This window comes from Nitrospirota bacterium (assembly GCA_037386965.1).
Lineage (GTDB): Bacteria > Nitrospirota > Thermodesulfovibrionia > Thermodesulfovibrionales > JdFR-86 > JARRLN01.
Genome location: JARRLN010000029.1, coordinates 1 through 53,078, shown reverse-complemented (window position 1 = coordinate 53,078; position 53,078 = coordinate 1). Strand labels below are relative to the sequence as shown.

Sequence of the window (53,078 nt, the reverse complement as noted above, 5' to 3'; positions counted from 1 at the left end):
CTGGCCGGGGAACGTCCGGGAGCTGGAGCACGCCCTGGAGCACGCCGTCATCCTCGCCCGGAGCGAGGTCCTCACCCTGGAGGACCTCCCCCAGGACCTCGGCCCGGCCACGGGCCCCGGGAGGAAGGACTGCTCCGATGCCATCGCCCGCGCACTGAAGGAAACCGGGGGCAACAAGGCCAAGGCGGCCCGCACCCTGGGCATCAGCAGGCGCACCCTGTACCGGAAGCTCCAGAGCCTCGCCCTTCAGGGCGTCGTTCTCTGAGGGGGACGGCCGCGCACCGCTTTTCTGCTAAAAAATCGTTTCTCTACGCTTGATTAATCGTATTTTGCCGTGATAAACTTTACACTTGTTAATTCACACGCTTCCCGCCTGAGCCCTTCTGGTCCCTCCGTTTGGAGGGTGTGGGGGAAAGGGGAGCGGAGGAAAAAAACCAGAGGAGGCACGTACCCAATGAGCGTTGTAACCATGAAGGAGCTGCTGGAGGCCGGCGTGCATTTCGGCCACCAGGTCAAGCGCTGGAACCCCAAGATGAAGCGCTATATCTTCGGGGCCCGTAACGACATCTATATCATCGACCTTCAGAAGACCATGAAGGGCCTCGACGTGGCCTACGACTTCGTGAAGGAGGCCGGCAGGACCCAGGCCCGCATACTCTTCGTGGGGACGAAGAAGCAGGCCCAGGACTCCCTGGAGGAGCAGGCGCAGAGGGCCGGGGTCTTCTACGTCAACCAGCGGTGGCTCGGTGGCATGCTGACCAACTACGAGACCATCAAGAAGAGCATCGCCAAGCTCAAGGACATCGAGAGGATGAAAGAGGAAGGCACCTATCAGGTGCTGACGAAAAAGGAGGCTTCGAGCCTGGAGAAAAAGAGGACGAAGCTCGAGAAGGTGTTGAGCGGCATCAAGGACATGGACGGCCTGCCCGACGTGGTCTTCGTCATCGACCCGAAGAAGGAGCGCATCGCGGTGAGCGAGGCGCGCAAGCTGTCCATTCCCATTGTGGCCCTGGTGGACACCAACTGCGACCCCGACGAGATCGACTACGTCATCCCCGGAAACGACGACGCCATCCGGGCCATCAGGCTCATGTCCACCAAGATGGCCGACGCCATCCTGGAGGGGAAGGCTGAGATGGAGAAACTGAAGGCCGAGGAAGCGGCCGAGGCCGCCGCGGCCGAAGAAGGAGCCGAGAAACCGGAGGAAGCGGCCGAAGCGCCGGCGGAGGCCGAGGCGGAGCAGGCCGGGACGGCTGAAAAGGAGCGGGAGGAGGCAACACAGTAATGGCGCACGTCACGGCAGAGAGCGTAAGAGAACTCCGGCAGAAGTCCGGATGCGGCATGATGGACTGCAAGAGGGCCCTGACCGAGGCAGGCGGGGACGTGGGGCGGGCCATGGACCTTCTCAGGCAGAAGGGCCTGGCCACGGCGGCCAAGAAGGCCACCCGGTCCGCCTCCCAGGGCATCGTGACGTCATACATTCACATGGACAAGCTGGGCGTGCTCGTGGAGGTCAACTGCGAGACCGACTTCGTCGCCCGCACCGAGGCTTTCCGCACCATGGCCAAGGACATGGCCATGCACATCGCCGCCGCCAACCCCACCTACCTGGGGCCCGAGGACGTCCCGGCGGAGGTCCTGGAGAAGGAGAAGGAGATCATGCGGGCCCAGGTCAGCGGCAAGCCGGCCAATATCGTGGAGAAAATAGTCGAGGGCAAGCTCGGAAAGTTCTACGAGGAGAACTGCCTTCTGGAGCAGGTCTTCGTCAAGGACCCCGAGGGGAAGATGAAGATAAAGGACGTCATCACCAACACCATCGCCCAGGTGGGCGAGAACGTGGTGGTGCGGCGGTTCGCCCGGTTCGCCCTTGGAGAAGAGCAGAAGTAAATACAAACGCATCCTGCTGAAACTCAGCGGCGAGGCCCTCATGGGGGACAGGGGCTTCGGCATCGACCCCGCCACGGTGGACTACATCGCCCGGGAAATCATGCGCACCCGGGACTCCGGCGCCGAGGTGGCCGTGGTCGTCGGCGGGGGGAACATCTTCCGGGGCGTGGAGGCGACGACCAAGGGCATGGAGCGGGTCTCCGCCGACAACATGGGCATGCTCGCCACGGTGATAAACTCCCTGGCGCTTCAAAACGCCCTGGAGCAGCGCGGCGTACCCACCCGGGTGCAGTCGGCCATCGAGATGCGGGAGCTCTGCGAGCCGTACATCCGGAGGCGGGCGGTCCGCCACCTGGAGAAGGGACGCGTGGTCATCTTCGCCGCGGGCACCGGCAACCCCTATTTCACCACCGACACCGCCGCGGCCCTCCGGGCCGTGGAGATAAACGCCGAAATCATCATGAAGGCAACCAAGGTGGACGGCGTCTACTCCGCGGACCCCGTGAAGGACCCCACGGCGCAGAAGTATGAAAGCATCGGCTATCTGGACGTGCTCCGCAAGGGGCTCCACGTCATGGACTCCACGGCCATCTCGCTCTGCATGGACAACGGGCTCCCCATTCTGGTATTTAATCTCAGGACGGAAGGCAATGTCAGGAGGGCCGCGGAGGGGGAAAACGTCGGCACCATCATCGGAGAAAGACATGCAGAAAGAACTGAGAAAGCAGGCGGAAGATAGGATGCAGGGGGCGGTGGACGCCCTGAAGCGGGAGATGGGCTCGGTCAGGACGGGGCGGGCCTCGCTGGCTCTCCTGGAGGGCATCACCGTGGATTACTACGGCAGCCCCGCCCCGCTCAGCCAGGTAGCCGCGCTGCACATCCCCGAGAGCCGTCAGATCCTCATCACTCCCTGGGACCCCAAGCTCATCCCCGACATCGAGCGGGCCATCATGAAGTCCGACCTGGGGCTCACCCCCCAGAGCGACGGCAAGAACGTCCGCATCAACATTCCCCAGCTCACCGAGGAGCGGAGAAAGGAACTGGTAAAGGTCGTCCGGAAGAAGTCCGAGGAGGCAAAGGTGGCCGTCCGCAACATCAGGAGGGACGTCAACGAGCAGCTCAAGAAACTTCAGAAGGAAAAGGCCCTGAGCGAGGACGACCTCAAGAAATCCCTTGACGAAGTCCAGAAAATCACCGATTCTTACATAGAGAAGGTCGACAGCGTCCTGGAGCACAAGGAAAAGGAAATCATGGAGGTGTGAGATGAACATAAATTACATTCTCAAGGTGGAAGACGCCAGGCCCGCGGACATCCAGAAGGCCCTCAAGGAGGCGGGTATCACGGTGAGGAGCATCCAGGAGGTCCACAAGGAAGGGCAGAAGAAAGAGCAAGAGAAGGAAACCACGAAGACCGATGCCTAAGAAGAAGACGAAAGGCGGAGCAAAGACGTCAAAAACAACCACCCGGAAGGCCCCGGCTAAGAAAACAGCCAAAAAAGCCGCACCGAAGAAGGCCGCCGCACCGAAGAAGGCCGCCGCACCGAAGAAAGCCGCCGCCCGGAAGAAGGCCGCCGCCCGGAAGAAGGCCGTCCGACCTGCCAGAACGCGCGAGAAGGAGCTCAGGGACCTGCTGCTCAAGCGCAGGGAGGAGATTATCCGGGAGACCCGCGAGGAAATCCAGAAATACCTCAAAGGGGAGAACAGGCAGCTCGTGGAGACCGCCCTTGACGACGGCGACTGGTCCGTCGTGGACCTGGCCGAGGACGTCAACTTCCGGAAACTGCACGCCCATCACGAGACCCTGCGGAAGATAGACGAGTCCTTGCGGAAGCTCGATGAAGGCACCTACGGCATCTGCGAGGACTGCGAGGAGGAGATAAGCCCCGAGCGCTTGAAGGTGATGCCCTTTGCCATACGCTGCCGGGACTGCCAGGAGCTCAAGGAGGAGCTGGAGGCGGCCGAGCGGGGCGAAGAGACAGGCTACCGGCTGTAGAAGACCCTTTCGAGAAAAAGCGCCCGCGCCGGCGCCGTAGGGCCCGCCAGGGCGCGCTCCCCCGAGGCCAGGACCTCACGAACTCCCGAGGGCGGCATCTTCCCCCTGCCCACCTCGATGAGGGTTCCGGCCATGGTGCGCACCATGTGGCGGAGGAACCCCGCGCCCTGCACCCGAAAGGTGATGAACCTTCCCGCGAGGGTGGTCCCCAGAAACGGAATCGATTGGGAGACCCCGACCTCCGCCGACCCGACGGACCGCACCGCATTGCCCCCGGCCCCCGAACCCGCGGCCATGAAGGCCCTGAAGTCGTGCGCCCCCACGAATTCCCCGGCGGCCCGGGCCATGGCCTCCACATCGAGCGTGCCGGGCACGCCGGCGGCGTAGCGGCGGAGGAAGGGAGAGAGGGCGTCGGTGTTGGCCATGAGGTAGAAGTAGCGCTTCCCCAGGGCGTCGTACCGGGGATGAAAGGACGGCGCCGCTTCCACGGCTCTCAGGACGCGCACGTCCGGCGGGAGCTTGGCGTTCAGGGCCCGCCGGATGACGGCCGGCGAGTGGCCCGTGTCCGTCCCGAAGGCCGCCACCTGGCACAGGGCATGCACGCCCGCATCGGTGCGGCCCGCGCCGATGACTGAAGCGCGAGAGCCGGTCAGCTCCGCGACGGCAGTCTCCAGCACGCCCTGCACCGTCCGCTCGCCCTGCTTCTGGGTCTGCCAGCCGGAAAAATCCGTGCCGTCGTACTCGAGGTCCAGCCTGATGGTGCGCATAGGTTTGATTGTAACGCAGAAGGGGCTGCTGCGTCCCCGGGAGGAATTCGCTTGATATTACGCCTTCCAAGGATTTAGGCTTTAACCATGGGCGCCGGCCTCCTCGATAGGCTTCTCCCGCAGGTCAGAAGGAACTGTCTCATCTCCGACGCCCGCCACTGGGGCAACTACAGCATCTGCGGCCTCCTCATGCGGATGCGGGAACTGTATCTTTTCGAACACGGCATCAGGGACGGGCACGCGCCCCTGGCGGACGTCACCGAATGGATAGGCCGGAGGGAGAAGGAATGGGAAGCCCTCCGGAGCGAGGAGCTCTCTCCCCTGGCCGTGGGCACGGAGCGCTTCGGGCCCTTCGAGGTGGAGAAGATAAACGGCATGCTCAAGACGGAAGGGCTTCTCTACGGAGCGGGATACGGCGTGGCCATGAAGCCCGTTTTTTTCCTCGCCGAGAGGGAGAGCGAAGAGCAGGTGGAGGACCTGACCATCTATGTGGCCGGGAGGGAGTTCGCCCGCGACCTCGCCACCCACCCCGCCATGCTCCTTCAGAGGACCATCACGGCCCGCAAGGAAATGGCGGCGGTCCTCCTGCGGGAGAAGTTTGACGAGTTCCGCGGGATGAAGGGACAAGGTCCCCTCGGTACGGCTTTCTCGGCATACGGGGTGCACCCGGAGGACGACTACGCCGCCCTGGCCCCGGTGGTGGACGGCGAGATAAGGACCTTCATCGCCCATGAGATGGGCGAGGCAAAAGAGGCACAAGTGTCCGGCCCCCGGTGGCTGGAGCTCATGGCCACGCTGGGATACTCGCGGGCCTCGGTCCTCGCCCGGGCGCTTCAGGACGTGCTGGCCGACGCCTCCGAAAGCGGGACATTACGCTACATCATCGGGGAGAGGCGCGCGGGCTCCCTGGCCTTTCACTTGGCCCTGCTCAGCGGCTTGAGGCGCACCATGGCCAGGCCCCTTGTCGAGGCCTACGAGAGGTTTTCGCGGTCCCAGGGGTGGAGCGAGGTGGAGGAGGCCCGTGCCGCCCTGCACACCAAGGGCAGGGAGACCGTGCGAAGCGTTCTGGAAACATTCGTCCCGGAAGACGACGGGAAGCGGCTCGCCCGCCGGGTCGAAGAGCGGATCAGTCGAGCTTTTCCCGGACTGAGTTGACGAAGATGTCCACCAGTGCCGGGTCCAGCGCGGCTCCTGCCAGCTCCCCGAGCTCCGTCACGGCGGCCTCGAAGGCCTGCCCGCTGGCCAGTCCCCGTTGCGACGCGCCTATCATGGCCGCGTCGAAGGCCTCCGCCAGGGCCAGGATGCGCCCCTCCAGCGGGATGTCGGCCCCCTCAATGCCGTCGGAGTTGCCCTCGCCGTCATAACGGTCGTGGTGGTGCAGGACCAGGGGGGCCACCTCGCGATAGATGTTGATGTTGGAGAGCATCTCGTGGCCGGCGCGTGCGTGCGTGGCCTCGGCCCACTGTCTGAAGGTGGCCTCCCCGAGCGCCTTCAGGTACCCCACGTCGTGAAGAAGTCCGGCGAAGTGAAGCCTCCGCTGCTCCTCCTCGGTCATGTCCACGGCCTTGGCCAGCACGCCGGCGTAACTGGCCACCCGCCGGGAATGGCCCGCCTGTTCGGGGACCATGTGGTCTATCACCTCGATGAGCATGTCGGTGAGGTGGATGCGGTAGTTCTTATGGTTCTCGTAGAACTGGGCCCGCTCGACGGAAATGGCCGCCTGCTCGGCCAGGTAGCTGCCCAGCTCCACGTCCCTCTCGTCGTAGTGCCCGCCGTGATTGTTCAGAAGCTCGATGACGCCGAGGACGCCGCTTCTGGTCCTGAGGGGCACGCAGAGGGAGGTGCGCACCTCGTAGGATGTCAGCCCTTGCAGGCTCGGGCCGAAGCCCGGGCTCTTCGGGACGTCGGCCATGTGGAGGGGCTCTCCCTGGGCCGCCACCCAGCCCGGAAGCCCCGTGTCCACGGGCACCTTCTTGCCCACAAGGCTCTCAAGCCCCGCGCCCCTGGCCGCCCTGACCTCAAGCGCACCGTCCTCCCTCTGGTGCACCAGGCAGGCCTCCGAGTCGGTGAGGACCTTCGCGCTCTCGGCTATGGTCTCGTAGAGGATGTCGCCGTGGACCTCCTCCCGGATCTCGTGGGTGAAGCGGAGGATGCGGTCCAGCCTGCCGCTGTGCTCCTCCATGATGCCCCTGACCTGCCGCGTCAGCAGGAAGGAGAGATAAAACCCCGCCATCACCAGTATGCCCACCAGGGCGATGATGACCGCCACCGAGGCCCGGGGAAGGTCCCCCAGGACGCTCCCCAGGGGCGCATAGAGGGAGGCGGTCAGGATGGCGGCCAGAAGGACCACCACGAAGCCGTTCAGGGCGTTGAGCAGCCGGAGCCTGGAGCGGACCGCCTCCAGGGCCGAAACGTTGCGCGAGGAGAGATTCTCCGGCATGAAGAAATATATACCACCGGGGCCAATATGTCAATGTTTTCCCGATGTTTCAATGCACGCGAGAAGTCCTGCGCCTCCCTCTCAAGAAGCCGTCTCGGAACCATTCGGACGGATGCCGTGGGCGCTTTGGTTCCGCCATTTCTCGAATATGACGGACGCCGCGGCCGCCCGTGGTCCCGCGCACATGGGGCTGGTTGTGGCTCTTACCCCATCATTTGACACCCTCCCGAGGGGGCGGATAAACTTAGGCCTATGAAGAAAACCGTCATGGAAGCGGTCTCGCGCGCCCTAGGGCAGATGGGCCTCCGCCCGGCTCCCCGGGTGGAGGTGGAAGTGCCCCGGGAGGAGGCCCACGGGGACCTCTCCACGCCGGTGGCCATGGGCCTGGCAAAGGAGCTCCGGAAGCCCCCCCGGGAGATAGCCCGGGACATCGCCCGTGCCCTGCCCGGGGAAGAGGCCTTCGAGAAGGTGGAGGTGGCCGGCCCGGGGTTTCTGAATTTCACCTTCAGGGCCGATTTACTCCGGGAGAGGCTGAGGGAGCTTCTCCGCGAGGGCCCCGCCCTGCTCCGGGAGGACCTGGGACGCGGACGAAGGGTGCAGGTGGAGTTCGTAAGCGCCAACCCCACGGGCCCTCTACACCTGGGCCACGGCCGGGGGGCGGCGGTGGGCGCGGCACTGAGCAATCTCCTCCGGGAGGCGGGTTTCGCCGTCGAGCGGGAGTACTACATAAACGACGCGGGCCGCCAGGTGGAGCTTCTGGGGCGGAGCGTCCTGGCCCGGTACAGGGAAGCCCTGGGCGTGGAGGCCCCCTTCCCCGAGGACGGCTACAAAGGGGCCTATGTCGAAGACCTTGCCCGGGCCCTCCAGGAGGAGGTGGGCGAGGTCTACCGGGACAGCACCTTCCAGGAGTGCCGCGAGAAGGTCGTGGACTTCGCCCTGGCTCACATGCTCACGCGCATCAGGGAAGACCTCCAGGCCTTCGGCGTCCAGTTCGACACGTGGCAGAGCGAGCGGGAGCTTTACGACGAGGGAGCCGTGGAGCACGCCCTCACGGTCATGAGGGAGCGGGGCATCCTTTACGAGGCCGAGGGGGCCCTCTGGTTCAGGGCCACCCGGTACGGGGACGAGAAGGACCGCGTGGTGGTGAAAAGCGATGGGCAGCATACGTACTTCGCCTCGGACATCGCCTATCACCTGCGGAAGCTCGAACGCGGGTTCGACGAGCTCATAAACGTCTGGGGGGCGGACCACCACGGCTACGTGCCCCGGCTGGAGGCGGTGATGGAAGCACTGGCCGGCGAGCGGAAAAAGCTCCGGGTGCTCCTTGTGCAGATGGTGGCCTTGGAGCGCGGAGGGAAACCCGTCCAGATGTCCAAGCGGGCGGGGGAGTTCGTCACCCTGAGGGAGGTCATCGACGAGATAGGTGCGGACACGGCCAAGTTCATCTTCCTCACCAGAAGGCACGACAGCCACCTTACCCTGGACCTGGAGGCCGCCGTGGCCCAGTCGGCGGAGAACCCCGTCTACTACATCCAGTACGCCACCGCCCGCATCCACAGCATCTTCGCCCACGCCGGAGAGCAGGGGGTGGAGACGGAGTCCCTTGAGAGTGCCGACCTCGCCCCCCTCGCGGAGGCCGAGGAGCTGCGGCTTATAAAGAAGCTCCTGACCTACCCCATCGTCTTTGAGCAGGCGGTGCGAAACCGCGAGCCCCACCGGATGACGTTCTATCTCCAGGAGCTGGCGGGGATGTTCCATCCCTACTACAACCGCCACCGCGTTGTAACCGAAGATGTCGCGCTGACCCGGGCCCGCCTTGCCCTGATGAAGGCCATTGTTCTCTCGTTTTCGGAAGGGCTTCGTATCCTGGGGGTCTCGGCGCCGAAGAAGATGTAGCCGGGGGACGGCGCGGCTATTGCTTCTTCGATGGGGGGGCGGTGGGCGGCCGCCTGAGGCCGTCCAGCAGGTGCATGAAAGCGAAGTACGGGTGGCGGCTGCTCATGCGGGGACCGGAGAAGCGCATCACCTCGACGGCCCGCCGGCGCATGGAGGGCATGTAGCAGTGCACGGGGCATTTCCCGCAGGCGGGCTTGCTCCCCCCGTAGCGGCAGTGCTCGAGCCGCCGGTACGCATAGGCCAGAAATTCCTCGCACTCCCCGCACAGGGCGCTTCCCTCGCCCCCGCCGGCGTCTTCCGGCTGCCAGGGCTCGCAGGCCTCCGGGGAAAAGGCGGGCTCCACACACCTCGCGCCCGCCCTGTGATGGGCGCGGCAATACATCCGCACCATGGCCGCCATGGTCTTCTTCTCCCTGCGGATGCGGCGTCCCTCGGCGGGACGGGTCTCGACATCCATACTCTATGGTACACCGTATCGCCCGGGGCCTGTGTATGAGATGGGTCATACCATGCCGGAACGCTCCGAATCCCTTCTTCGGCTACAATAGGGGAGCAATGTCCGCCTTCGGAGGAAAACCAAAGGACCGTCTCCGGGTCCTCGTCCTCGAGCCCTATTACGGCGGCTCCCACAGGGCCTTCCTCGAGGGGCTTGCGGCCCACCTGCCCTTTGCGTTCGAGCTCCTCGCTCTTCCGGCACGGAAATGGAAGTGGAGGATGCGCCTGGCCGCGCCCCACTTCGCCCGGCTCCTCAGGGAGAGGAAAGAGCGCTTCGACCGCATCCTCTGCTCCCCGTATCTGGACGCGGCCGCATTCAAGGGCCTGGCCCCCGCCCGCCTCCAGGGGGTGCCCCTTCTTACCTACTTCCACGAGAACCAGTTCGCCTATCCCGTCCAGGTCCGGGACGAGAGGGACATGCACTTCGCCCTGACCAACGTGACCACGGCGCTGGCTTCCGACGGCATAGCCTTCAACTCCCGACACAACAAGGAGAGCTTCCTCCGGGGGGCCCGAGGCCTCCTGCGCCGGGCCGGTGACATGCGCCTGGAGGACCCGCTGGGCGAGATACGGGCAAAGGCCGGGGTTCTCCCGCCGGGCGTGGATTATACGGACATCGACCGGGAGAAACCCCCGGACGCCCCGAAAGCGCCCGCGACGGTGCTCTGGAACCACCGCTGGGAGCACGACAAGGACCCGGAGCTTTTCTTCCGGACGCTCCTTGAGCTCGCTCAAGAGGGGGTGGACTTCGGGGTGGTCGTGGTCGGGGAGAGCTTCCAGCGGAGGCCGGAGATATTCCGCGAGGCCCGGGAGAGGCTGGGCCGCCGCATCCTTCGGATGGGCCATGTGAAAAGCACAAGGCAGTACGCCAGGTGGCTCCGGCGGGGGCAGGTGGCCGTCTCCACGGCCCGGCACGAGTTTTTCGGCATGGCGGTGCTCGAAGCGGTCCGCGCGGGATGCCGTCCCCTTCTGCCCCGGAGGCTCTCCTATCCGGAGATTTTTCCAGGGAAGTACCTTTACGGGGAGGGGGAGTTCAAGGACAGGCTCAAAGAGGCCCTCGCAGGAGCAGAGAGGCTCGACCCCGCCGAGGCGGCGCGCCTTACCGAGCCCTATCGGTGGGAGACCCTGGTGCCTCTTTATGAGGAATGGCTCCGGAGCGGCAAACTTCCCTGATTCGCTCCCTGCGGTGCTGCTCCCGGAAGATGGTCAGTTGTCGGTTCGAAAGGCGAACCCGGCGCGATACAGGCCCTCGCCCACCCGCAGGCACCAGACGGCCCGCGCCTCCCGGGGCGGCACCAGAGAGGGAGCGGAGCGGCGAAGCTCGTAGGAGGCGCCCGGGAGCACCCACTGATTGGTAAAAAGGCTTATCCCTCCGGGGGAGATGTCCAGGGCGGCGGCCCAGGGCTTTCGGCCGCCGTTGGGCCGGGAGGATGCACGGGCTAGGACGATTGCGGAGGACCACGGCTGGCGCAGTTCCCGGCGCTTCTCGGCTCCTTCGGGGCTCCTCGGTCTCTGCACGTGCAATTCTCCTCCTTTGCTCAGGCGGGACACGCCACTGTGTTCTGCTACAGGATACCGCAGAAGAGGATTTTTTGCACGGGGAGCGCTCTCCCATGGCACGTCGATGCTCCCTGGGAGGAGGCGGCCTCAGTCCCCGCTCAGGTAGTCCCCGAGGAGGCCCCGGCTGTGCTCCTCCTGGTGGCAGTAGACGCAGAGGTTCTCCCAGTTAGAGCCGTCAGGCGGGTTGTTCCGGGGGTTTCCGTCCTTGTGGTGGACGGTGAGGAGATGGCGGTCCTTCTCGTCGAACTGCCTCCCGCACTTTGCGCAGACCAAGCCGTGGATGCGAAGGGACTGCTCCCGGTACTCCGGCGAGGACTTCCCGGCCTCCCTGAGCTGCCGGACGATGTCCTCCACGGACCTGCCCTCGGCCCTTCGGGGCGTCCTTCTCCTATGCCGATCCCGAGCCATGGCCTGTCCTTATTATTTTACCCCAGAGGCGGATTCCGGTCCCGCAGGGCTCTGGATGACTTCGCAGTTTCCGTATGACTGAATATTTACTTATTTAACGGAGTCAAATCTCCTGCTTATCTCCCCCCAGTCAATCGCCTTAAAATAGGCATCTATGTATCCCGCCTTCTTGGTGCCGTAGTCAAGCATGAAAGCGTGCTCAAACACATCCATAATCATAATCAGCGCTTGCCCGCCGGGGTGGCCTTTGTCGTGCTCGTCAATCCAGAAATTTATAAGCCTGTCTCCCTGCTTGTCGTAATACAAGGCCGCCCAGCCAATGCCGCGCATGCCGCCCACCCCGCGGAAATCCTTCTCCCAGTTTTCAAACCCGCCGAAGTCTTGTTCCATCTTTTTATAAAGCGCGGAACCTTTATCCGGCTGGGAACCGCCTTTTTTCAGGCCACCGAAATAATATTCGTGCAAGCGCATGCCGTTGAACTCCCAACCCAGGCGGCGCTTGACTTCCGCATAGTCCGGCTGGCCGGTCTTTCCCTCCCCAAGCTGCTCCCGCAACTTCTCCAATGCCTTGTTGACATTGTTTACATACCCCTGGTAAAGGGTGAAATGGTTCTTGAGCAACGCGTCACTGAGGCCTTCGGTGCCCAGCAGATGGTCGAAATTTCTTGCCTCGTATGCCATGTTCATCACCTCGTCTCTCTTTGTTTTTGTTTGCTCGTTTTTAGAGAATAGCACGCCTTCCCCGGAAGTCAATGAACCGGCGTGGAGTCCCTTGCAAAGAGTGCAGGAACCGGAAAGCGTTGATTGACTTTGTTTCGGCGCGGCTGGTATAAATAGTGGTCATGGTTGAGAAGACCCGCAAGATATGGATGGACGGCACCCTGGTGGACTGGGACCAGGCCCAGGTGCATGTGCTCACCCACACGCTGCACTACGGGCTGGGGGTCTTCGAGGGCATCCGCTGCTACAAGACAGCCAAAGGGCCGGCCATCTTCAGGCTGCAGGAGCACATAGAAAGGCTGCTCGGCTCCGCCCACATCTTCATGATGCAATGCCCGTACGGGGAGAAAGAGGTGCGCGAGGCTATCCTCGCCACGGTGCGGGAAAACGGCCTCGAGGAGTGCTACGTGCGTCCTCTGCTTTTCATCGGCGACGGGGGGATGGGCCTCTACGTCTCGGACAACCCCGTGCGGCTGGCCGTGGCCGCCTGGCCCTGGGGGGCCTACCTCGGAGAGGAGGGCCTGAAGAAGGGCATCCGCGTGAAGGTGTCCAGCTTTATCCGCGGCCACGTCAACAGCAACATGACCATGGCCAAGGTCTGCGGCTACTACGTCAACAGCCAGCTCGCCAAGAAGGAGGCCAAAAGCTGCGGCTATGACGAGGCCCTGCTCCTGGACACCGAGGGGTACGTCTCTGAGGGCAGCGGCGAGAACATCTTTATCGTCAGAAACGGGGTGCTCAAGACCACGCCTCTGACGAGCATCCTGGAGGGCATCACCCGCGACAGCGTGATGCGCATAGCCCGGGACGAGGGCATCCCCGTGGTGGAGGAGCGCTTTACGCGCGATGAAGTCTACATCGCCGAGGAGGCGTTTCTCACGGGCACGGCAGCGGAGATAACCCCTATCCGGGAGCTTGACGGCCGCCGGATAGGCCCGGGCAGGCCCGGCCCGGTGACGGGGAAACTGCAGCAGATCTTCTTCGATGCCGTCCTGGGCAGAAGCGACCGCTATCGGAAGTGGCTCACCTTCCTTTAAGGGCCCTTTTCCCCGCCGCTGAAAATCGCCTCATTCGCCGGTGCCATGACGCCCGGCGGCTTGCGCCGCGGGAAGCGCTATGTCGAAGGTCATGCCGGCCGGGGTGAGGCGTGCGGAGAGCCGCCCCCGGCTCTTCCGGACGGCAAGCATGGCGATGGCCAGGCCGAAACCCGTGGCCCCGGGCTTTGTGCTGTAGAAGGGAAAGAACATCTTCTCAACCTCCTCCTCCCGGGGGCGGAAGCCCACGTTCGTTATCTCGATGTGCACGTCGCCGGGCAGGCCGGGGGGCACGGAGGCGGTGATGTCCAGGGAGGGGGTCTCCTTGCCAGCGGCCTCTACGCCGTTCATGAGGATGTTGTAGAACATGTCGGCGACGAGAGACCCGTCACCCAGGACATGGTCCGCCTCGGGCCGGATGTCCACGCGGACGTCCGCGGTCGAGACGGCCCCGAGCCGCCGGACGACGTCATCGAGGATGCGGCCGAGGGAGAGCCGCCGTGTCTCCGCCGTCTTGTGGAACATCTCCACGTAGGACCTGATGTCCGCAATCAGGCCTTCGAGGCGGGCGTTCTCATCCAGGATGGTGCGGTAGGACTCGTAGGCCGGGGAATCCTTGGAAGTCCTCCTCAGCAGCCTGTTGACGTTGCCCCCGATGACGGTGACCGGGTTTCTGACCCTGTCTGCTATGCCCTTCATGATCTCCAGGTCGCAGCGCGAGTGGGTCTCGACGTAAGCGGTGGTTTCGATAAGGAGGTAGAAGTCCAGGAGCTTGTCCACCGTCCTGAAAAGCGCAGCGGCCTCCCCGGCCTCCAGTTCGGCCTCCAGGAGGTCCTGGCAGAACTGGCGGATCTTGGTGAACCCGAGGTTGGTGTAGCGCTGGTCGAGGTTGACCTCCACGTGGCGGACGCCCACGTGCCAGAGGTACCGGAGGAAATCGTCGTCCACGCGCCCCCGGAAAGCCAGGTCGAACCACGTGGCCCAGACGCCCTTCATAGTCTCCGGGGTGCTCTCATGGTCGATGACCATCCGGGTCTCGGGCATGGCGGAGAAGAAGCCATAGAAGAACTCGGCGAACTCCCTGCCGCGTCCCTTGAAAAGGTCGGCTCGGGCGGCAAGCGCTTGAAGCTCCTCATCGGCAAGGCCGAGAGAGTCGCGCAGGCTGTAAAGGGTCTCGTAGGGAACGATGACGTTGATGAACCGGCCGGTCTCTTTCATCGATAATTTAGACTAACAGAGGGCCCTCGGGCAGTCAACCAAAGCCTTGGTTCCCCTCAAGCGAAGAGAAGGGCGCTTCCCGGCTGTCGGTTTACACGGCAAGGCCGTATGTGCCGGATAGGGGCCGTGCCCCCACTACCTATGGAACATCAAGCCTTTATGTTCCAACAGCCTGTCCAGGCGAACTTTCACAAAGTCCGTAATCACGAAAGCCACCAGCGCATATACCCAGACAAATAAAGCAAGCTTCCACCCGATAGGAGAAACGTACCAGCCGTAGACGGCAACCAGGGTTGCCAGCGCCTTGGTTGTCACCGCGGACCAGAAAAGGGCGGCGCCGGGCCTGATCGACCAGAAGGGACCCTGGGTACGCGTCAAAAAGATGGTCAGGTGTCCCGCCACCGCCAGTTTCAGGAATATGAACGATTGAATTACGTCCCTATCGAGGCGCAGGACGTGCTCGCCGATATAAAATATCATGAACGAAAAGAACACGCCGATGAGGCCCAATAAGGTCGCCTTGCCCAGGACCACCCCCATATGCCACTTTTCCGGTTCGTTCCGGTACCTGACTTCATCGTAAGCGATGGCCATGATGGGGGCGTCGTTCAGCAGCGCGAGCAGCACAATCATGACCGCAGTGACGGGATAGAAATTGAAAATCAAGATGGAAGCCGTGATGAAAAACAACAGGCGGATGGATCCCCGCATCGGCCTTCTTCAGGGCGGGCGCGTCGTTGACCCCGTCGCCGGTCATGCCCACTATGTGTCCCCCGGACTGCAGCAGCTCGACGATGTGGTACTTGTGCTCAGGAAATACCTCGGCAAAGCCGTCGGCGTCCTCGACCGTGCGCCGGGCTTGCCGGTCGGGTCTATCCAAAAAGGAAGAAGCCGGCATGATATTGCCGCCCAGATGCACCTGATGTGCGATCTCCCTGGCAATGGCAACATGGTCGCCGGTGACCATCTTCACCCGGACGTTCATCGCCTGGGCGGTCTCGATTGTTTGCGCCGAATCCTCCCGCGGCGGGTCCGTCAGGCCGATCAGGCCCAGGTACCGCCAGTTCCCATCCTTATCCGTCCTGGCCACGCCCAGGGGGCGATACCCCTGGGCGGCTAGAGCATCGACACGCTTGTCGACGTCCGCACCCACGGCCTTCGTATCGGCAACGAGCGATACAATGGCCTGCGGCGCTCCCTTGGCCGCTTTGAAGCGCCCTCTGCCGCTGTCCTCCAGAGTGGCCGTTGACCGTTTGGAAACGGGGTCAAAGGGCGTGAACGCCAGGGTCCTGTAGCCGCCGGCCGCGCCGGCCTCTTTCGCCTTGGCGAGAATTGCATCGTCGATGGGGTCCTGGTCCTCTTCCCTGGACGCCAGGGCGGCAACAAGCAGAACGTCATCTTCGCCGACGCCCCCGAAAGACTCCACGTCGCCAACCGAAATTTTGTTTTGGGTGATGGTGCCGGTCTTGTCCGAGCACAGGACGTCCATGCCCGCCATCTCCTCGATGGCGGTCAATTTGCTGACGATGGCTTCTTTTTTAGAGAGCGCCACCGCCCCCACCGCCATGGTCACGGAAAGGACCGCCGGAAGGGCCGCCGGTATCGCCGCCACGGTAAGAATCAATGCGAACTGAAGCGTTTGCAGGATGCTCTCATGGCGGAAAAGCGCGACGAGAAATATGACCGCCACCAGCGCAAGGGCGAGGACGATCAGGTAATCGCCGATTTTCATGACGGCCTTCTGGAAGTGGCTCCGCTTTCGAGCTTCCTCGACGAGCTTCGCGGTCCTGCCGAAAAAGGTGTTCATGCCCGTGGCGGTCACCAGCCCGTTCATTTCCCCCTGCCGCGCGATGGAACCGGAGTACGCAACGTCGGAGATATGCTTTTCGACGGGCATGGCCTCCCCGGTTAACGCCGATTCGTCAGCCAGCAGGTAATCCCCTTCCATGAGTTTGAGGTCGGCGGGAATGATTACCCCCATGCGCACACGGACCACGTCCCCCGGCACGAGCTCGCGGGCGTCCATGTCGGTCCACGTGCCATCGCGCAGAACCCGTGCCCTCGGTGCCAGCTTCTTTTTTAACAACTCGATGGCGTTGTCCGCCTTGTGTTCCTGCCAGAACCCTACCGCGGCGTTTAAAAGCAGCAGTATGAAGATAATCCAGAAGTCCTCCCAGTGATGGACGACCGCCGACAGTATGGCCGCGACCTCTATCATCCACGGTATCGGTCCCCAGAAATAGCTCAACAACTTCAGAAACGCGCTCTTCTTCTTTTCGGATATCTCGTTATGGCCGTACTGTTGAAGCCGCTTTTGTGCCTCTGCCGTAGAGAGGCCTTTTTCGCTCGAGGAAAGTTTTTTCAGCAGTTCGGCAAGAGGGGTCTGTTTTATCTCTTCTTTACCCATATAGTCCACCCATGGGACGCCGTCTATTGATTGCGCACGGGCCGTCCTAAAGGGATTCTATCACTTCCGGCCCGCTATTCAAGAGCTTTCCGGTGCAGAGTCCAGGAAATCTTTCGGACGGGTGCAAGCTCGCCTTTTTTAGCCGAAACTCCTATACGCGCCATTTTCTCTGTTCGGCGTACCGCGAGTGCATCCTGAATTGCCTGCAATACCGTTCAACGTTCTCGCCGACCAGCCCTTCAAGCGAATAATCCCCATAGCCGTCACGCTCCAGGTAAAACAGATATCCAATGTCCGCGGGGTCGAGGCCCATCAGCCTAACCCCGAGCCCATCCGCCTTCAAGGGGTCCACCGATGCCACGGCAACGCCCAGTCTAACGGGTTCGCCCAGTAAGGGGCCCTCTCCTTCCATTGCGTACATCGCATCCAGCACGACCAGGTCCAGCTTTGTGGCCTTCGCCAATTCAGCGAGGTTTATGTTGGTCAATTTCACGGACTCGACGTACCCTCCGAGATTCACAGAATATCCTGTCATGCCTGTGGACCATACCCATGATGTTCTTGATTCCCAGGGTAGCGATAACGAAATCGTGCGTTTTTGGGAGCGAGACGGAAACGACATAGTCAAAATCGTGCTTCATCACCCTGACCTCTTCGTGGCCGCGTACCATCCTGACCCGAAGCACGTTGAAATCCTTCCAGTCATCGAGGTCCAGCACCCGGACATTGCCGAACCTCTTTTCCAGGTCGTCATAACCGAAATATTCAAGGACGCGTCTTGTGCGCATGCCGGCCAGGTAAGCGCTGCCGCTGCTCTCCCCGATGGCTATCTCCAGGCCCTTGAAGTGGTCATGGAGGAACTCAATAATTCCTTCAACGGCTTCCACGGACGTATTGGCGTACGCATTTTTGAGCGCGCTCAGGTTCGGCTTTATCAGGACTTTCTGCCGGGGCTCGATTTCTTCCCTTATCAGCTCCAATGCCTTTTTAACGTTTTCTTTTCTTGACCCCCCGGCCGTCAGTGCAACTTTAGCCATCGTACTTTAAGCTCCCCAAACAAAATAAGGTGTCCAACCACTCAACATTCATCGAATAAAACATGGGAGTGCCCTCTAAAAAAGAAAGCCAATGCACTTCCCACATTTCTAGGCGGCTCACGGCGCAGGCACGGCCCAGAGGCCTCCGGGACGGAGGCCGCCATGCCCCCTTCACGCCCTGCGTATGCCCGAAGGTGCGGCTGCCCTGGTCATGGACGTCCATGAAAATGATGCTATCACAGAATAGGGGCACTTTAAATACAACTTTGGATACAAAGGGAAGAACTCCACGGAAAATAATGACAAAGATAAGTGTTTATAAAATTAAGGGGTTTCCTTGACAAACGGCAAGCGAATGTGTTTAGGTGCGGGCATCGCAAAAGGGAGAAGAAAAGCTTTCCTCCATGGTGACGACCGATGCGGCTTCGCGGCAGGTCTGCTGGTTCATTGAGGAAAAATTCCTGGAAACGGCGAAAAGCGGAGAGACGTTCTTCTGGAAGCCAAAGCCCGGTACGTTCGTCGTCCGCGTGGTTGACGACCACGGCAGGGCAGACGCAAGGGACATCGCCGTGGACGTCATCGAATAGGAGGGAACAGCCTCACCCGGTGATTCAGACTCTCGGGTTTCATCTTCCGCCGCCGGCCCGGGCCGAAGATAGACGAATAGTAATTGTCCAATGGTCACGTGGAGGGTATTTATGGTAACGCTTTTCGATACGGCAGGACGAGGCAGCGTGCGGTACGCAGGGCTATGCCGGAGGCTCACCGCATGGACACTCGACGTTCTTCTCTTCTTCGGCTTATTCGGCCTCGTCTCCGGCACGGCCGGATGGAAGATTTTCGTTGAAACGGACTACCCCGATGAACTGGTGCTGCCTCTTCTCGTGGTGTGCCTTCTCTATTTTTTCGTGGACCAGCTCTATCTGCCCGTGAGGTTCGGCACAACGACCACACGTTGGATGACGGGGTACCGGGTTCAAAAGACAGAAGGCGGCAATCCCGGCTGGCTCCGGGCGTTGGCCCGGGTCGGCGGCATCTATGTGCTGGAGAGCCTGACCCTGGGAATCGTCACGTTCGTCACCAGCCTGTTCAGGAAAGACAGGGCCGCCCTGCACGACCTGGCATCGCGAACCCGCGCCGTATTACCCGAGCATAGCTGGCGGAGGGGACCGCGGTTGGCGGCCATAGTGGCAACGTTCGTCCTGTCCACTCTCGTGATGGCCAACTTTATTACCTATGGACTCTACAATGTTTTCGTCTCGCCGACCAAGAAAGCATTGGTTTCACGCGGTATTGCATCCCGCCCGGCCGTGACCCCCAATCCCGCACCACCAGCCGGCAGTTTCGGTTATCATGGCATTGAGTTTCTCCTTCCCGGGGAAATAACCACACACGTCTGCGAGGGAGAGTTTGATACGTACAACAAACCGCGCAGAGGACTGATAGAAGTAGCGCTTTTTCGAAAGTCATATAAATACTTCCTGCCGATCCACGCCAGCGATAAAGAAGACCGATGGCTCGCGACTGCTGCGGCGGTCCTGCGGGCTTATCCCCTGAAGCGTCCCGCGCATGAAATAGCGGCAGGCGTAGCCCATAATGAACAGATCGACTTTCCCCTCCTCTCGCCGGTGGACAATGCCCTTCGGCTCTATGGCAGCCTCATATACGCGGTCATTGCCCCTTTGTCCATTAATAAAGGTGTGTACACATCCATCCAGGGGGAGGAGACGTTTGGCCTGTATTTTGTGGGAATGCGTGGAAGGGCAGCGGCTATTTGGTTCTATGTGGTGCGGGAAGGTCACCTGGAGGACTATTCAATTGTCATGCGGGGAACTCCGGAAGATGTTAAACCTGCTTTCGAGACAGTCCTTGGTAGTATTCGTATTATCGAAGAAGGCCGGGACCGGACACCGCTGTTGCCGCCCTGCTCGGGCATTTCTTCAACCGGACCAAGACGGGAAACAGACTCTTAAGGACTTTCCCCAATGCGGTCTGGGATAATTCGAGAACTGTTTCTTCACAATGAAAGGGAGAGGATGTGAGCGTAGCGGCCCTGTTAACCTTGCTTTCGACCGTTTGTGCACCAGGGGCTCTGGCAGGAAGGCAGGCGGGTCAATCACAAACGGATTGAAAGGATACGGCGCAAGGGGGAGTCGAAAGTGTCCCTCAGCGAATCGGCCGGGGCCCGCTCGCCGGACCGTCTTGTTCGCCTTGGCTCTTCCCTTCGATCTTCCGGAAATTCCTGCTCGGGTCAACCGCGTAGTACGCGAGAGGCGCATTCGACGTCCTCAAAGCCGGACGCTCGTCCTCAAGCCTCACCTCTTCCTTCTTCATCCGGATGAAAACCCACTCGTCAAATACCCGGGCGATAAAATAATGCCACTGCCGGTCGGACCCTTGGTAACCGAGTCCGCCGCGTATTGCAGAGTGGTACTTCGCATACCACTGGGTCACTTCCTGTTTCGTCCACTCGGTTTTGCGACAGGACGTCAGGCTCCCGACGAGCGCCACGAGACCAATAATGAGTATGAGCTGCAGTGAGCGCATGGCTTTATGGCGAACGCTGCGGGTCACCGGGAGCCAGATTTATTGGACATCCGGTGGAGCCGGTTGTTCGGTGATGAGTTCCCTTGCCCTCTTAAGGAGTTGTTCGGACGTAGAGTCGAATCTCTCTGCAACTTCCGGCGCTGAGACCGTGTCGCGGAGAGCACCCGCCGTATCGGCAAATATATCATGAAATGCGTCTGGAAGATTCCGTTCCACCCATAGGCCGTCGAACATAAAGAACGAGTCGACTGCACGACAATTTGCATCCGTGCGACCATCCTCGGATGATAAGTACTCAAACAAAGCCACCAAGGACTGTTTCAAGCCCCCTACGTCAACGGCGCCTTCAGCAAGAATGGACTGGACCGCCTTGACCAGTTCTTGTGCATGCGGGTCGGCCCCGGCAAGCTTAACAGCAGCAATTTCTTTGTCATTCATTTCTTATTTGTTCCGAACATTCATCGCATGCGTGTTTGTGACGTATTATATCGATTTCATGCTACTCCATTTCCACTCTAGGGTCGGGAATGTCACCGGACAAAAAAGGATAATGCTTCTTCAGTATGTCTTTTTTTGGTGTCGAGAAATCACAAAAATACCAGACCTCGCCGTCAAAGTAACGTGTGGCCAAAAGATGGCTGTAAATAATGCCAGCTTTTCCGTTGTACTTAAAATGCGCCTTATAAGGAATTATTACATGCTCGGCCTTATCGCTTCGAATATATTTCAGCGGCTTGCCAACAGAGACCGAAATAAAATTCATTTCTCTGGATGCTTCCTTGACCCTGGACAATACGAGCGCTTTAACTTGACTCCGTTCGTCCTCGGTAAAACCTTCCCGCTCAGATAATCGAGGGTCCATCAAATCAACGGTCTTCTCATAATTTCCGTCAACGAAATACTCTAGATATGTTTTAGCTTCAATTGAAACGCTCTTTTCAACCGCGGGCGGCACGCCTTGTGAACAGCCAAGAAACAACAGAATGGAGGCCAGGATGGTGATAAGAGGTTTCATTGCGCCTTCATTTTAGCATAATGCCCGATTCCGGTAGACAGGGATTGATCACATCGGCGCGGGGCGCACGGTCCGGCGCACAAGCCTACTGGTTTGCGGGCCTCCCACGATTAACCGTGCATTCCTGATTTTAAGGCGCACTGCATCACGTACGGCTTCGGAGGCGACTTCCCATCAGAACTCAAGGCGCAGTCGTGTACGAACGCGTCACAGACGTTGGTGAAAGCTTGGCATGCTGTCCGGTCATGAGTCCGCTTTACCTCTTCCCTTTTCCCTGTGCGGTTAGAGTCAGATGGTTCCGGAAGAAGGGGCACTGACTGCGGCAGTAAAGTATCTTTTCGGCATAGCTCTTCTGTACCATCCTGCCAAAATCGCATTTTGTGCCCGTTACTTTCCAGCACTCCCGGCCCATATGTGGATAGGCGGGACAGCCGAGCCGCGAGGACTCCGGGCAATCCAGATAATCCCAGCAGTCCGGTGCGTTCTGTAAGAGTTTCCTCTGCTTTCTTCCGGGCATGCGCACTCCCTCTGTAAATTATTGTGGTTGTAATATAGCGCTTCATATCTCATAAGAGTCAATATACGCTTACCTGGTAATTCCACTTAACAAGCCCACATCTTCCTGCCGTTCTCATCGATGATTCTGCATACGAGCCGCTTGAATGAAGCTCAATAAGCTTGTCTATCTTCGTCGAGGTTTCAGGAGGCCAAGTCCAAAAGACACAGAGCCATCTCAAGGGCCGCGAGGGTTGCCTTTGCCATCACCCTGCATCGTCTGCAACAGAGCCTTACGAGGCTCCTCGCGTTTGCTCCGTCCTTAATGGCGTTGTCGAGCTTGTTCCCGTTCATGTTCCTTCTCTTTTCCATTTTCATTTCGTTATGAATCTGCGAACGGTTATGAAGGAAAGGAATTGAGTGACCTAGCGGGCGGGATGAAGAAAAAGAAAGGGCTCCGGGGACAATCTGGGGACAACCCAGACGCCGATGAAGCCCGGAACCCCTTGATTTCCATGGTAGGCGCGGGCGGTCTCGAACCGCCGACCTCTACCGTGTCAAGGTAGCGCTCTCCCCCTGAGCTACGCGCCTGCAACACAGGATTTTAACCTTCTGAAAAGGGTTTTTGCAAGAAAGGGCGCCTGACCCTCCTCCGGCCCGTGTGTTATAATGTGTATTCATTTTGGAGGTATTCATTGAGCGCGGCGGCAAGAACGGCTCTCATATTTTTTCTGCTTTTTCCCCTTCTTGCGACCCCATCCCCTGGAGCCAAAGAAGGGGCCGAAGGCCTCGAGAAGCTGAGGGACGAGGCCCTTTCCTACTTCACCCCTCTGGAGGGACAGGTTACGGGCGTGGTCGAAGGGGCGGTCTATGTCGACCAGGGCTCGAAGGCCGGCCTCAAGGAGGGGATGCGCCTGGACGTCTTCCGAAAAGGCGAGGTCTTCCATCATCCCATCACCAGAGAGCCCATCGGCACCGCCGAGACGCGGGTGGCCATGGCCGAGGTCAAAGAGACGGGCCCCGGGTATTCGGAACTTGTCCTGCTGGAGGGCGAGGCGCGGCCGGGGGACGTGGTTCGCCTTTCCTCGGCGAAGGTGCGGGCCCTTTTCTACCAGAAGCTCAGCGTCGACTGGAACGTGGCCGAAGAGTACTACCTGAAGCTCAAGGAATCCGGCAGGTTCGAGCTTCTGGACACGGCGCCGGGACGGGACGGGACGGGGGAAATAGCGGCCCGGGCCAGGAAATCGGGCGCTCGGGTGGCCATCGTCCTTTCGGCCGAGAATAAGGGGAAAGGGAGCCTGTTCCTCAAACAACAGGTCCTCTGGGCGTCCGACGGCTCCGTGCTGAGCGAGGATGCCGTGAGCCTGGGGGCCGGGGAGGTCCGGGACCTCAGCCTGGGCGAGGAGTTCTTCGAGCCGGAGAAGGGCGTACCCTCCGTGGCCTTCACCATCCCCTTCAACGCCCGTTTCCTGAGGACCGCGGACCTGGACGGCGACGGGCAGTACGAGGTCCTGCTCGCCTCAAGCGACATGGTTGCGGCTTACTCCTTCAAGGGCTCCCTGGTGCCCGCCCTGGGCGGCACGGAGATAAAAGGGGATGCGGACGAGGAGTTCATCTGGCTTGACACCCTGGATTTCGACGGGGACGGGCGCGACGAGGTTCTGATCACATCAAAGGACGACCGGGGGGTAAAGACCACCGTGTATAAATACGAGGGCCGGGAATTCTCGGTCCTCAGACGGGACAGGAACGTCTACGGGCGCGTCCTCGGAGGCAGACTCTACGCCCAGGAACGCTCCCCCGTGGGCGGCTACAAGGGGAAGGTCTTCGCCTTCGACGACAGAAGCGAGACCATCGAGCTTCCCCACGGCGTGAACATCTATGACTTCGGCATCCTGAGGTCTCCCGCGGGCACGCGGTACATAGCGGCCTATGACTGGACGGGCCATCTCACCGTCTCCACACCGGACGGCACCCCCATCTGGCGGAGCCGGGAGAGCTACGGCCCTCCGGTGATGGAGTTCGACAAGAAAAAGGTCTCCGCCTCCGACAGCACGGAGACGTGGCGGGTCAACGGCCGCCTCGTGACACGGGGGAGAGCCGTCCTGGGCCTGAAGCGGGTGCCCCTGGCAAGCCTGGTCCGCAAACTGGACTACTTCAAGCACTCCGAGGTCATCGCCCTGTCCACGGCAACCGGGGCCGAGGTGGACGAATCGGTCCTGATAAACGGCGTCTCGGGCGGGGCCCGGGACTTCGACGTGACCGACAAGGACCTCTTCATCCTCACCGACTCCCTGAGCCTCAGTGCGGGCAATATCCTCAAGGGCAAGGGCCTTTTCAACACCAAGGTGTTCGTGTACACTCTTGTGGGCGACTGACCGATGAAAGACCGGCTTCCAGCTCATGTGGCCGTCATCATGGACGGCAACGGCCGATGGGCCGCCATGCGGGGACTTCCCCGGGTGGAAGGACACCGCCGCGGGGCGGAGCGGGCCAAGGAGGTCATCACCGCATCCGTCGAGATGGGGCTGGGCACCCTGACCCTCTACACCTTCTCGGTGGAGAACTGGCAGAGGCCCGAAGACGAGGTGTCGCTTCTCATGAAGCTCCTGGAGGCCTACCTCAGGCGGGAGGCCTCCGGGCTGGTGCGAAACGGCGTGCGCTTCAGGGCCATCGGGCAGACCTGGAAGCTCCCCGGGGGGGTCCGGGCCCTCATCCGGGACCTGGAGGAGAAGACCGCGCAGAACACGGGGCTCACCCTTGTGGCTGCGCTCAGCTACGGCGGCAGGGACGAGATCGTCCGGGCCGTGCGGAAGGCCCTGGCCGCTGGCGTGGAGCCCGGGGGCTTTACCGAGGAGGCCCTGGAAGGGCACCTGGACACGGCCGGTCTTCCGGAGCCCGACCTCATCATCAGGACCTCCGGAGAGATGCGCCTGAGTAATTTCCTCCTCTGGCAGTCGGCGTATTCGGAGCTGTACTTTACGAGCACCCTGTGGCCGGATTTTTCCAAGGACGAGTTCCTTCGTGCCCTGCACGACTACCGGATGAGAGAGCGGCGCTTCGGCGCCGTGCACGCCAAGGAAACCGGATGAAGCGAATCCTCTCGGCCGCGGTCCTTCTGCCCCTTCTGGTGCTGTACGTGATGAAGCTGCCCCCGGGGTACTTCGCCCTCCTGGTGGCGGTGATGTCTTCGCTGGCCCTCTTCGAGTTCTTCGGCATGTACAAGGTGCCGAGGCCCCTGAAGTATACCGGGGCGGCCCTGGGGTTGCTCGTGATTGCGGCGGGATACTGGGGCGAGGCGGCCGTGGCCCTTCTGGCCTCCTTCGTCATCGCGGCCGCCGTCAGGCTCTTTGCCGTTCGCGGGCCCGACGGAGCGCTCTCGGACATCGGGATTGTCGTGGCGGGGCTCCTGTACATCCCGGGTCTCCTGGGTTACCACATGGCCCTCCGCAGCGGGGGCGCGGCCCTGGTGCTTTACCTCTATGCCAGCGTATGGCTCTCGGACGCCTTCGCGCTTTACGCAGGCAAAGCCCTGGGGAAGAGAAAGCTCTATCCCTCCATAAGCCCGAACAAGACCGTGGCCGGAGCGGTGGGCTCGGTGCTCGGCGGAACGGCTGGCGCCCTTGCCGTAAAGCTCCTGCTTCTGCCGGAGATGGCCTTTCCCACGGCCCTCGTGACCGGCGCGGCGCTCGGCGTGGTGAGCATCGTGGGAGACCTGATAGAGTCCATGTTCAAGAGGGACGCCGGGGTGAAGGACTCCGCCGGCTACATCCCGGGGCACGGCGGCATGCTGGACAAGCTCGACGGCCCCCTGGTCTCGGGGATGGTGCTGTACTGGATGTTCCGGGCCCTGAAAGTCGTCGCCTGAAAATGAACACTTGAGAAATCCATTGCCTCCGCCGTGGAGGGAGACAGGCCGGTAAGGCCGGGAGGAAGAAGATGCACAAAGTGGCAGCGGTCGTCTTGGTGCTGGCCGTCATGTTTCTGGCCGGGTGCGAAAAGGGAAACAACGAGTCTCAGCCCATCGGAGGAGGCCCGCCCGCACCCGCGTCCCTCGATGCCCAGAAGGAGATAGACACCCTCAAGGGCGTTCTCAAGGAAGACCCCCAGAACCTGCGGACCCTCATCCGCCTGGGCAACATCTCCATGGATTCGGGCCAATTTCAGCAGGCCGTGGACGCCTACGGCCGGGCGCTCCAGGTAGACCCCGCCAACATCGACGTCCGCGTGGACATGGGGACCTGTTACAGGCGCATGGGAATGCCGGAGAAGGCCGCCGAGACGTACAGGAAGGCCATCGAGATGAAGCCCTCCCACGCCGTCGCCCATCTGAACCTGGGCATCGTCCTGGCCTACGACCTCAACAAGCCCGGAGAAGCCGTCACGGAGTTCGAGACCTATCTGAAGCTGGCCCCTTCGGCCCCCAACGCCGACGCCGTGAAACAGGAAATCGCCAAGTGGAAGGCCGTAGCGGGGTAGGAGGAAACGGCGGAGGTAGAAAAAGGCCTGCTTTCGAGGCAGGCCTTTTTATTTATGCGGCCCGGAGGCGCTGCCCCGGAGCGCCCGGGTGATGCGTTCGTACTTTTCGATGCCCACGCATTCCTTGGCGGAGGGGCACCACAGGATACAGATCTCCCTCATCTTCCGGTCTATCGTCCTTCCGCAGGACCTGCATCGGGTCTCGGGCTCGTCGCTCCATATCTCGTTTTCCGCTTCGCAGTATGCGCACCTGAGGGGCTCGGGGTAAGGGCTGCGTATCTCTCTGCTTCCCGGACAACCTTCCTTGAGCATGGCCGAAGCACCTCCTTCGCACCTTCTTATCCCTACTTTATCAGATGCAAGGAGGCGAAAACATGATATGGGTCATAGGGAAGGGGGCTTCTGGGGCTCCCGGGCCCCCCACCGCCTGAAGGCGTTGTGCGGCACGCCCAGGGAGTCCAGGATCTTCCCCGCCCAGAAGTCCACCATGTCCTCGATACTCTGCGGGGCGCTGTAAAAGGCGGCCACGGGGGGGCATATGCGAACGCCCAGGCGGGCCAGCTTGAGCATGTTCTCCAGGTGGATGGCGCTCAGAGGCGTCTCCCGGGGGCTCAACACCAGGCGGCGCCCCTCCTTCAGGGTGACGTCGGCTGCCCGCGTTATCAGGGTGTCGGCGAAGCCGGAGGCGACGGCCGCCAGGGTCTTCATGGAGCAGGGGACCACCAGCATGGCATCCACGGGGTAGGAGCCGCTGGCCGCGGGGGCATCCATGTCGTGCTCGTCCCAGAGGTGGACGCTCCGGGAGCCGACATGCGTCCGGACCTTCTCCTGGCTCTCCGATATGTGTTCCCCGGAGAAGTCGATGCCCGTCTCCTCCCTCAGGATGAAGAAAGCATGGGAGGAGACCACCAGGTGGACCTCGGCCTCCCGTGCGAGCTCTTGAAGGACCCGGAGACCGATGGTCTGCCCGCTGGCCCCCGTCATGCCCAGGACATAGCGCTTCACGGGGTATTCTACCACAGGGAGACCGCGGCTTCCGCTGTCACGCGGCGGCCGGGGCCCTGCGGGGCTTCGGGGCTCGCCTTGACTTTGAAACCGGAGAGTTTTATATTAATTGGCTATGGGAACGTACACGACGTACCGCCCGCATAACAGGAGAAGGAAGAGAAAGCACGGCTTCCGCAACAGGATGAGCTCGCCGGGTGGGCGCCGCATCCTGAAGAGAAGAAGGTCGAAGGGCCGCAAAGTCCTTTCCGTCTAAGGCCCTTTACTCCCATGGTCTCAACACCTGGAAGACTCCTTGTCCTGGCTATTGACGCCTACAGGAACAGCCTGTCGTTTCTCTGGCCCGGCACCTGCAGGTTCGCCCCGTCGTGCTCGGAGTACGCACGGGAGGCCGTGCTCAAGTACGGCGCCCTGAAGGGTTCGGCCCTGGCCGTACGAAGGCTTCTCAAATGCCACCCCTTTCATCCGGGGGGGTACGACCCGCTCGTCTAAATGGAAAGACGCGTCATCATCGCCATCGTTCTGTCCGTCCTGATACTGATGCTGTTTCAGTATCTTATCCCCAAGCCCGTGCCCAAGCAGGAGGCCGTGGGGCCCGCCTCCGTCCAGGAGAAAGGCAAGGAGGCCACCGTAGCGCCCCCCAAGGGGGAGGAGCGCGCAGCGCCTCCCGAGGAGATGGTGCCGCTGCCGCCGCCCTCCGAGGTGAAGACCATCCACGTCGAGAACAACCTCTTCTCGGCGGACCTGAGCTCCCTGGGCGGCACGATGGTGAGCTGGCACCTGAAGAAATACCACGACCAGGAGGGGCATGCGGTGAGCCTCCTTCAGGAGAAGCCGCCCACCTATGCCCTGGCCCTGGGGGTCAAGGACGATTTCTCCATCTCCCGCAAGAACTTCACCGTCCGGGGCTCGGACCTGCTGCTGGATAAACCCGGGGAGAGCGGGACCCTGGTCTTCGAGTACGTCTCTCCGAAGTACACCATCAAGAGAACCTATACCTTCAGTTACGACTCCTACGCCTTCACCCTTGTGGACGAGGTCCGGGGGCTCCCCGAATATGAAATCACCCTGGGCGGCCATTTCGGAATCTTCAACCCCGAGCCCTCCCGTTACGGACACGTGGGGCCGGTTGTCCTGGAAGGGACCGACCGGATAGAGATAAAGACGAAAAAGGTCGAAGAGACCCGTCTTTTCACCGGCAATATCAAGTGGGTGGCCATGGAGGACAAGTACTTCTTCTCCGCCATCGTCCCGGAGGGGCTGCCCCTGGAGGCCAAGGTCTGGCGCTTGGGGACGAACGTCGCCGTCGCGGTGGAGGGCGAGCCCGGGGAGCCCGGCGTCTACCCCCTTACCATCTACGCCGGGCCCAAGGAGATAAGCAAGCTCAAGGCCCTGGGGAAGGGCCTTGAGAGCGTCGTGGATTTCGGGTTCTTCTCCATCATCGCCCGCCCGCTCTTCTGGCTCCTGAACCAGCTGCACAAGGTCACGGGCAACTACGGCTGGGCAATCGTCCTGCTGACCATCATCATCCGCATCCCCTTCATCCCCATCGTCAGCAAGGGGCAGACCTCCATGAAGAGGCTCCAGCAGCTTCAGCCCCGGATGCAGGAGATAAAAGAGAAGTTCAAGAAGGACCCCAAGCGGATGCAGCAGGAGATGATGCAGATGTACAAGAAGAACAAGGTCAACCCCATGGGGGGCTGCCTCCCCATGCTGCTTCAGATACCGGTCTTCTTCGCCCTGTACAAGGTCCTTCTGGTGTCCATCGAGCTCAGGGAGGCCCCCTTCATGCTCTGGATACACGACCTCTCGCAGAAGGACCCCTACTACGTTCTCCCCCTGGTCATGGGGGCCACCATGTTCCTCCAGCAGAAGATGACCCCCACGGCGGGGGACCCGCGGCAGCAGAAGATGATGCTTTTCATGCCCATCATCTTCACGTTCCTGTTCCTGAACTTCGCCTCGGGGCTGGTGCTCTACTGGCTGGTGAACAACGTGCTGTCCATCGCCCAGCAATTCTACATCAACAGGAAAAAAACGGAATAGAGATTATCGCCGAAAGGCGACAGCGCCGTGACGGAGGCGAGGCGCACCGGCGGCTGGAGCACGCGTGCACTCAGAAGGAGAGCGGGCCCTCCGCCCGGGTCGCCAGGCTCACCAGGGCCATGGCGCCGGAGACGACGGCCCCCTCGATGAGGTCCTTCTCCTCGATGCCCCTGTTCTTGAGGGTCTGGGAGCAGCACTGTATCTCCACGCCCGCCTCGAGGGCCTCGGCGAGCCTGCCGCCGAGGGTGGGCGTCCCCGGGACCGGCTTCTCCCTCCTCTGGGCTTCCCCCCGCACCATGACCTCCACCGCGTTCTGCACGCAGTAAAGGACGGAGCGGTAGCCCGCCGAGGCCCCCAGGGAAGAGAACATGAGGGCCGAACGCATCCTCTCCACGCTCTCGAACCCCGACGCGCACAACACGACGAAAAGCCTCTCGCCTCCGCCCTCAGGCACCTGTCAGACCACCTCCAGCGTGCTCCGGAGGGTGACGGGACGCGCGAGGGTCGTCCCCACCGGCGAGGTGGCCATCACCTGCTCGTGCAGCTCCCGCAGCGCCCCGGGGTCGGCCTGTGCCTTTATCTTCACGGTGCTCGTGATGCTCTTGAAACCGGGGAGCTTCTCCATGTGAAGCTCCTCCGGCGGCGTGAGCCCGAGGAAGCCCGGGAGGTCTATCTCTCCTTCCAGGTCTATCTTGATTTCTTCCATGTTGATTCCCCGTACGGCGGCGTTCATGGCGTAGCCGATGGTGAGGCAGGCCCCGTAGGCCTGAAGCACCATCTCCACCGGGTTGGACGCCTGGTTGCTCCCGCAGAGCATCTCGGGCTCGTCGGCAAGGAGCGAGAACTCCCGGGAGCACGTGCGCACCCGGAAGCCCCCCTGCCACTCGGTGGTGGCCTTCCAGGTGGTCTTGCCCATCTGCCAGTTCTGCTTTACGGTATCGACGACCTCGGTGAGCTTTTCCGTATCCAGACCGTTGATTACTGCCATGTTCTTACCCTCCCCTTTGCGGTTTTCTTTTTATGAAGTGCAAAAACCCTGCCCGGACAAAAAGATGTGATATCTCTTTGATTTTCAAGTGATTCGGAAGGCATGCGCCTCTGGCCGCGGAGAAAAGCGTCCCTTTATTACCCACTCGCCCCTCAGCCCGGCGGGACAAACCGACACAACGGGGTTTTCAGGCCGCCTTCAGCGAGAGGGCAAGCCGTACGGCCTCCAGCATGCTGGAGGGATTGGCCTCCCCCTTCCATGCGATGTCGTAGGCCGTGCCGTGGTCCGGCGACGTCCGGACGAAGGGAAGCCCCACCGTGACGTTCACCCCGGTGTCGAAGGCCAGGAGCTTCACGGGGATGAGGCCCTGATCGTGGTACATGGAGACCACCAGGTCGAACTCCCCCTGGGCCGCCCGGTGGTACAGCGTGTCGGGCGGATAGGGGCCGCTCGCGGGTATGCCCCTGGCCCGGGCGTCCCGCACGGCCGGCGCGATGGCCGATATCTCCTCGTCCCCGAAGAGCCCCCCTTCCCCCGCGTGGGGGTTAAGCCCGGCCACGGCTATGCGGGGCTCCGCGAGGGAAAGCATCTCCGCGGCCCTGCGGGCCAGCTCCAGGGAGCGGAGGACGGACTCACTCGTAATGAGGCCCGGCACATCCCTGAGGGCCCTGTGGATGGTCACCAGGAGGACCCTCAGGGGGCCTCCCACGAGCATCATCGCGTAGGTGGCCGTGCCGGTGAGCTCGGCCAGAAGCTCCGTGTGTCCCGGCCAGGGAAATCCCGCAAGGCGGAGAGCCTCCTTGGAGATGGGGGCGGTGACCACGGCGTCCACCTCGCCCGTAAGGGCAAGCTCCACGGCACGCCGGATTGCCTGTACCGAGGCCCTTCCCCCTCCCGCGGTGGGCCGCCCCTTTTCGAAAGACACCCCCCCGCCGGAGTCCAAGACCCGGGGGTCCAGGACCCGGAAGCCGCTTTCCCGGGGCGAGACCCCGATGAGCTCTCCGGCGGCTTCCCAGACGCGCACATCCCCCACCAGCACCGGGGTGCAAAGGGCACGGCACTCCCGGGCCGCCCGGAGCGCCACCTCCGGCCCCACCCCGCCGGGCTCGCCCATGGTGATGGCCAGCCTCTTCATCCCTCGATTATAACCGAGGAGAGTGCGTCCATTGACCCACCGCAGAGAGAAATGGCACAGAGAAAGACACACCTCTGTGTCATCCGAAAGGGCGGACGGCCCGGGTGAAACCATAAGCCCTCGATTATAAAGACAGGATAAGAAACAACGCACGTGGCACGATTCTTGAGAATCTTCGGGCAGGTCGCAATTCTCCGGTCACGTGCGGCTCCCCGACCGTTTGCCCTCCTTTTTCGGCTCGGGGGCCGCCTTTTCTTGTCAGCCCGTCCGGGAGGGCAGGGAGAAGAGGGGCTCTTCGATGGACTGCCGGCGGCAGGCCGGGCAGCGGCCGGGCTTTGTGAGCTTTTCCCTTTGGCTGAAAACGAAGCCGCACTGCCTGCACCGGGCCGGGACGACGGTGAGGGCCTTGCCGCGCCCGCCCATGGACCGCCGGATGTGGCGCAGGTGCTCGTAGACCTCCCGCTCGGGAATGCCCACCAACTGAGAAATGTCCCGTGCCGAGAGGGTCTGCTCCCTCAGAAGGCCGACGATCTCCCGGCGGAGGGTCTCGGGTCTCTCGACGGGCTCGGGCGGCTCCTTTGGCCTGCGCGCCTTCGCCATTGCCCTAGAAGAAGACGAAGAGCCCCACCATGTGGAGGTTCAGGGAGGGATTGATTTCATATATGCTCGCGTTGGACATATGCTCGAACCGGTACCCGATGCCGGCCCTCCCGAAGAGAAACACGTCAAACCCGATGTGGCCCAGGAACTGCACGGGCCCGCCGAAGTCCTTCTCCTCGAATTTTTCGTCCGTCAGATAGGCCACCCTGTAGCCGGCCTCCAGAGCAAGGGGCCAACCCTCCTTGAACACGAAGAATCCGAAGCCCGCCGAGGGCAGATACTCCACCTTCCTCTGGTCCGTGAGGGCGGCCACGTCCAGGGTGAGGGCCGGGTCCAGGCGCATCCTCCAGGGCAGGTCGAAGCTCCAGGGAAGCCGCACGGCGCCGAAAAGCTCGTACTGGGAAAAGTGCGACGCGTTGTCGGTGATGTTTGCCGGGAGCCCTCCCCACGCACTCAGACTGACCCTCCAGTCTTCCCGGGCCCGACCCGGGGGCGCTGCACCGAGGAGGACCATCGCCAAAACCGCAAGGAACAACGGCGCCTTGAGCCTCATCTCTCTTCTCCTTTCCCTCTTCGCCGACGGATTGCGCGCGGAGCCCGGGGAGCGCCCTGGGGTTTTCCAGAGTCTATCACGGAACAGGCGGGCGCACAATGCCCGATTGACGCAGCTCCGGAGCACGTTTTAAGATTAGTGACCGTGCACAAACCCGAAGAGCAGCTGGAGCTTATCACCAGGGGCGCCGAGGAGGTCATCCTGGAGGAGGACCTCTTGAGGAAGCTCGAGCGCTCCTTCAAGGAGGGAAAACCCCTCCGCGTGAAAACGGGGTTCGACCCCACGGCCCCCGACCTTCATCTGGGCCATACGGTGCTCATCGAGAAGATGCGGCATTTCCAGCGCCTGGGGCACGAGGTGATTTTCCTCATCGGAGACTTCACCGGCATGATCGGCGACCCCAGCGGGCGGAGCGAGATGCGCCCTCCCCTGACCCGGGAGCAGGTAGAGCGCAACGCCGAGACCTACAAGGAGCAGATATTCAAGATCCTCGACCCCGCGAGCACCCGCGTGGAGCTTAACTCCCGCTGGGTTTCTCCCCTCCGGGCCGAGGACTTCGTCCGCCTGGCCAGCACCTACACGGTGGCCAGGATGCTTGAGCGCGAGGACTTCAAGAAGCGTTTCCTCGAACACACGCCCATCGGCATCCACGAGTTCCTCTACCCTCTGGTGCAGGCTTACGACTCCGTCGCCCTCCGGGCGGACGTGGAGCTGGGCGGCACGGACCAGAGATTCAACCTCCTGGTGGGAAGGGAAATACAGAAGGAGTACGGCCAGGAGCCCCAGAGCCTCGTGCTCATGCCCCTTCTGGAAGGGCTTGACGGCGAGAAGAAGATGTCCAAGTCCCTGGGCAATTACGTCGGCATAACGGAGTCCCCGCAGGAGATGTTCGGAAAGCTCATGTCCGTGAGCGACGAGCTCATGCTCCGGTACTACGAGCTGCTGAGCCACATCTCCGTGGATGAGCTCGAGGCCCTGAAAAAAGGGCTCCGGATGGGCTCCTTCCATCCCCGGCAGGCCAAGGTGGAGCTGGCCCTGGAAATCGTCGGCCGCTACTGGGACGAGCAGAAGGCCCGGGCCGCCAAGGAGGAGTTTGAGCACGTCTTCAGGGACAAGGGCCTTCCGGAGGACGTCCCCATGTACGCACGGCGGTGGGACGGCGACGTCTGGATAGCCGCCCTTCTCAAGGAGGCGGGCCTGACCGCAAGCACCAGCCAGGCCAGGCGGCTCGTCGTGCAGGGCGGGGTGCGCGTGGACGGCGTGAAGGTGACCGACCCCGACCTCAGGCTCCCCCGGGGCAGCTACCTCATCCAGGTGGGCAAGAGAAAATTCCTCAGGACCATTCCGGAGGGCGCATGATAGGCACCGACGAGGTCATCCTGCGCCTGGCCCTAGGCGTCTTCTTCGGCGGCGTCATCGGCTACGAGAGGCAGGCCCACGGGCGGCCGGCCGGCTTCAGGACCCACATGCTGGTCTGCATGGCCTCCGTGCTCCTCATGCTCCTCTCGGAGCATTATTATGAGTATGCCTCCCCCACCCTGGATTCCTCCTTCGTCCGCATCGACCCCGCCCGCATCGCCGCAGGGGCCATCACCGGCATCGGATTCCTGGGGGCGGGCGTCATCCTCAAGATAGGGGTGACCGTCCAGGGCCTGACCACCGCCGCCTCTATCTGGACCGTCTCGGCCATCGGGCTTGCGACGGGCACCGGCATGTACCTGGCCAGCTCGGTGACCTTCGTCATCACCCTCGTGGTGCTCCTCATCCTGAGGGCGGTGGAGAAGATGATGTCCAAGCTTATCTTCAAGATACTCGTCGTCAGCGGCAGGGATGACCTCGAGGAGGAGAGCCTGAAGCAGGTCCTCAGCCAGCACAACGCCGTCGTCTACGGGCAGGATTACGAGCGGGACGTGGAGCGCCGGGAGGTAGTCTTGCGCTACACGGTGGCCGTCAAGGACACCGTCTCGTTCAAGGCGCTTCTGGACGCCCTCTCCTCCCTGCAAGCCGTAAAGAAAGTCAGCCTCCGCAGCCATTAGGGGCGCCAGCGCCCTTTTCTATTCCCCATCGGACACATCCTCATAATTACTTGCCCCGGGGAATTGCTCGCACTGGTATTCTCCGGGGTGCCAGTGGGCACCAGTGCCCTTCTCTATCCCCCCTTCGCACGCGTTTCAAAACCTATTCCCGAGAGACCGTTCGCCCTTTTACTACCGGGAGCATGACATAGTTCAGGTATCAATGCCCTAAAGTGCTTGGAGTATAAGGTATTTTCAAGGCTTCAGTGCAAAAAGAAAAACTAACTGGTCAGTATTCCCCTTCGGACGGACTCTCGAAAGACCGGCCTTTGCCGGGCTCGTCCTCTTTTGAAGGGGACTGGTCTCCCTGGTCCTCGGGGGACTGGTCCTCGGAGGACTGGTCCTCGAGGAGCTGCCAGGGGGCGTAGCCCTTCTTCCTCTCCGCCAGGTGCTTTCCGCTGAGAACGACCCGGGTTCTCCGGGGATGGGTCTTTACGGTCAGGAAGGCCCTGACCAGGTTGGAGACGGTGGCCTCCTGGAAGGTCAGCTCCGTCCCGTCGGCCAGAAGGACCGTGGTTCGCACGTGCTCGTGCCCCGGCGGGACCTCCACCACAACGCCTCTGACGTCCTCATTTGGTACGTTCATCGAGATACCTGACAAGCTCCTGCCGGGCACCAGTGCCCTTTCTTCTTTCCCTTCGGACGCATCCTTGAGAGATTGCCCGCTCGAAGGACCGTGGTCCGCACGTGCTTGCGCCCCGGCGGGACCTCCGCCACGACGCCCCTGACGTCCTCATTTGGTATGTTCATCGAGATACCTGACAAGCTCCTGCCGCTTTATGCGCCCCCGGAAGACGGTTCCGCCGGGGAACTCCACTACGGGGATGTCGGTGCGGTAGAGCTCATACAGCTCCTCGTCGCTCCGGATGTCGACTTTTCGCACCTCAAGCCCGTAGCGGTCCCGAAGCCCGTTCAGAAACTCCTCCACGTAGTCACAGAGCCAGCAGCCCTCCTTCATGTAAAAGGTCACCTTCACGGCAACGATTATACTCCAAGCCCTTTCCTTCCGGTAAGCGAAAAGAGGCCGCCCCCCTCTCAGGCAAAGGGGCGGCCGGAGGCACCATCGGCCTTTGCTCGATGTTCAGAAGGACTTCCCCAGGCCCAGGTCCTTGTGGGTTTTCATGTGGTTCAGAACTCTCTGCTCGGCTTCCTTGAGGGCCTGCTCCTGGTCGTCGGGAACCTCGACTTCCCACGTATCCGGGTCTGCCCTGTTCATCTCCGACATGATGGCTTCGTGCAGGTTCTGGGTAGTGAAGTTGGCAATGTCGTCCTTGTGGGACATGACCCGCTCTTCCACGAGCTTCAGATACTTCTCCCTGTACTCATTGACATCCAGTCGTGCCACTTTCCCTCCTTTCCGATGAGAAGGGTCCGTTCACACAGGGTTTTCTCGACGGGGCCGTCAGGAAACACTCACCTCCTTTCGCGGACGCTCCCCCCGGGAGAAACCTCGGGCTCATAAAAATAATAGGACGGAAGAGCGGGGATTGTAAAGAGTTTTGTATGCTATCCGGCGGCCACCGGGGGCTGCCTCTTCAAGGCCCACTCCCTGATGGCATCCACCATGGCCTCCACGGTGGCCTCCCGGGGCATGATGTCCACGGCAAGGCCGGCTTTCTCCACGGCCTTCCCGGTGACCGGGCCGATGACGGCGATGGCCACCCCTTCCATGAGCGCCGCCATGTCCTCGTCCATGAGGGTGACGAAGTTCTTGAAGGTGGCCCCGCTGGTGAAGGTGGCCACCGAGACCCTCCCCTCCCTGAGAAACTGCTTGAGCCGGCGGGGATGCTTCCGGGGCATGACGGCCCGGTAGGCCACGGGTATGTCGACCTCCCCGCCCATGGCCCGCACGGCCTCGGGGAAGTCCTCCCGGGCCTTCTCGGCTCGGGGCAGGAGAAAGCGCATCCCCTCAAGCCCCCGGGGTCCGGCCAGGGCCTTGAAGGACTCGATGAGCCCTTCGGCCCGGAACGCATCGGGCACGAGGTCCACGCGAAGGCCCCTCTCGCGCACGCGCTCGGCCGTCTTCGTCCCCACCGCGCAGATGCGCACGGGGCCGAGCTCCCGCACGTCGTGCCCCAGGGCGAAAAACCTCTCGAAAAAGAAGGCGACGCCGTTGCCGCTGGTGAAAACCAGCCAGTGCGGCGCCCTCTCCCCGCTCACCAGGCCCTGGATGGACCGGTCCAGGGCCTCCCAGCTCTCCGGGGGGGCGACACGCACGGTGGAAAACTCTATGACCTCGGCACCCAGCTCCTCCAGGGGTTCGAAGCCGCGGGAATTCTCCCGGGTGACGAGGACCCGCACCCCGAAAAGGGGCTTCTTCTCGTACCAGTTCAGCTCCTCCCGGAGCTTCACCACGTCTCCCACCACCATGACGGCGGGGGGCCTGATGTCCCTCTCCCTGACCACCCGGGCAACCTCCCCCAGGGTGCTCACCAGGGTCACCTGGTCCGCCCGTGTCCCCCAGCGGATGACCGCCACGGGGGTCTCCGGGGAGCGCCCGTTCTCGATGAGCTTCCGGGTGAGGACGGGCGTGTTCTTGACGGCCATGAGGAACACCAGGGTGCCCACGCCCGTGGCCAGGCGGGACCAGTCGATGGAGGAGTCCTCCTTGGTGGTGTCCTCGTATCCGGGGACCACCGCGAAGGAGGACGAGTAGCGCCTATGGGTAAGGGGGATGCCGGCGTAGGCGGGTGCGGCCACCGCGGAGCTTACGCCGGGGACGACCTCGAAGGGTACCCCGGCTCCGGCCAGGGCCTGGGCCTCCTCGCCCCCCCGTCCGAAGACGAAGGGGTCCCCGCCCTTGAGCCTGCAGACCGTCTTGCCCTCGCGGGCCTTCTCCACGAGCACCGCGTTTATCTCGGACTGCCCCATGCTGTGGTGCCCGCCGCGCTTCCCGGCGTATATGAATTCGGCCTCGTGGTTGATGGCGTTCAGCACCTGGGCGTTCAGGTGGAAGTCATAGACCACCACGTCGGCCCCCTTGAGGCAGGAGAGGCCCTTCACCGTGAGAAGCCCGACGTCCCCCGGGCCCGCGCCGACCAGATAGACGATGCCCTTCTTCCCCGCCATGAGAGATTCATTTTAGCACAAAGCCTTGCCGGCCCGGGACTTTCCCGCGGACGTGCGAACCCGCCCGGCCCGGACATCCGGCCCCTGGGGTTTCCGCTCCGGGATGGGGCCGGGGACCGGCGGGCGAGGCCTTCGCCTTTCCTTTTCCGGCTGCGTCGACTCGAAGCCTCTCCCGGTATTGAGGTATACTAGAAACAGGTGGAGAAAAAACGCCGGGGGGAAATGCCCAACCTTTTCGGACGCATCACGGGGTCGCTCACGGGTAAGCTCGTCGTCGTTCTCGGCTTGCTTATTCTCGTGGGAAGCGGCATCTTCTGGGACATCACCGTCCGTACCGACAAGAAACACCTCATGGACAACACCGTGGCCTTCGTGTCCTCTTTCTCGGAGGTGATGAAGAAGAGCGTCCGGAGCGACATGCTCTTTTTCAACAGAGAGGCCATTCAGAGGACCGTCGAGTCCATGGGCCAGGCGGAATCGATAAAGAAGGTCAGGATATTCGACAGCAAGGGCGTCATCTTTTACTCCTCCGACAACGCCGAGATCGGCCGGCGCATGGAGATGGGCTCCGTCCCCTGCATAGGCTGCCACAAGGACCCGCTCAAGCCCGAAAAGGTCATTACCCAAGGCAAGCCGTGGACCATTTACGAGGAGCCCGCGGGCAGCCGGGTGCTGAGCTACGTCGAGCCCATCTACAACGAGCCCGACTGCTACACCGCCGCGTGCCACGCACACGCCCAGGGCCAGAAGGTGCTGGGCGTCCTCACCATGGACTATTCCCTGCACCGGATAGACTCGATGGTGGGCCGCCAGACGCGGGACACCACCGTGTACATGCTCCTTTTCATCGCCGCTTGCGCCGTTGTGCTCTATCTCGTCCTCTGGAGGTTCGTCCTCAGGCCGGTGACAGCCCTTTCGGCGGGCATGGAGCAGGTGTCCTCGGGAGACCTGTCGCAGAAGGTGCCGGCCACGACGCATGACGAGATAGGCCGCCTCGCCCGAACCTTCAACGAGATGACCGAAGACCTCGGCGCCGCCAGGAAGCGCCTGGAGAGATGGACCCACGAACTGGAGGCCGAGGTCGAAAAGCAGACGGAGATGATAAAGAGCACCCAGGAGAAGCTCGTGCAGGCCGAAAAGCTCGCCGCGCTCGGACGGCTCACGGCGGACATCGCCCACGAGATCAGAAACCCGCTGACCGCTCTGGGAGGATTCGGGCGGCGGCTCCAGAAGGTGGCCGAAAATGACAAGGAAAGGGAGTACGCCGACATAGTCGTCTCCGAGGTCGACAGGCTCGAGCACATACTGGGCGACGTGCTAACTTTTTCGCGGGAGGCGAAGGTCCATTTCGTCAGGGAGCCGGTGACGGAATCCATCAAGGGCTCCATAGCGTCGTTTTCCGAATTCTGCAGGGAGCAGTCGATAAAGGTCGAGGCCGACTTCAAGACGGCCCTGCCCGTCCTGATAGACAGGGACCAGATAAGGCAAGCCATAAACAATCTGGTCTCCAACGCCGTGGACGCGATGCCCGAAGGCGGGACCATCTCGCTCAGGACCGAGGAAGCGTGCCTCAATAACATAACCTACGTCGCCGTCCACGTCTCCGACGCGGGCCCGGGCATCCCCGAGGACAAGCTCCCCCTCATATTCGAGCCCTTCTACACGACGAAGAAGATAGGCCACGGGACCGGCCTGGGGCTTTCCATAAGCAGGAAGATAATCGAGGAGCACGGGGGTTTCATTGCGGCCCGCAACAGGGCCGAGGGAGGGCTGGTCATAAGCCTCTACCTGCCCTACCAGAGCGACGAGGACTTGGCCCGCACGCCCTGCTGGGAATACATGAAATGCGGCAGGGACACGGGCAGCGAACTGAAATGCCCGGCCTACCCCCATTTCGGGAGGGTCTGCTGGGCGGTGGCGGGCACCTTCTGCGAGGGGAAGGCGCAGGGCACCTTCGCGCAGAAATACGAGGACTGCAAAAAGTGCGAGTTCTACCAGAAGGTCGCGCGCAAGGAGGTCTGACCGGAGCGAGGCGAAAACATCAGCTGCAGGAGCTGCACGAGGACTTGCTGCAGGAGCCGCACCCCGAGGAGCTCCCGGCGAAGGGCTTCTCCACCCCGCTCATCCCGAACACGGAGAACTTCTTCCGCACGTCCTCCGACCCGCAGGCCGGACAGGCGATGCTCTGGGAGCCCATGACGAGCTTCTCGAAGTCATGGCCGCAGGACCCGCATCTGTATTCGTAAATCGGCATTCTCCATTATAGCATCAAGGGCGCACGCCCCGGCAAGCGGCCGCTCCCCGTTCTCCCGAACCGGGCGTGGGACGATGCAGAACGCCTTGATTATGGGTTGTGAAAAAAGTACTATATAGAGTCTCTATAGAGAACCTCAGAAAAAAATCGAGATCCAGCAGTTCCTCGCGGAGGGTCGGGAAGCGCCCTTGTCAGTTTCCTCCCTCTCATCATCATATTCGTCATCTTCTACTTTCTGCTCATCAGGCCGCAGCAGAAGAGGCAGAAGGAGCACCGGGAGATGCTCTCAGCCCTGAAGAGGGGGGACAAGGTCGTCACCACCGGCGGCATATACGGCCTGGTGGAACAGGTGGGCAACAACACGGTGACCGTGAAGATCGCCGAGAACGTCAGGGTGAAGTTCGGCAAGGCCTACATTGCGTCGGTCAGAAGCGCCTCTGAGGAAGAATAACAGCCGGGGACAGGGCGCCCGCCTGGGGACGCTTCGGAAAGACCCGAAGGCCCGCGCCTTCATAGAGGCCGCCGACCACTACCTCGAGGCAATCGGCTACACGGAGCACGGGTTCCGCCACGCCGATATCGTCAGCCGCATCGCAAGCCGCATCCTGGAGGAACTGGGCTACAGCGCCCACGAGGCCGAGCTTGCCGCCGTGGCGGGCTTCCTCCATGACGTGGGCAACATGGCCGGCCGGAGACAGCATCACACGCACGGCGCCCTCCTGGCCCGGGAGATAATGGAGGACATGGGCTACCCCTTCGCCGACATCGGGCGGGTGATGACGGCCATCGTCATGCACGAGGAGGACGAAGGGGTCCTCCGGCCCGACCCCGTGGCGGCCGCCCTGCTCATCGGGGACAAGTCCGACGTGCACAGAAGCCGCGTGCGCACAACCTCCATGCTCAAGGACGACATCCACGACAGGGTCAATTATGCGGCCACCGAGAGCGAGCTGACGGTGCGCGCCGAGCCGCGCCTCATCGACCTCTCGGTGACCATCGACACGCGCATCTCCCATGCCATGGAGTACTTCGAGATTTTCCTCACGCGGATGAGCGCCTGCCGGAAGGCCGCCCGGGCCCTCTCGGCGGAATTTCAGCTCCATATAAACGGCCACCGCATGGCCTGACCCGGACCAGTCTGCAGACCAGTCTGTCCCCGATTCAATCTATCCACATCTCTCCAGAACACGTTACTTGGACGCACTCCGGAGAAGCGAAAGCGAAACATCCTCCGCCATTCTCCGGCCTGCGCGGCAATGACGAAAGACGTTGTCCTCAAAGCATAATCAGCCCGGTTCGGAAGTGAAAGACAGGGCTCGTCAAAAAACCGCACTATTGGTGGACAGCCGTGACAGAACCTGGTGACACCGAACACGATGGCATCAGAAAGGCCACTGGTGGCCCACTGGTGGCCCACTGGTGGCCCTTACTTGCCGCCTGTGGCGTCCCGGAGGTAGTCCCGCACGTAGAAGGGAATCTCTCCGTGGAAAAGGTAGTGCTTGAAATCCTCCCGGGCGCGGGCTTCCGGGATGTTCCATTTCTTCCCCGTCCCAACGAAAATCTCGTACTCGCTCAGGTTTTCGCGCCGGGCGGCCTCGTAAAGCCGTTCCACGTCCGTCTTCCTGCTGTGCTTCCGCCGGCTCCCGGCCCAGGCCAGAAAAGCGCAGTATGCCAGGGCCAGGACGAGCATCCAGAAAAAGACGGTCTGGGGGCCGCTTCCAAAGAGTGCATCGAGGAGGCCTTTCATGGGACACCTCCGGAGGGTCTGCTCCTGGTTCTTATGATAAAACGACCGGTGGGACGAATCAAATCGCCCGGCGGAAACCGGCCCCCCGGCCCGGAGGCTCTCAGCCGGGGCCTGCAACACGCCCCGGCGTCTTTGACTCGTCGGACACTTGCCGAAAAGGGAAGGTTTGTTGCAAAATAGAAAGGTTTGGTTCCCGGGCCGTCGCTTTACGGATTCATCATGTAACGGAGGTCTCATGAAGAAGAAAGTCCTGGGCAGGTTCATCATCATCGGGGTGCTGGCCGCCCTGGCTGTCTTCTATCTCCTGCCGAACATCTTTCACTCTCTGCCGGGCTGGTGGAAACAGACCATGCCCAGCAGGGGCATTACGCTGGGGCTGGACCTCAGGGGCGGGCTGCACCTGGTCTTCGAGGTCCAGGGCGACAAGGCCGTCGAGATTACCCTGGACCACATCGCCGAGTCCATCCGGAATGACGCCCGGAGCAAGGACATGGAGGCGTCCGTCGAGATAAAGGACGGGCGCATCGTGCTCGAGCACCAGTCCCCCGGGATGGCCGCGCTCATCAGGGAGGACTACCCCTCCCTGGACGCCAAGGGGAACGGTGTCTACGAGCTTCCCGCGGCACGGGTAGAGCGCATCAAGAAGAACTCCGTGGAGCAGGCCCTTGAGACCATCCGCAACAGGATAGACCAGTTCGGGGTGGCCGAGCCCGTCATCCAGCGGCAGGGAGAAAACGAGATTATTGTCCAGCTCCCGGGGGTCAAGAACCCCAAGAGGGCCATCGACATCATCGGCAAGACCGCCCAGCTGGAGTTCAAGATAGTGGACGACAAGTCCCCGGTGGCCGCGGAGCTGCCGGGCTTCGTTAACCCCGGGGAGGAAGAGGCCATCCTCCAGCAGTTCAAGGACAAGATACCGCCGGACGACCAGATACTGTTTCAGAAGGAGCAAGACCCGAGCACGGGCAGGTCGGTGAGGACTCCCGTGCTGGTCAACAAAAGGGCCGTCATCACCGGCGACCTGCTGAGCGAGGCGCGGGTCAGCATCGACACCCGGTACAACGAGCCCTACGTCGCCCTCACCTTCAACGCCGCGGGGGCGAAGATATTCGAGGACGTCACCGCCAAGCACGTGCAGGACCGGATGGCCATCGTCCTTGACGGCACCGTCTACTCGGCCCCCGTCATCCGGGAGCGCATCCCCGGCGGCAACGCCTCCATAACGGGCGGCTTCAGCACCGACGAGGCCAAGGACCTAGCCATCGTTCTGCGGGCCGGCGCCCTGCCCGCCCCGGTCAAGATGCTCCAGAACGTCACGGTGGGGCCGTCCCTGGGGCGGGACTCCATTGAGGCCGGAAAGCGGGCGGGCGTGATAGGGGCCTTCCTGGTGGTGTTCTTCATGATTTTCTACTACAGGCTCTCGGGGGTCATAGCGGACTTCGCCCTGGGGCTTAACATCCTCTTCCTCCTGGGGTCCATGGCGGCGCTGAAGGCCACCCTTACCCTGCCGGGCATTGCGGGGGTCATCCTGGCCGTGGGCATGGCCGTGGACAGCAACGTCCTCATGTTCGAGAGGATGCGCGAGGAGCTGCGGGCGGGCAAGACCCCCCGGGCAGCCGTGGACTCGGGCTACGACAAGGCCTTCTGGACCATATTCGACTCCCACGTGACCACCCTCATCACCGCCCTGGTGCTCTTTCAGTTCGGCACGGGCCCCATCAAGGGCTTCGCGGTCACCCTGAGCCTGGGTGTCGCCATCAACCTGTTTACCGCCCTGGTGGGAACGAAAACCCTCTTTGACTTCATCCATTCCCGAACGGAGGTCAAGTCCCTGAGCATATGATAGAGTTCATCAAGAAACCCAATATCGACTTCATGGGCAAGAGGCCGTTCGCCTTCGCTTTCTCGGGCCTCCTGGTGGCCCTGGGCATCTTTTCCCTCATCCAGGTGGCGCGGGGAGCGGCCAACCTGGGCATAGACTTCGCCGGGGGGACCTCCGTGCAGATCAAGTTCAAGGAGACGGTCCCGCTTCAGAACATCAGAAGCGCCCTGGAACGGTCCGGCCTCAAGGACTTCGACCTTCAGGACCTGCCGACCGAAAACAAGATCCTCATCCGGGTGAAGAAGAAGGAGGAGACCCTGGGCGGGTTTTCGGAGAAGATAGTCTCCACCCTCAAGGAGGACTTCGCCGCGCAAAAGCCCGTGGTGGACTCCACCACCGAGATAGGCCCGAAGGTGGGCGACAAACTGCGGAAGGACGCCCTTTTCGCCATCGTGGCGGCCACCATCGGCATCCTCATCTACGTGGCCTTCCGTTTTCAGTTCCGCTTCGCCGTGGGGGCCACGACGGCCACCTTTCATGACGTGCTGGCGGTGTTCGGGATATTCTACCTCCTGGGCAAGGAGGTGAACCTCATCCTGGTCAGCGCCCTCCTGATGATAGCCGGCTACTCCCTCACCGACACGGTGGTGGTCTTCGACCGCATCCGGGAAAACCTCCGCTCACGCTACAGGGAGAACATCAACAAGGTCATCAACCTGAGCATCAACGAGGTCCTCTCGCGGACCGTCATCGTCTCCTTCACCACCCTTCTGGCCGCGCTGGCCTTGTTCATATTCGGCGGGGAGGTCATACACGACTTCTCGCTGGCCATCATCCTGGGCATCATCATCGGGACCTACTCCTCCATCTTCGTGGCGAGCCCCGTGGTCCTTCTGTGGAAAAGTAAGAAACTCCTCGGCAAGCGCTAATCCCGGCGGCCATGCACAGGCGCTGGGTGGTGCGGAGGACCAACAAGGAGTACATCTCCTACCTCTCGCGCGCCGCCTCCGTCTCGCCGGCCTTCGCCCAGATTCTGGTCAACCGGGGGATTAAAACCCCAGGGGCGGCCATCGATTTCCTCTCCCCGGGGGCAGAGGCCCTCGGGGACCCCATGGAGCTTCAGGGGATGGCCCGGGCCGTGGCGGCGGTCGAGGAGGCCAGAAACAGCGGCAGCCGGGTGCTCGTGCACGGCGACTACGACGCCGACGGGTTGACCTCCACGGCCATCCTGGTGGCTGCCTTGAGGAACCTCGGCCTGGATGTCCGCTACTTCATCCCCAACCGTTTCGTGCACGGCTACGGCTTCACCCTCCCGGGCGTGGACCATGCCCGGCAGGTGGGCGCCGGGCTCATCCTTACCGTGGACTGCGGCATCACCTCCTTTGAGGCGGTGCAGAGGGCCGCGGCCCTGGGGATGGGTGTTGTCATCACCGACCACCACGAGCCCCTCCGGAACCCCGCAACCGGCGAGCCCCGCCTGCCGCCGGCGCTCGCCGTGGTCAACCCCAGGCTGGCCGGGGACGAGGCCCCCCCGCTGGCGGGCGCCGGGGTGGCCCTCAAGCTCCTGCAGGCCCTGGCCCTCAAGCACCCGGGGGCATTGGAGCCCCGGGAGTTCATCGACCTGGCGGCCCTGGGAACCCTGGCCGACTCGGTGGCGCTCGTGGGGGAGAACCGGGCCATCGTGCGGGAGGGGCTCGGCCTCATCGCCGGAAGTGAGCGCCCCGGCCTCAAGGCCCTGAAAGCCGTTTCCGGCCTCGAAGGCCGCCGGCTCAAGGCGGGGCTTCTCGCCTTTACCCTGGTGCCCCGGATGAATGCCCCGGGCAGACTGGCCGGGGCGGAGGAGGTGGTGGAGCTCCTTCTGGCCCCGGACGCCGGGCGAGCGGAGAAGCTGGCCCGTTCCCTGGACAGGCAGAACGCCGAGCGGCAGAAGATAGAAGAGCAGGTCTTCCAGGAGGCCCTTGAAGTGCTGGAGGGCAGGGAGCCGGGGCCGGCGGTGGTCCTGGCCCGGGAGGGCTGGCACGAGGGGGTGCTGGGGATTGTCGCCTCCCGGCTGGTGGAGCGGCTGAGCCGGCCCGCCTTTGTCCTTTCCATACGGGGGGACACGGCCCGGGGCTCCGCCCGGAGCATCCCCGCCTTTGACGTGCACGCCGGGCTTGAGGCCCTGAGCGGGCAGCTCCTTGCCTTCGGCGGCCACAAGCAGGCCGCCGGCCTCACGGTGCAGGCCTCCCGCATAGGGGAATTCGAGAGCCGGATATGCCAGATAGTGACCGGCTCCCTCCGGGAGGAGACACCCACCCTTTTCATCGACGCCGCGGTGGGGCTGAGGGAGATAAACCGCCGCTTTCTCAAGGAGCTGGAGGGCCTGGAGCCCTTCGGCGCGGGAAACCCCGAGCCCGTCATGGGCAGCAGGGCGCTTGAGGTCATCTCCGCCCGCGTGGTGGGAAAGAACCACCTGAAGATGCGCCTCCGAAGCCGCTCCATGGTCATGGACGCCATAGGGTTTGACATGGGGGGCCTTCTCGGGACCATCGAGGAAACAGTGGCGGTGGATGCCGCCTACGCGGCGGCCATGAACGAGTGGGAAGGGGGACGGAGCATACAGCTGCAGTTGAAGGGCCTGAGGAGTTCCTGAGACACCCCTGAGGACCACCGGAGATGCCTTTGAGACCCGCCCTTTCTGTTAGAATAAAAACCATGGAGACGTGCGGCGCCCCTGCGTGCGGCTTTCCGGCGAGGCCGCCTGCGGCGGCCCGGAGGGCCTATGCGCGGTAGCGCGAGGGTGGTCGCCCTGGCCCTCGTGGGTTTGGCCGCCCTGTACGGTTATATGCAGATGGCCCGGCCCCTCGCGCACGACGCCCCGCAGGAAGTGGAGATTGTCCAGGGGATGAACTTCCGGGAGGCCGTGGGCCTCCTCAAGACGGAAGGCCTCATCAGAAATCCCAAGCTCTTTACGGCCCTGGGCGAGTTGACCGGCCTGGACAAGAGGCTGATACCCGGGCGGTACGTTTTTCCCCGGCACAGCTCCCCCTGGACGGTCTTTCGTACCCTCGGAAAGGCCGAGCCGGTCCCCTGGGAAATCACCATCTTCGAGGGGGAGGGCCTTCACGAGATACGCCGGAAGCTCGCGGACGAAGGGCTCGTGAGCGAGGAGGACTTCGACAGGCTGGCGACGGACAAGGGTTTCCTTTCCTCCCTGGGCGTAGAGGGCCCCTCCCTGGAGGGGTATCTCTTTCCGGATACATATCGCCTCCACAAGGGCCTTCCCGCCGAGGAGATCCTGGGCATGATGGTCCGGAGGCTCCGGGAGAAGTTCGACCAGCCCCTGAGAAGGCGGGCACGGGCCATGGGGATGACGGAGCTCGAGGTGCTGACGCTGGCCTCCATCATCGAGAGGGAGGCGATGGCCGACGGCGAACGGTACATAATATCGGGCGTCTACCACAACAGGCTTGAGCGGGGCATGCCCCTTCAGGCCGACCCGACGGCCATTTACGGCGTCAGGCCCCTGAGCGAGGGGGTCACCAGGGAAGACCTGAAGAACAAGACCCCGTACAATACGTACACCTTCAAGGGGCTGCCCCCGGGGCCGATCGCCTCGCCGGGCCTGGAGTCCATAAAGGCGGCCCTTTACCCGGCGAAGGTCCCCTACCTGTATTTCGTCTCCAACGGGGACGGGACCCACACCTTCTCGGCGACGATGGAGGAGCACCTGGCAGCGGTGCGCGAATACAAGAAGGCAAAGAGACGGACACGGCGGTGACGACGAGAAACGAGACGCGGAAAATCCATGTAGGACCCGTGCCGGTGGGGGGCGGAAGCCCCGTTTCGGTGCAGTCCATGACCAAGACCGACACCCGGAACGTGCCGGCCACGGTGCGGCAGATACGCGCCCTGGCCCGGGCCGGCTGCGAGATTATCCGGGTGGCGGTGCCCGACCGGGAGGCCGCCGAGGCCCTGGGGGCCATCACGCGCGCCTCCCCCATCCCGGTGGTGGCCGACATTCACTTCGACTGGAGGCTCGCCCTCACGGCCCTGAAAAAGGGGGTGGACGGCCTCAGGATAAACCCCGGCAATATCGGCGCCCGGTGGAAGCTCAAGGAGCTGGTGGAGGCATTGAAGGACAGGCAGGTGCCGGTGCGCGTGGGGGTGAACGCAGGCTCCCTGGAGAAGGACCTCCTGAAGAAATACGGACGTCCCGTCCCGGAGGCCCTGGTGCAGAGCGCGGAGCGGCATATCGCCCTTCTGCGGGAGATGGGCCATGGCGAGGTCAAGGTGTCGCTGAAGGCATCGGGCGTGCGGGCCACGGTGCAGGCCTACAGGCTCTTCGCAGAGAGGAACGACTGCCCCCTTCACATAGGCATTACCGAGGCCGGGCCCCTCTTTCAGGGGCTGGTGAAAAGCTCCCTGGGGCTGGGGCTTCTGCTCGCCGATGGTCTGGGCGATACGGTGCGGGTCTCCCTGACGGCGCCGCCCGCCCAGGAGGTGCGGGCCGCCTACGAGATACTGCGCGCCCTGGGGCTCCGCGAGTACGGCCCGGAGATAGTCTCCTGCCCCACCTGCGGGCGCTGCGGCGTGGACCTGCGGCGCATGGTGGCCAAGGTGGAAAGGCGCCTGGAGGGGCTTCGCACACCCGTTACCGTGGCCGTCATGGGCTGTGCCGTCAACGGCCCTGGGGAGGCCCGGGAGGCGGACTTCGGCATCGCCTCGGGCAAGGGCCAGGGGCTGGTCTTCAGGCACGGAAAGGTCGTCGCCAGGGCCCCGGAGGCCGGGCTCATCGATGCCCTGATGGAAGAGATAGAGAAGGAGACGGCCTGATGGAGGTCATCCGCATCCCCCGCGTCATGCAGGACACGGTCAGGGGGGAGCTCATGCGGGGAAGGGCCATCGGGCTGGTGCCCACCATGGGGGCACTGCACGAGGGACACATGCACCTGGTCAGGATGTCCCGCATGGAAAACCATCTGACGGCGGTGAGCATCTTCGTCAACCCCACCCAGTTCGGACCCGGAGAGGACCTCGAGCGCTACCCGCGCAACGTGGACGAAGACATAAGGAAACTGAGGGAGGCGGACGTGGATTTCCTTCTCCTGCCGGAGGAGAAGGCCATGTACCCCGAGGGCTTCGACACCGCCGTGCGGGCGGGAAGCCTCGGGGAGAAGCTCTGCGGCAGGTTCAGGCCGGGCCACTTCGACGGCGTGGCCACCGTGGTGGCCAAGCTCCTGCACCTGGCGCTCCCCACGCGGGCCTACTTCGGGCTCAAGGACTACCAGCAGTACCTCGTCATAAAAAAGATGGTCAGGGACCTGAACTTCCCCGTGGAGGTGGTTGCCTCGCCCACGGTGCGGGAGGAGGACGGCCTGGCCGTGAGCTCCCGGAACCGGTACCTGAGCGCGGAAGCCCGCCAGGCCGCGCCCCTCATATACCGGACCCTCTCGGAGGCCGCCCGCAAGCTCAAGGAAGGCGCCGGGCCCGCCGAGGCCCGGAAGTTCATGGAGGACGCCTTCTCCGGGGAGCCCCGCGTCAGCTCCGTGGAGTACGCCGGCGTCTACCACCCCGAGACCCTGGAGGACCTCGAGGAGTTCCGGGGAAAGGCCCTCCTGGCGGCGGCCGTCCGCCTGGGGGAGGCCCGCCTCATCGACAACGTCCTTCTTTAAAACTCCCGGCGCCTCTGGCCCGCTGGAGAAGGTGGCGGAGGGCGCCAGTCGGCGGCGCATGCCCGGGCCGCTCGGAGTCGCGAAGGACGCCTCAGAGGCCCTGGATAAAGTAGATGAAGTCCTTCAGCATGAGGAGGTCCTTGCCGTCCATCTCCAGGTACTCGATGCCGACGGCATAGCGGGCCGGGAGGGTGCCGGTCACCGGCAGCACCGAGGCCACCCGCCCGTTGAAGGCCACCGGCCTTCTCTGCTCGGGAAGGAAGAGCCTGAGCCGCACCGTGCTGTCCAGGGGGAGCTTTCGGTCGGCCTCCACCTGAAGCCCTCCGAAGCTGATTTTCTTTACCGGGTAGCTCTCGAAGGCCCGGGCCGCCTCGGCCGTCCCGAGAAGGCGCACGGAGAGGTCCGGCCGCCGCGTCCGCGTGGATGCCCCGGAGTGGGCGTCAAGGAAGCCCAGGAGGTCTTCGTCCCCCTTGGCAAGGGCCGGCGAGAAACGGAAGGCGACGAGATGGGACGGCTCACCTCCCTCCCCCGCGGGCGGCAGGGTCTTCTCCGAAAGCGCTCGTCCCGTTACGGAAACGGTCATGCCTTCCCGCTCCATCTGGAGGGTGTAGTCGCTCTCGGACTCCAGTGCCCGCTCTGAGACGATGAGGGCGCCCTCCGGGAGGAGTTTCAAGAGCATGACCTCCTCGCCCACGAGCATGAGGCAGCGGACATCCAACTCCCCGGTGTCAAAGCGCTTGTAGAATCTCTTGTTCCGCCTCTTCATCGGGAAGAGATGGTCCCTCAGGTCACTGTACCGTTCCATGGATGCCTCTCATACTATAGCAAAAAAGAGAGGGCGGCACGGAGGGCCCTCCGCAGCCCGCACTCTACGCCCCGCCCGCCAGGAGCTTTTCCACCGTGGGGAACTGTGCGAGGTCCGTATGCGGCAGGAACATGGCCGACATATACTCATCCATGAAGCCCCGGGAGACGGAAAGCTCGATGTACGTCATCCGGGAGGCCAGTTCCTCCGCCTCGGCCCTGAGGTTCCCCGACAGCAGCGTCAGGTACGCTCCCGCCGCCGAGGTGTTGCCCAGGAAGGAGAACCGCTCCAGGGGGATGTCCGGAAGCATCCCCAGGACGATGGCCTTGTCGGCCTTCAGATAGGTGCCGAACCCTCCGGCAATGTACACGCGTTCTATATCCTCGAAACCCAGGCCCACCTCTCCCAGAAGGAGGCTCACCCCGGCATAGATGGCGGCCTTTGCCCGGATGATGTTTTCGATGTCCACCTCCGTGAGGGTCACGGACAGCTCTCGCTCCTCGAAGAAGACGAACTCCAGGCCGTCCTCCCCTTCCCGGATGCGCCCGCCGGCCGCATCGGCAGAGAGCTTGCCCCCCTGGTCCAGGATGCCGGCGAGGAACATCTCGCCCACGGCGTCTATCATGCCCGACCCGCAGATGCCCCTGGGCTTGCCCCCGCCGATGACCTGGAGGGAGGGGGTGAGGGTCTTGCGGTCGATGCTCACCCCCTCCACCGCTCCGTCGGTGGCCCGCATCCCGTGGCGGATGCCGCTCCCCTCGAAGCAGGGTCCCGCCGAGCAGGCCGCGGTCACAATCCATTCGTTATTGCCCAGGGCCACCTCGCCGTTGGTTCCGATGTCCATGAAGAGGGCCACTTCCTCCCTCCGGTGCATGCGGGAGGCAAGCACCCCGGAGACGATGTCCCCCCCGACATAGCTGGCCACGCAGGGCAGGGTGTAAACGGGGGCTTCGGGGTTGACCGAGAGGCGCGCGGTGCCCGCCCGCCAGAGGGGGAAGGTGTTCAGGGTGGGGATGTAGGGCTCCTCGCGGATGTAGCCCGGGTCCAGTCCCCAGAAAAGATGGGTCATGGTGGTGTTGCCCGAGACGGTCACCGACTCTACGGCCGTCCTCTGCAGCGCCCTGCGCTCCACCATGGCGCGCAGGATATCGTTGATGTCGGTGACGACGGCCCTTCTCAGCTCCTCGAGGCCTCCCCCTTCGGTGGCGTGCACGATGCGGGTGATGACGTCGTCGCCCCAGCGCATCTGGGAATTATAGGTGGAGCCCATGTCCAGCATGACGCCGCTTGTGAGGTCCACCAGGTAGACGACCACCGTGGTGGTGCCGATGTCCACTGCGAGCCCATACGGCTGGGCCTCTCCCTGGGGGGCGATGAAGACCGCCTCGGGACCCTCGATGTACCCCAGGGTGACCCGCCAGCCGGGCTTGCGCAGGGCCCTGGCCATGGACAGGGTGAGCCTGTGGGAGAAGCGCATGCCGGCCAGGTCCACTTCGGCCAGGGCGCGCCTCAGGCGCTCCAGGTCGCTTATGTTGTCATGCAGGGTGGGAGGCGGCAGGCGCAGGTCCACCGTCTTGACCAGGGGGGTGACCGGAGCGGCGAAGGAATCCAGAAGCGCCCGCAGGTCCTCGGCCCTCTGGTAGGCTATCTTTCCCCCCAGGGTCAGGCGGGAGGACTCGGGTATCTCTACAAGGAGGTCCGTCAGAGGAAAGCTCTGGCAGGCCAGGGCCATCCCTCTCTCGCGCTCCCCGCCGGTGAGCTTCCCGCGGCTCCGCGCCCCGGCGTCGCCTTCGATGACCCGCACCTTGCACTTCCCGCAGGTGCCCTTCCCTCCACAGGAGGCCACCAGGTAGATATCCTCGGCCTTCAAGGCATCAAGGAGGCTCTGGCCCGCCCCGCTCTGTATGGTCTGTCCGGTGGAAAGCTTTACTTTCATCGTCACGCAGTCGGCAGAAACGCCCCTATTCTAACAGCCCCCGCGAAGCGAAGCAAACGCCGAGCAAGGCGAAAACGCCGCCGGACGGCCCGGGCGCGGCGCCCCGGAGGGCATCCCCCGCTGTGCTAATATAGGCGTCATGGCAAGACCTCTGGGCGCCCCCCTCAAGGCCGCCGTCAAGGGCACAACCCTCGTTCTGGCAGGAATGGTAGCAGGTCGTGCCATGTGGTTTGCCATCAAGGTCCTCATCGTCCGGAACCTCTCCGTGGAGGATTTCGGTCTTTATTCCCTCACCCTGACCATACTGGCGGTGGTTTCCGCCCTTGCCCCCTTGGGGGCCGGGGCGGGGGCAATCCGCTATATCACCCTGCACACCGGCCAGGACCGCAGAGAAGAGGCCCGGGCCGTCAGCAGGGCCGCTCTGCACATCGGGCTGGCATCAAGCACGGCGTTCTTTCTTCTGACCTTCGTCCTGGCCGACCTTGCCGCCCGATACGTCTTCTACAAGCCCGAGATAGCTTCCTCCATACGCATCATCGCGGTTTCGGTTCCCCTGATAGTGATGACCGGTCTCCTGGAGGGCGTGCTGCGCGGCCATGGATTTATCCGACCGAAGGTCTACTACCAGGACATCGGGCAGCCTCTGTATTATCTCGCATTCCTCGGGGTCCTCTCGCTGCTGGGCTTCTCATTCAGGGGAGTCCTATTCGCCTACGTCCTGTCGGCAGTCCTTGTATTCGTCTCCATGGCCGGTTACGGCCACAGGAAGCTGGCCATATCTCCGGTTCCCCTCCGCAAGGGCCGGCAGTACAGGGAACTCCTGGGCTTCTCACTTCCCCTAATGGTGGCAGGCATTGGCGGCCTGATACTGAGCTGGACCGATATTCTCATGCTCGGCCGCTACGTCACGTCCGCGGAGGTTGGCTTCTACAACGTAGGCATGTCCCTGGCGCGGCTTCTCCTGCTCGTCCTTACGGCCACGGGATTCATC

General features: G+C 62.7%; 60 protein-coding genes, 1 tRNA gene and 1 pseudogene. 32 read left to right on the top strand and 30 right to left on the bottom strand.

Features of this window, described 5'->3' with window-relative positions:
• The 7 genes from P8Y39_06060 to P8Y39_06030 form a co-directional block, all read left to right on the top strand.
• Positions 1-265: helix-turn-helix domain-containing protein (locus tag P8Y39_06060; protein MEJ2191900.1), on the top strand; the 265-nt coding region annotated here is incomplete at its 5' end.
• 189 nt (positions 266-454) lie between these two features.
• Positions 455-1,285: a 30S ribosomal protein S2 gene (gene rpsB, locus P8Y39_06055; GenBank protein ID MEJ2191899.1), complete on the top strand. Its 831-nt coding sequence runs from the start codon at positions 455-457 to the stop codon at positions 1,283-1,285.
• On the top strand, positions 1,285-1,887 hold the full coding sequence (tsf, locus tag P8Y39_06050) for a translation elongation factor Ts (GenBank protein MEJ2191898.1): 603 nt from the start codon (positions 1,285-1,287) through the stop codon (positions 1,885-1,887). Before rpsB ends, tsf begins: the two co-directional genes overlap by 1 nt.
• On the top strand, positions 1,868-2,626 hold the full coding sequence (pyrH, locus tag P8Y39_06045; GenBank protein ID MEJ2191897.1) for a UMP kinase: 759 nt from the start codon (positions 1,868-1,870) through the stop codon (positions 2,624-2,626). Before tsf ends, pyrH begins: the two co-directional genes overlap by 20 nt.
• Positions 2,592-3,149, top strand: a complete 558-nt coding sequence (gene frr, locus P8Y39_06040) for a ribosome recycling factor (GenBank protein ID MEJ2191896.1) — start codon at positions 2,592-2,594, stop codon at positions 3,147-3,149. Before pyrH ends, frr begins: the two co-directional genes overlap by 35 nt.
• A gap of 1 nt (position 3,150) precedes the next feature.
• Complete coding sequence (locus P8Y39_06035; protein MEJ2191895.1) at positions 3,151-3,309, top strand: hypothetical protein; 159 nt, start codon at positions 3,151-3,153, stop codon at positions 3,307-3,309.
• On the top strand, positions 3,302-3,880 hold the full coding sequence (locus P8Y39_06030; GenBank protein MEJ2191894.1) for a TraR/DksA C4-type zinc finger protein: 579 nt from the start codon (positions 3,302-3,304) through the stop codon (positions 3,878-3,880). Before P8Y39_06035 ends, P8Y39_06030 begins: the two co-directional genes overlap by 8 nt.
• Here P8Y39_06030 and truA read toward each other — a convergent pair.
• Positions 3,868-4,647: a tRNA pseudouridine(38-40) synthase TruA gene (truA, locus tag P8Y39_06025; protein ID MEJ2191893.1), complete on the bottom strand. Its 780-nt coding sequence runs from the start codon at positions 4,645-4,647 to the stop codon at positions 3,868-3,870. The two genes, P8Y39_06030 and truA, sit on opposite strands and share 13 nt — an antisense overlap.
• An 87-nt stretch (positions 4,648-4,734) precedes the next feature.
• Between truA and P8Y39_06020 the strand changes: the two genes are divergently transcribed.
• Positions 4,735-5,802 (top strand): hypothetical protein, encoded by a 1,068-nt coding sequence (locus P8Y39_06020; protein MEJ2191892.1) that lies wholly within the window; start codon positions 4,735-4,737, stop codon positions 5,800-5,802.
• Here the strand turns inward: P8Y39_06020 and P8Y39_06015 are convergent.
• Positions 5,774-7,087, bottom strand: a complete 1,314-nt coding sequence (locus tag P8Y39_06015; protein MEJ2191891.1) for a GAF domain-containing protein — start codon at positions 7,085-7,087, stop codon at positions 5,774-5,776. The two genes, P8Y39_06020 and P8Y39_06015, sit on opposite strands and share 29 nt — an antisense overlap.
• A gap of 252 nt (positions 7,088-7,339) precedes the next feature.
• On the opposite strand from P8Y39_06015, the gene argS reads away from it, so the two are divergent.
• Positions 7,340-8,983 (top strand): arginine--tRNA ligase, encoded by a 1,644-nt coding sequence (argS, locus tag P8Y39_06010; GenBank protein ID MEJ2191890.1) that lies wholly within the window; start codon positions 7,340-7,342, stop codon positions 8,981-8,983.
• A gap of 16 nt (positions 8,984-8,999) precedes the next feature.
• Here the strand turns inward: argS and P8Y39_06005 are convergent, their stop codons facing one another.
• The gene (locus tag P8Y39_06005) at positions 9,000-9,440 is read right to left on the bottom strand and encodes a nitrous oxide-stimulated promoter family protein (protein ID MEJ2191889.1); all 441 of its coding nucleotides are present in this window, start codon (positions 9,438-9,440) and stop codon (positions 9,000-9,002) included.
• A 98-nt stretch (positions 9,441-9,538) separates the two neighbouring features.
• Here P8Y39_06005 and P8Y39_06000 point away from each other — a divergent pair, with 98 nt between their 5' ends.
• The gene (locus P8Y39_06000) at positions 9,539-10,651 is read left to right on the top strand and encodes a DUF3524 domain-containing protein (GenBank protein ID MEJ2191888.1); all 1,113 of its coding nucleotides are present in this window, start codon (positions 9,539-9,541) and stop codon (positions 10,649-10,651) included.
• 33 nt (positions 10,652-10,684) lie between these two features.
• Here the strand turns inward: P8Y39_06000 and P8Y39_05995 are convergent, their stop codons facing one another.
• The 3 genes from P8Y39_05995 to P8Y39_05985 form a co-directional block, all read right to left on the bottom strand.
• Positions 10,685-10,996, bottom strand: a complete 312-nt coding sequence (locus P8Y39_05995) for a PilZ domain-containing protein (protein ID MEJ2191887.1) — start codon at positions 10,994-10,996, stop codon at positions 10,685-10,687.
• Between the two features lie 129 nt (positions 10,997-11,125).
• Positions 11,126-11,446, bottom strand: coding sequence for a YajD family HNH nuclease (locus P8Y39_05990; protein MEJ2191886.1), 321 nt, complete (start codon positions 11,444-11,446; stop codon positions 11,126-11,128).
• A gap of 90 nt (positions 11,447-11,536) precedes the next feature.
• Complete coding sequence (locus P8Y39_05985; GenBank protein ID MEJ2191885.1) at positions 11,537-12,127, bottom strand: Fe-Mn family superoxide dismutase; 591 nt, start codon at positions 12,125-12,127, stop codon at positions 11,537-11,539.
• A gap of 161 nt (positions 12,128-12,288) precedes the next feature.
• Here P8Y39_05985 and P8Y39_05980 point away from each other — a divergent pair, with 161 nt between their 5' ends.
• Positions 12,289-13,203, top strand: a complete 915-nt coding sequence (locus P8Y39_05980; protein MEJ2191884.1) for a branched-chain amino acid transaminase — start codon at positions 12,289-12,291, stop codon at positions 13,201-13,203.
• 30 nt (positions 13,204-13,233) lie between these two features.
• Here the strand turns inward: P8Y39_05980 and P8Y39_05975 are convergent, their stop codons facing one another.
• The 4 genes and pseudogenes from P8Y39_05975 to P8Y39_05960 form a co-directional block, all read right to left on the bottom strand.
• A complete protein-coding gene (locus P8Y39_05975; protein MEJ2191883.1) occupies positions 13,234-14,418 on the bottom strand; it encodes a protoglobin domain-containing protein in 1,185 nt (394 codons plus the stop codon).
• A gap of 135 nt (positions 14,419-14,553) precedes the next feature.
• Positions 14,554-16,825: pseudogene (locus tag P8Y39_05970) on the bottom strand (plasma-membrane proton-efflux P-type ATPase).
• Between the two features lie 151 nt (positions 16,826-16,976).
• Positions 16,977-17,318 (bottom strand): DUF362 domain-containing protein, encoded by a 342-nt coding sequence (locus P8Y39_05965; GenBank protein ID MEJ2191882.1) that lies wholly within the window; start codon positions 17,316-17,318, stop codon positions 16,977-16,979.
• Entirely contained in the window at positions 17,290-17,862 is a 573-nt protein-coding gene (locus tag P8Y39_05960; GenBank protein ID MEJ2191881.1) for a DUF362 domain-containing protein, read from the bottom strand. Before P8Y39_05960 ends, P8Y39_05965 begins: the two co-directional genes overlap by 29 nt.
• Positions 17,863-18,266: 404 nt before the next feature.
• Between P8Y39_05960 and P8Y39_05955 the strand changes: the two genes are divergently transcribed.
• A complete protein-coding gene (locus tag P8Y39_05955; protein ID MEJ2191880.1) occupies positions 18,267-18,449 on the top strand; it encodes a hypothetical protein in 183 nt (60 codons plus the stop codon).
• 111 nt (positions 18,450-18,560) lie between these two features.
• Positions 18,561-19,835 (top strand): RDD family protein, encoded by a 1,275-nt coding sequence (locus P8Y39_05950; protein ID MEJ2191879.1) that lies wholly within the window; start codon positions 18,561-18,563, stop codon positions 19,833-19,835.
• Between the two features lie 193 nt (positions 19,836-20,028).
• On the opposite strand, the gene P8Y39_05945 is transcribed toward P8Y39_05950, so the two are convergent.
• The 5 genes from P8Y39_05945 to P8Y39_05925 all read right to left on the bottom strand — a co-directional run bounded on the left by P8Y39_05945 (position 20,029) and on the right by P8Y39_05925 (position 22,510).
• Positions 20,029-20,409, bottom strand: a complete 381-nt coding sequence (locus tag P8Y39_05945) for a hypothetical protein (GenBank protein ID MEJ2191878.1) — start codon at positions 20,407-20,409, stop codon at positions 20,029-20,031.
• 39 nt (positions 20,410-20,448) lie between these two features.
• Positions 20,449-20,847, bottom strand: coding sequence for a hypothetical protein (locus tag P8Y39_05940; GenBank protein MEJ2191877.1), 399 nt, complete (start codon positions 20,845-20,847; stop codon positions 20,449-20,451).
• A 61-nt stretch (positions 20,848-20,908) separates the two neighbouring features.
• Entirely contained in the window at positions 20,909-21,424 is a 516-nt protein-coding gene (locus P8Y39_05935; protein ID MEJ2191876.1) for a hypothetical protein, read from the bottom strand.
• Between the two features lie 699 nt (positions 21,425-22,123).
• The gene (locus P8Y39_05930; GenBank protein MEJ2191875.1) at positions 22,124-22,273 is read right to left on the bottom strand and encodes a hypothetical protein; all 150 of its coding nucleotides are present in this window, start codon (positions 22,271-22,273) and stop codon (positions 22,124-22,126) included.
• A 162-nt stretch (positions 22,274-22,435) separates the two neighbouring features.
• Positions 22,436-22,510: transfer RNA gene (locus P8Y39_05925), tRNA-Val, on the bottom strand.
• Between the two features lie 104 nt (positions 22,511-22,614).
• Between P8Y39_05925 and P8Y39_05920 the strand changes: the two genes are divergently transcribed.
• The 4 genes from P8Y39_05920 to P8Y39_05905 all read left to right on the top strand — a co-directional run bounded on the left by P8Y39_05920 (position 22,615) and on the right by P8Y39_05905 (position 26,398).
• The gene (locus P8Y39_05920) at positions 22,615-24,297 is read left to right on the top strand and encodes a VCBS repeat-containing protein (protein ID MEJ2191874.1); all 1,683 of its coding nucleotides are present in this window, start codon (positions 22,615-22,617) and stop codon (positions 24,295-24,297) included.
• Between the two features lie 3 nt (positions 24,298-24,300).
• Positions 24,301-25,011: a polyprenyl diphosphate synthase gene (uppS, locus tag P8Y39_05915; protein ID MEJ2191873.1), complete on the top strand. Its 711-nt coding sequence runs from the start codon at positions 24,301-24,303 to the stop codon at positions 25,009-25,011.
• The gene (locus tag P8Y39_05910) at positions 25,008-25,787 is read left to right on the top strand and encodes a phosphatidate cytidylyltransferase (protein ID MEJ2191872.1); all 780 of its coding nucleotides are present in this window, start codon (positions 25,008-25,010) and stop codon (positions 25,785-25,787) included. Before uppS ends, P8Y39_05910 begins: the two co-directional genes overlap by 4 nt.
• A 71-nt stretch (positions 25,788-25,858) precedes the next feature.
• Positions 25,859-26,398, top strand: a complete 540-nt coding sequence (locus P8Y39_05905; GenBank protein ID MEJ2191871.1) for a tetratricopeptide repeat protein — start codon at positions 25,859-25,861, stop codon at positions 26,396-26,398.
• Between the two features lie 48 nt (positions 26,399-26,446).
• Here the strand turns inward: P8Y39_05905 and P8Y39_05900 are convergent, their stop codons facing one another.
• Positions 26,447-26,710, bottom strand: a complete 264-nt coding sequence (locus P8Y39_05900; protein MEJ2191870.1) for a hypothetical protein — start codon at positions 26,708-26,710, stop codon at positions 26,447-26,449.
• A 72-nt stretch (positions 26,711-26,782) separates the two neighbouring features.
• Complete coding sequence (locus tag P8Y39_05895) at positions 26,783-27,403, bottom strand: UbiX family flavin prenyltransferase (protein ID MEJ2191869.1); 621 nt, start codon at positions 27,401-27,403, stop codon at positions 26,783-26,785.
• A 115-nt stretch (positions 27,404-27,518) separates the two neighbouring features.
• On the opposite strand from P8Y39_05895, the gene rpmH reads away from it, so the two are divergent.
• Genes rpmH through yidC form a run of 3 tightly spaced genes read left to right on the top strand, consistent with a single transcriptional unit; the run spans position 27,519 to position 29,449 of the window.
• The gene (rpmH, locus tag P8Y39_05890) at positions 27,519-27,659 is read left to right on the top strand and encodes a 50S ribosomal protein L34 (protein ID MEJ2191868.1); all 141 of its coding nucleotides are present in this window, start codon (positions 27,519-27,521) and stop codon (positions 27,657-27,659) included.
• Positions 27,660-27,673: 14 nt separating this feature from the next.
• A complete protein-coding gene (gene yidD, locus P8Y39_05885) occupies positions 27,674-27,895 on the top strand; it encodes a membrane protein insertion efficiency factor YidD (protein ID MEJ2191867.1) in 222 nt (73 codons plus the stop codon).
• Positions 27,896-29,449 (top strand): membrane protein insertase YidC, encoded by a 1,554-nt coding sequence (gene yidC, locus P8Y39_05880; GenBank protein ID MEJ2191866.1) that lies wholly within the window; start codon positions 27,896-27,898, stop codon positions 29,447-29,449.
• 70 nt (positions 29,450-29,519) lie between these two features.
• Here the strand turns inward: yidC and P8Y39_05875 are convergent, their stop codons facing one another.
• The 5 genes from P8Y39_05875 to P8Y39_05855 all read right to left on the bottom strand — a co-directional run bounded on the left by P8Y39_05875 (position 29,520) and on the right by P8Y39_05855 (position 32,725).
• The gene (locus P8Y39_05875) at positions 29,520-29,903 is read right to left on the bottom strand and encodes a DsrE family protein (protein MEJ2191865.1); all 384 of its coding nucleotides are present in this window, start codon (positions 29,901-29,903) and stop codon (positions 29,520-29,522) included.
• 3 nt (positions 29,904-29,906) lie between these two features.
• Positions 29,907-30,437 carry an OsmC family protein gene (locus P8Y39_05870; GenBank protein MEJ2191864.1) on the bottom strand — a complete coding sequence of 177 codons (531 nt, stop codon included), beginning with the start codon at positions 30,435-30,437 and terminating at the stop codon, positions 29,907-29,909.
• Positions 30,438-30,624: 187 nt separating this feature from the next.
• Positions 30,625-31,572 carry a 4-hydroxythreonine-4-phosphate dehydrogenase PdxA gene (gene pdxA, locus P8Y39_05865; protein ID MEJ2191863.1) on the bottom strand — a complete coding sequence of 316 codons (948 nt, stop codon included), beginning with the start codon at positions 31,570-31,572 and terminating at the stop codon, positions 30,625-30,627.
• 258 nt (positions 31,573-31,830) lie between these two features.
• A complete protein-coding gene (locus tag P8Y39_05860; protein MEJ2191862.1) occupies positions 31,831-32,172 on the bottom strand; it encodes a transcriptional regulator in 342 nt (113 codons plus the stop codon).
• Between the two features lie 4 nt (positions 32,173-32,176).
• Complete coding sequence (locus P8Y39_05855) at positions 32,177-32,725, bottom strand: acyloxyacyl hydrolase (protein MEJ2191861.1); 549 nt, start codon at positions 32,723-32,725, stop codon at positions 32,177-32,179.
• 144 nt (positions 32,726-32,869) lie between these two features.
• Between P8Y39_05855 and tyrS the strand changes: the two genes are divergently transcribed.
• Together tyrS and P8Y39_05845 are read left to right on the top strand one after the other, a co-directional pair.
• A complete protein-coding gene (gene tyrS / locus P8Y39_05850; protein MEJ2191860.1) occupies positions 32,870-34,084 on the top strand; it encodes a tyrosine--tRNA ligase in 1,215 nt (404 codons plus the stop codon).
• On the top strand, positions 34,081-34,761 hold the full coding sequence (locus P8Y39_05845) for an MgtC/SapB family protein (protein MEJ2191859.1): 681 nt from the start codon (positions 34,081-34,083) through the stop codon (positions 34,759-34,761). The genes tyrS and P8Y39_05845 overlap by 4 nt, the downstream gene beginning before the upstream one ends.
• Before the next feature lie 268 nt (positions 34,762-35,029).
• Here P8Y39_05845 and P8Y39_05840 read toward each other — a convergent pair whose 3' ends face one another.
• The 4 genes from P8Y39_05840 to cobA all read right to left on the bottom strand — a co-directional run bounded on the left by P8Y39_05840 (position 35,030) and on the right by cobA (position 37,869).
• Positions 35,030-35,386 (bottom strand): hypothetical protein, encoded by a 357-nt coding sequence (locus tag P8Y39_05840; GenBank protein ID MEJ2191858.1) that lies wholly within the window; start codon positions 35,384-35,386, stop codon positions 35,030-35,032.
• Positions 35,387-35,533: 147 nt separating this feature from the next.
• The gene (locus tag P8Y39_05835; protein ID MEJ2191857.1) at positions 35,534-35,776 is read right to left on the bottom strand and encodes a glutaredoxin family protein; all 243 of its coding nucleotides are present in this window, start codon (positions 35,774-35,776) and stop codon (positions 35,534-35,536) included.
• A gap of 105 nt (positions 35,777-35,881) precedes the next feature.
• On the bottom strand, positions 35,882-36,145 hold the full coding sequence (locus tag P8Y39_05830) for a hypothetical protein (GenBank protein ID MEJ2191856.1): 264 nt from the start codon (positions 36,143-36,145) through the stop codon (positions 35,882-35,884).
• 161 nt (positions 36,146-36,306) lie between these two features.
• Positions 36,307-37,869, bottom strand: coding sequence for a uroporphyrinogen-III C-methyltransferase (cobA, locus tag P8Y39_05825; GenBank protein ID MEJ2191855.1), 1,563 nt, complete (start codon positions 37,867-37,869; stop codon positions 36,307-36,309).
• A gap of 222 nt (positions 37,870-38,091) precedes the next feature.
• Here cobA and P8Y39_05820 point away from each other — a divergent pair, with 222 nt between their 5' ends.
• Positions 38,092-39,891 (top strand): ATP-binding protein, encoded by a 1,800-nt coding sequence (locus P8Y39_05820; GenBank protein MEJ2191854.1) that lies wholly within the window; start codon positions 38,092-38,094, stop codon positions 39,889-39,891.
• A gap of 19 nt (positions 39,892-39,910) precedes the next feature.
• Here P8Y39_05820 and P8Y39_05815 read toward each other — a convergent pair whose 3' ends face one another.
• Positions 39,911-40,123: a zinc ribbon domain-containing protein gene (locus P8Y39_05815; GenBank protein ID MEJ2191853.1), complete on the bottom strand. Its 213-nt coding sequence runs from the start codon at positions 40,121-40,123 to the stop codon at positions 39,911-39,913.
• A 241-nt stretch (positions 40,124-40,364) separates the two neighbouring features.
• On the opposite strand from P8Y39_05815, the gene yajC reads away from it, so the two are divergent.
• Together yajC and P8Y39_05805 are read left to right on the top strand one after the other, a co-directional pair.
• The gene (gene yajC / locus P8Y39_05810) at positions 40,365-40,574 is read left to right on the top strand and encodes a preprotein translocase subunit YajC (GenBank protein MEJ2191852.1); all 210 of its coding nucleotides are present in this window, start codon (positions 40,365-40,367) and stop codon (positions 40,572-40,574) included.
• Positions 40,540-41,250, top strand: coding sequence for an HD domain-containing protein (locus P8Y39_05805; GenBank protein ID MEJ2191851.1), 711 nt, complete (start codon positions 40,540-40,542; stop codon positions 41,248-41,250). Before yajC ends, P8Y39_05805 begins: the two co-directional genes overlap by 35 nt.
• Positions 41,251-41,549: 299 nt before the next feature.
• On the opposite strand, the gene P8Y39_05800 is transcribed toward P8Y39_05805, so the two are convergent.
• Positions 41,550-41,870, bottom strand: coding sequence for a hypothetical protein (locus P8Y39_05800; GenBank protein ID MEJ2191850.1), 321 nt, complete (start codon positions 41,868-41,870; stop codon positions 41,550-41,552).
• A 235-nt stretch (positions 41,871-42,105) separates the two neighbouring features.
• Here P8Y39_05800 and secD point away from each other — a divergent pair, with 235 nt between their 5' ends.
• The 6 genes from secD (at position 42,106) to panC (ending at position 49,346) form a co-directional block, all read left to right on the top strand.
• On the top strand, positions 42,106-43,713 hold the full coding sequence (gene secD, locus P8Y39_05795; protein ID MEJ2191849.1) for a protein translocase subunit SecD: 1,608 nt from the start codon (positions 42,106-42,108) through the stop codon (positions 43,711-43,713).
• Positions 43,710-44,621, top strand: a complete 912-nt coding sequence (gene secF, locus P8Y39_05790; protein ID MEJ2191848.1) for a protein translocase subunit SecF — start codon at positions 43,710-43,712, stop codon at positions 44,619-44,621. The genes secD and secF overlap by 4 nt, the downstream gene beginning before the upstream one ends.
• 11 nt (positions 44,622-44,632) lie before the next feature.
• Positions 44,633-46,324 carry a single-stranded-DNA-specific exonuclease RecJ gene (recJ, locus tag P8Y39_05785; protein ID MEJ2191847.1) on the top strand — a complete coding sequence of 564 codons (1,692 nt, stop codon included), beginning with the start codon at positions 44,633-44,635 and terminating at the stop codon, positions 46,322-46,324.
• 129 nt (positions 46,325-46,453) lie between these two features.
• Positions 46,454-47,452 carry an endolytic transglycosylase MltG gene (mltG, locus tag P8Y39_05780; protein ID MEJ2191846.1) on the top strand — a complete coding sequence of 333 codons (999 nt, stop codon included), beginning with the start codon at positions 46,454-46,456 and terminating at the stop codon, positions 47,450-47,452.
• The gene (gene ispG, locus P8Y39_05775; GenBank protein MEJ2191845.1) at positions 47,449-48,507 is read left to right on the top strand and encodes a flavodoxin-dependent (E)-4-hydroxy-3-methylbut-2-enyl-diphosphate synthase; all 1,059 of its coding nucleotides are present in this window, start codon (positions 47,449-47,451) and stop codon (positions 48,505-48,507) included. Before mltG ends, ispG begins: the two co-directional genes overlap by 4 nt.
• Positions 48,507-49,346, top strand: a complete 840-nt coding sequence (panC, locus tag P8Y39_05770) for a pantoate--beta-alanine ligase (protein ID MEJ2191844.1) — start codon at positions 48,507-48,509, stop codon at positions 49,344-49,346. The genes ispG and panC overlap by 1 nt, the downstream gene beginning before the upstream one ends.
• Before the next feature lie 91 nt (positions 49,347-49,437).
• Here the strand turns inward: panC and P8Y39_05765 are convergent, their stop codons facing one another.
• Positions 49,438-50,151: a PilZ domain-containing protein gene (locus tag P8Y39_05765; GenBank protein ID MEJ2191843.1), complete on the bottom strand. Its 714-nt coding sequence runs from the start codon at positions 50,149-50,151 to the stop codon at positions 49,438-49,440.
• Between the two features lie 64 nt (positions 50,152-50,215).
• The gene (locus P8Y39_05760) at positions 50,216-52,087 is read right to left on the bottom strand and encodes an ASKHA domain-containing protein (protein ID MEJ2191842.1); all 1,872 of its coding nucleotides are present in this window, start codon (positions 52,085-52,087) and stop codon (positions 50,216-50,218) included.
• 139 nt (positions 52,088-52,226) lie between these two features.
• Here P8Y39_05760 and P8Y39_05755 point away from each other — a divergent pair.
• A partial coding sequence (locus P8Y39_05755; protein MEJ2191841.1) for an oligosaccharide flippase family protein occupies positions 52,227-53,078 on the top strand: 852 nt, incomplete at its 3' end.

Excerpts from the sequence above, each read along its gene's own strand:
- P8Y39_05935 (MEJ2191876.1), bottom strand. The coding sequence starts at position 21,424 with ATGAAACCTCTTATCACCATCCTGGCCTCCATTCTGTTGTTTCTTGGC.
- P8Y39_05765 (MEJ2191843.1), bottom strand. The coding sequence starts at position 50,151 with ATGGAACGGTACAGTGACCTGAGGGACCATCTCTTCCCGATGAAGAGG.
- P8Y39_05905 (MEJ2191871.1), top strand. The coding sequence starts at position 25,859 with ATGCACAAAGTGGCAGCGGTCGTCTTGGTGCTGGCCGTCATGTTTCTG.
- panC (MEJ2191844.1), top strand. The coding sequence starts at position 48,507 with ATGGAGGTCATCCGCATCCCCCGCGTCATGCAGGACACGGTCAGGGGG.
- P8Y39_05870 (MEJ2191864.1), bottom strand. The coding sequence starts at position 30,437 with ATGGCAGTAATCAACGGTCTGGATACGGAAAAGCTCACCGAGGTCGTC.
- cobA (MEJ2191855.1), bottom strand. The coding sequence starts at position 37,869 with ATGGCGGGGAAGAAGGGCATCGTCTATCTGGTCGGCGCGGGCCCGGGG.
- P8Y39_05990 (MEJ2191886.1), bottom strand. The coding sequence starts at position 11,446 with ATGGCTCGGGATCGGCATAGGAGAAGGACGCCCCGAAGGGCCGAGGGC.
- tsf (MEJ2191898.1), top strand. The coding sequence starts at position 1,285 with ATGGCGCACGTCACGGCAGAGAGCGTAAGAGAACTCCGGCAGAAGTCC.
- P8Y39_05980 (MEJ2191884.1), top strand. The coding sequence starts at position 12,289 with ATGGTTGAGAAGACCCGCAAGATATGGATGGACGGCACCCTGGTGGAC.
- P8Y39_05955 (MEJ2191880.1), top strand. The coding sequence starts at position 18,267 with ATGGTGACGACCGATGCGGCTTCGCGGCAGGTCTGCTGGTTCATTGAG.
- truA (MEJ2191893.1), bottom strand. The coding sequence starts at position 4,647 with ATGCGCACCATCAGGCTGGACCTCGAGTACGACGGCACGGATTTTTCC.
- P8Y39_05930 (MEJ2191875.1), bottom strand. The coding sequence starts at position 22,273 with ATGAACGGGAACAAGCTCGACAACGCCATTAAGGACGGAGCAAACGCG.
- rpsB (MEJ2191899.1), top strand. The coding sequence starts at position 455 with ATGAGCGTTGTAACCATGAAGGAGCTGCTGGAGGCCGGCGTGCATTTC.
- P8Y39_05815 (MEJ2191853.1), bottom strand. The coding sequence starts at position 40,123 with ATGCCGATTTACGAATACAGATGCGGGTCCTGCGGCCATGACTTCGAG.
- P8Y39_05985 (MEJ2191885.1), bottom strand. The coding sequence starts at position 12,127 with ATGGCATACGAGGCAAGAAATTTCGACCATCTGCTGGGCACCGAAGGC.
- uppS (MEJ2191873.1), top strand. The coding sequence starts at position 24,301 with ATGAAAGACCGGCTTCCAGCTCATGTGGCCGTCATCATGGACGGCAAC.
- yidD (MEJ2191867.1), top strand. The coding sequence starts at position 27,674 with ATGGTCTCAACACCTGGAAGACTCCTTGTCCTGGCTATTGACGCCTAC.
- frr (MEJ2191896.1), top strand. The coding sequence starts at position 2,592 with ATGCAGAAAGAACTGAGAAAGCAGGCGGAAGATAGGATGCAGGGGGCG.
- P8Y39_06015 (MEJ2191891.1), bottom strand. The coding sequence starts at position 7,087 with ATGCCGGAGAATCTCTCCTCGCGCAACGTTTCGGCCCTGGAGGCGGTC.
- P8Y39_05975 (MEJ2191883.1), bottom strand. The coding sequence starts at position 14,418 with ATGAAAGAGACCGGCCGGTTCATCAACGTCATCGTTCCCTACGAGACC.
- P8Y39_05820 (MEJ2191854.1), top strand. The coding sequence starts at position 38,092 with ATGCCCAACCTTTTCGGACGCATCACGGGGTCGCTCACGGGTAAGCTC.
- P8Y39_06035 (MEJ2191895.1), top strand. The coding sequence starts at position 3,151 with ATGAACATAAATTACATTCTCAAGGTGGAAGACGCCAGGCCCGCGGAC.
- P8Y39_05940 (MEJ2191877.1), bottom strand. The coding sequence starts at position 20,847 with ATGAATGACAAAGAAATTGCTGCTGTTAAGCTTGCCGGGGCCGACCCG.
- P8Y39_05950 (MEJ2191879.1), top strand. The coding sequence starts at position 18,561 with ATGGTAACGCTTTTCGATACGGCAGGACGAGGCAGCGTGCGGTACGCA.
- argS (MEJ2191890.1), top strand. The coding sequence starts at position 7,340 with ATGAAGAAAACCGTCATGGAAGCGGTCTCGCGCGCCCTAGGGCAGATG.
- P8Y39_06020 (MEJ2191892.1), top strand. The coding sequence starts at position 4,735 with ATGGGCGCCGGCCTCCTCGATAGGCTTCTCCCGCAGGTCAGAAGGAAC.
- P8Y39_05855 (MEJ2191861.1), bottom strand. The coding sequence starts at position 32,725 with ATGAGGCTCAAGGCGCCGTTGTTCCTTGCGGTTTTGGCGATGGTCCTC.
- P8Y39_06000 (MEJ2191888.1), top strand. The coding sequence starts at position 9,539 with ATGTCCGCCTTCGGAGGAAAACCAAAGGACCGTCTCCGGGTCCTCGTC.
- P8Y39_06030 (MEJ2191894.1), top strand. The coding sequence starts at position 3,302 with ATGCCTAAGAAGAAGACGAAAGGCGGAGCAAAGACGTCAAAAACAACC.
- P8Y39_05960 (MEJ2191881.1), bottom strand. The coding sequence starts at position 17,862 with ATGGCTAAAGTTGCACTGACGGCCGGGGGGTCAAGAAAAGAAAACGTT.
- mltG (MEJ2191846.1), top strand. The coding sequence starts at position 46,454 with ATGCGCGGTAGCGCGAGGGTGGTCGCCCTGGCCCTCGTGGGTTTGGCC.
- P8Y39_05910 (MEJ2191872.1), top strand. The coding sequence starts at position 25,008 with ATGAAGCGAATCCTCTCGGCCGCGGTCCTTCTGCCCCTTCTGGTGCTG.
- secD (MEJ2191849.1), top strand. The coding sequence starts at position 42,106 with ATGAAGAAGAAAGTCCTGGGCAGGTTCATCATCATCGGGGTGCTGGCC.
- P8Y39_05900 (MEJ2191870.1), bottom strand. The coding sequence starts at position 26,710 with ATGCTCAAGGAAGGTTGTCCGGGAAGCAGAGAGATACGCAGCCCTTAC.
- P8Y39_05860 (MEJ2191862.1), bottom strand. The coding sequence starts at position 32,172 with ATGGCGAAGGCGCGCAGGCCAAAGGAGCCGCCCGAGCCCGTCGAGAGA.
- P8Y39_05800 (MEJ2191850.1), bottom strand. The coding sequence starts at position 41,870 with ATGAAAGGCCTCCTCGATGCACTCTTTGGAAGCGGCCCCCAGACCGTC.
- recJ (MEJ2191847.1), top strand. The coding sequence starts at position 44,633 with ATGCACAGGCGCTGGGTGGTGCGGAGGACCAACAAGGAGTACATCTCC.
- pdxA (MEJ2191863.1), bottom strand. The coding sequence starts at position 31,572 with ATGAAGAGGCTGGCCATCACCATGGGCGAGCCCGGCGGGGTGGGGCCG.
- P8Y39_05760 (MEJ2191842.1), bottom strand. The coding sequence starts at position 52,087 with ATGAAAGTAAAGCTTTCCACCGGACAGACCATACAGAGCGGGGCGGGC.
- yidC (MEJ2191866.1), top strand. The coding sequence starts at position 27,896 with ATGGAAAGACGCGTCATCATCGCCATCGTTCTGTCCGTCCTGATACTG.
- P8Y39_05840 (MEJ2191858.1), bottom strand. The coding sequence starts at position 35,386 with ATGAACGTACCAAATGAGGACGTCAGAGGCGTTGTGGTGGAGGTCCCG.
- secF (MEJ2191848.1), top strand. The coding sequence starts at position 43,710 with ATGATAGAGTTCATCAAGAAACCCAATATCGACTTCATGGGCAAGAGG.
- P8Y39_05945 (MEJ2191878.1), bottom strand. The coding sequence starts at position 20,409 with ATGCGCTCACTGCAGCTCATACTCATTATTGGTCTCGTGGCGCTCGTC.
- rpmH (MEJ2191868.1), top strand. The coding sequence starts at position 27,519 with ATGGGAACGTACACGACGTACCGCCCGCATAACAGGAGAAGGAAGAGA.
- P8Y39_05845 (MEJ2191859.1), top strand. The coding sequence starts at position 34,081 with ATGATAGGCACCGACGAGGTCATCCTGCGCCTGGCCCTAGGCGTCTTC.
- P8Y39_06005 (MEJ2191889.1), bottom strand. The coding sequence starts at position 9,440 with ATGGATGTCGAGACCCGTCCCGCCGAGGGACGCCGCATCCGCAGGGAG.